Origin of the sequence: Dankookia sp. P2, from assembly GCF_050632255.1 — a bacterium.
In the GTDB taxonomy this organism is placed as follows: Bacteria; Pseudomonadota; Alphaproteobacteria; order Acetobacterales; family Acetobacteraceae; genus Paracraurococcus.
This window is the reverse complement of record NZ_CP192581.1, coordinates 5,017,866-5,073,015: the sequence shown is the minus strand read 5'-3', so window position 1 is coordinate 5,073,015 and position 55,150 is coordinate 5,017,866. Positions and strand designations below refer to the sequence as shown.

The window sequence follows — 55,150 nt, the reverse complement described above, 5'->3', positions numbered from 1 at the left end:
CCAACTTGCCCGCGCGGTCCAGCGCCATCAGCTCGTCCGACCCGCCGATCGCAGCGTCGTCGATGAAGATCTGCGGCACCGTGGTGCGGCCGCCGGACCGGGCGATCGCATCCTTGCGGGCCTGCGAGCCATGCGGCGCGTCCAGTTCCTCGAAGGCGACGCCCTTCTTGCCGAGCAGCGCCTTGGCGCGCTCGCAATAGGGGCAGAACAGCGTGGTGTAGATTTCGACCTTGGGCATGCGCGACAGTTTGGTTCGTCGGCCGCCCCGGTCAAGCACCCTGCTCGAGCCTCCGTCAGGGCACCACCAGCAGCAGGGTGATGACCGGGCTGGCCAGCAGGAAGGCGATGGCCAGCATGGTCAGCAGCCGGGCGGGCGGGTCCTCCCCGCCCGCGCCGATGCGCCGGCGCCGGGCCGGCAGAGCGAAGGGGATTGCGCACCGGATGGCGCGGTGCCTTGGGTGATCGGTGACATGCGGCCTCCTGCTGCCTGTCGGGGCGGACAGCGTCGCGCGGCAGGATGAAGCGGTGGTGAAGCGGCGCATCGTCGACAGGTTGGCGCATCGCTGGCCTCCTACCGCCGGCCTGCTGAATCGAGAGGAACACAGGTCGATATAACTAAAAAGTGAATATGGTGACGCCGGCCCGCCGGCCCTCAGCGTGGTGCCTCCAGCCGCGGGTCCGGCACCCGCGCCGCTGCCAGCACATCCACGGCTGCGGCGCCGGCCGCGAGCAGCGCCCGGGCGCAGGCCTCGGCGGTGGCGCCGGAGGTCATGACATCGTCCACCAGCAGCACCCGCCGCCCGGAGATCCGAGCCGCGCCGCGGCGCGAGACGGCGAAGGCACCCGCCAGCAGCGCCGCCCGTTCGGCCGCGCCGCGGTCGCCGAGCGCTGGCGTCGGCCGGGTCCGCCGCAGCAGGTCGGGGATGTGCGGAATGGCGGCGCGCCGCGCCAGCCGGGCGCCAAGCAGGGCCGCCTGGTTGTAGCGGCGCGCCAGCAGCCGCCGCCAATGCAGCGGCACCGGGGCGACCAGGTCCGCGCGCTCCAGCAGCACCGCCCCGGCCCGGGCCATGTGGCGGGCCAGCGGCGCGGCGAAATCCGTCCGGTCGGCATGCTTGAAGGGCAGCAGCAGCCGTTGCGCCCCGGCATCGTAGCGCAGCGCCGCCCGCGCCGAGTCATAGGGCGGCGGCCGTGCCGCGCAGCCGGGGCAGGCCGGCCCAGCGCCGGCATGCGGGAAGGGCACGCCGCAGCGCTGGCAGAGCGGCGCGGTGACGAAGGACAGCGTGCCGAAGCAGGCGCCACAGAGGCTGCCCTGGGCATCCACCGCGGCGTCGCAGGTCAGGCAATGCGGCGGCAGCACCGCGTCCAGCGCGGCAAGGCCGAGCCGCCGCAGCGCCAGCCCCGCGCCCGCCGTCACGGCGGCCAGGCTAGGCCTGGCCGAACCGGGCATCGCCGTCGCGCGCGACCTCATGCACCAGGTCGATCTCCCAGGACAGGTACTCGCGCATGGCCGCCTCCACCCCGTCGTTGCGGTCGTAGGGGCGGAGATAGACATCGATGCAGTCGGCGTCCGCGGGGTCGCGGCGGTTCGCATCGAGCGGCAGGCCGGCCGCCTTCCAGGCGGCGATGCCGCCATCCAGCAGGGCGACGGGGCCGAGGCCGAGCGCCTCGAGTTCCGGCACCGCCAGCCGGCCGATCGCCTCCTCCGCGGCGACGGCCACGATCCTCTTGCCGGCCTGCAGCCGTGGCCGCAGCGCCGCCAGCCGGGTCCGCACGCCCCAGAGCGCGCCGGGCGGATGCCCCTCGCGGAAGTCGAGCGAGCGGGTGAGCTGGACCACCTGCGCCGTGCCGGCCTCCAGCGCCGCCGCCAGTTCCGCCGGCGAGAGGGTGGCGGGCGAGAGCGCCGCGGCCTCCGGGCACTCGGGCTGCCAGGGGCCGGTCTCGAGCGGACCGGCCAGGCCGTCGGTCAGGACGTAGACCTCCCAGCCGCCGAGCTGGCGCAGCCAGCCGCCGGTCATCCGGGCACGGACGCCGGTGTCGTCGACCAGCACCACCCGGGCGCCGCGCACCGCAATCCAGTTGTCGCTGCCTTGCACCAGCTGCCCGCCAGGCGCCATGCGGCTGCCGGCCAGGTGCCCGGCCAGGTATTCCTCGGGGTCGCGGACATCCAGCACATGCGTGGTGCGCGTGGCGTCGGCCAGCAGCGCCGGCAGCGCGGCGCGGCCGATGGTCTTCACCCCCAGCGGTCGGCGAAGGCCGTGGCGCGCGCCAGCGCCGTCGCCAGGCTGGCCGGAGTGCCGCGGGGGAAGCTGGCGGACTTGCCGCGGTCGCAGGCGAAGCCGGCCAGCTCCCAGCCCATGGTGCCGTTGCGCAGTGCCACGACCTTGTTCGGCACCCCCGCGCTGCGCAGGCTCTCGGCACCCATGATGCTGCGGGTACGGCCGGCGCAGTTCACCACGATGGTGGTATCCGGCGAGGGCACCATGTCGCCGATGCGGTAGACCAACTCGCCGCCGGGCACGTCGATCGCGCCGGGGATCGACATGCGGTGGAACTCGTCCATCGGCCGGCTGTCGAGGACGACCATGTCCTGGCCGGCCTCCATCATCGCGCGGAGCTCGCCGGGATCGACCGAGGGGGTGTGGTACTGGTGCTCCACCCACTCGCCGAAGGCCTTGGACGGCACGTTCACGCCGGAGAAGAGCACGTAGCCGGCGGCCTCCCAGGCCTTGGTGCCACCGTCCAGCACCGCGAGGTCGGTGCAGCCCATAGCCTCGAGCTTCGCCGCCAGCGCCCCGGCGAGCCCGCCCTCCCCGCCATCGACGCAGCAGATCCGCACGCCGCGGCGCGGCAAGATTGTGCGGGCCCGCAACTCGGCCCGCGACAGGGCGCAGGGATTGGCCCAGAACAGGTGGGACCGGCCGAACTCGCCATCCTCGCGCGCGTCGAGGATCGCCAGCTCCCGCCCATCGCCGATCCAGGCCTTCAGCGTCGCCGCATCGATCATCCGCATGGCGGTCCTCTCCCCCGTTTCGCCCGGCAGACTACTCCCGCGGGCGGCCGGGGGACAAAGGGGCGGCGGTCACAGCAGCCCTTCCTGGCGCAGCGAGACGTGGCGGCCATTGCCGATGATGATGTGGTCGTGCAGCACGATGCCGAAGACCGTGGCGGCGGCCTTGATCTCTCCCGTCATCTCGATGTCGGCGCGCGACGGGGTCGGGTCGCCGCTCGGATGGTTGTGCACCAGGATCATCGCCGTCGCCTGCAGCTCCAGCGCCCGCTTCACCACCTCCCGCGGGTAGACGGGGGTATGGTTGACCGTGCCCCTGCCCTGCACCTCGTCGGCAATCAGCCGGTTGCGGGTGTCGAGGAAGAGCACATGCACCTCCTCCACCCGCTCCCGCGCGAGGTGGACGGTCAGGTAGTCGATCAGCCGGTCCCAGGAGTTCAGCACGAAGGTCTGCTTGATCTCCTCCCGCGCCAAGCGAAAGGCGGCGGCCTGCACGGTCTTCAGCGCCGCCACCCCGGCATCGCCAAGGCCCTCCACCCCGCGCAAGCTCGATCGGCGGGGCGGCGATGGCATTGGCGAAGCTGCCGAAGCGGGCCAGCAGGGCGCGGGCGATCGGCTTGGTGTCGCGCCGCGGCAGGGCGAGGAACAGCACCATCTCGAGCAATTCGTGGTCCAGCACCGCTTCCGGCCCGGCGGTGAGCAGGCGCTGGCGCATCCGGGCGCGGTGGCCAAGATGGCCGGGGCGCTCCTCCGCATCCTCCGTCCCTTCGGGCAGGAGGCCGGGCAGACGGGGCGCGGGAGAGGCGCGGCGGCGCGGCGTGGCGGACGTGCGGACCGGCTCCGGCAGGGACAGCAGGCGGGACAGGCCCGCATCGGACAGCCCAGACCTCGGATCCGCCTTGCCCATCATGCCCGCCCGCTGGTTGCCCGACCGGCGCGATGATAACGAATCCGGAGATTTCGTCTACGAAAAGACGATCCTCGCCATCAGCCGGCCGGGCGTCAAGGTGAAGGCGCCGGTGACGACCAGCGCGCCGAAGAACAGGGCCAGCATCAGCCGGCGATGGGCAGCGATCCGGCCACGGCGGGCATGCACCAGGGCGGCCGGCAGCAGGGCAAGGACGAAGAATGACAGGCCGTGGATCCAGGACAGGTGACCTGCCCCCCATCGCCCGGTGATCCCGAGGGAGGAGAGTGCCAAGGCCAGCATCAGCGCGAGCCAGGCCAAGCCAAGCCGCCGGTGCGTCCGCGTCCCCTTCGGCGCGGCAATCTGCCAGGTGCCGAGGGCGAAGGCGGCAAGCCCCGCGGCCGCATGCAACTGCACCAGCGGCGAGGCGGCGAGGCGGCGAGGAAGGGAGCGAGCTGCATAGCCGGACCAAAGTGAATGTCCATCTCATTCACTTACCTGAGCCGAAAAGGGACCGTCAAGCGCCGGCTGCCCCTACCGTCAGCCGCTATAGGGCGGCCTGTGCAGCCCGGCGGGGGAGTAGGTGAAGACCTCGCACCCCGTCTCGGTCACGCCGACCATGTGCTCGAACTGCGCCGAGAGGCTGCGGTCGCGGGTCACCGCGGTCCAGCCGTCGTCGAGGATCTTCACGTCCGGCCGGCCGGCATTCACCATCGGCTCGATGGTGAAGAACATCCCGGGCTTCAGCACCGGGCCTTCGCCGGGGCGGCCGAAATGCAGCACGTTCGGCGGCTCATGGAAGCGGCGGCCGATGCCGTGGCCGCAGAAGTCGCGCACCACGGAGAAACGGTGCCGCTCGACGAAGACCTGGATGGCATGGCCGATATCGCCGAGCGTCGCCCCCGGCTTCACCGCGGCGACACCCAGCATCAGCGATTCATAGGTGACGTCGAGCAGCAGCCTCGACTTGGTCGAGGCGGTGCCGGCGACGTACATCCGGCTGGTGTCGCCATGCCAGCCATCGAGGATGACGGTGACGTCGATGTTGACGATGTCGCCATCGGCCAGCACCCGCTCGCCCGGGATGCCGTGGCAGACCACGTGGTTGATCGAGGTGCAGATCGATTTCGGGTAGCCACGGTAGCCGAGCGGCGCCGGGGTCGCCCCCGCCGCCAGGATGTGCTCGTGGCAGAGCCGGTCCAGCTCTGCGGTGGTGACGCCGGGGCGGACATGCGGGGTGATCATGTCGAGGGTCTCGGCCGCGAGTTGGCCGGCCCGGCGCATGCCGGCGAAATCCTCGGGGGAATGGATGGTGATGCGGCGTGAATCGCCGCCCTGCTGATCCATGGTGCTCGGCTGTCTCTGGCGGGAGTGAATGGGTATCAACATGCGCGTGGGGGCCGCGGGAAGCAAGCGCGGGGCGGTCCCACCGGTTGCGAGCCGTACACGCTTGCGCAAGGCACGCTCAGTGGGCGGGCCCGCGCCCGGTCGCCTCCCCGCGCCGCGCTCCTCGGTGCCCAGCGCATCGGCCAGCCGTACCGTCGCGCTGCCCGGCCGGGCCGGCTTGCTCTGGCTCTCATGCGGCGACCAGCCGGTCATCACAAGCAGGCGCAGGCTGGCGGGGATGCCCTCGGCATCCTCCGGCAGCCGGCTCGCCGCCAGCGGCAGCAGCGCCCGCGGCGGGGTCCGCGGGTCGCGCGCCCGCACCGCATTGGCCTCGCCCGCCGCGCGCAGGTCCTGAAACAGCGCCAGGGGGTTGCGGTAGCGGATGGGCAGCGCCTCGCCATCCGCCACCGGCAGGGCGAAGCCGGCCCGCTGCAGCAGCCCAGCCAGGTCGCGCAGCTCCGGGAAGGGCGAGACGCGCGGCGACATCCCGCCGCGCAACTCGGCCTCCGCGCCGGCCAGCGCCTCGCGCAGCTCCTGCAGGGTGCCGAGGCCGGGCAGCGCGGCGAGGAACAGCCCGTCCGGGCTGAGTGCCCGGCGGATCTGCACCAGCGCGCCGGGCAGGTCGTTCACCCAGTGCAGCGACAGGTTCGCCACCACGAGGTCGAAGCTGCCCGGGGCGAAGGGCAGCCATTCCTCGTCGCCGGCAACGGCGAGGCCCCCTGCCCCGGCCGCCATCCGCGCCGAGAGGTCCATCGACACGACGAAGGGAATGCCGCGCGCGCGCAGCAGCGGCGCCACCACGCCACGCCCACCGATCTCGAGTGCCCGGGAGAAGCGCCGCGTGGTGTCGTCCAGCCGGTCGAGCAGCCGGTCGGCCGCCGCCTCCAGCACCGGCGTCACCTGCGCCACGGTGGCGGCGGCGCGGGTCGCGGCGAAGCCGCACCAGGCGACGGTCGAAGACCCGCATCGGGTCGTGCTCGGGGAGGGTCATGTCCTGCGGGAGTAGGGTGGCGGGGCCGCGATGTCACGGGCCCCGCAGCGCCGCCAGGATGGCGGTGGCGAAGGCGCGCGGATCGGCCGGCGCCGGCTCCCGCTGCGGCATGGCTACCCGCAGCCGCAACAGGCTGCCGTCGATGCCGCCGGCGCAGAGCAGGCCCCGCACCCGCTCCCGCCCATAGGTGCCGGTGGTCTCGGCACAGGTAAGGTCGGGATCGGCGGCGCCCGGCAGGATCAGGCGCGCGGTCTCCCGCTGCTGGCGGTGGCCGGGGGCGCGCAGGGCCTCATCGAGCAACGCGTCCAGCGCCGCAGCGGCGGCCGGGGTGCCGGCGCCAGGCGGCACCGGCCCCTCGGGCAGGCGATAGAGCTCGAGGATGGCGCCGGCGGCGATCCGGCCGCGGGTGGCGTAGGCCACCTCCCTGCCCGTCCAGCCGCTGCGGCAGCGGCAGGGTGGCGCCGCGGCGGAACCCGGCCGCCTCCTCCGGCAGCCGCGCCGCGAGGGCGAGGGGGCGGCCGCGGGCGGCGGTGGCGGCGCCGCGCAGGCGGCGAGGGCCAGCGCGCCGGCGAGGCCCGCCGCGCGCAGGGCCCCGTGCCGCATCAGCCGGTCAGGCCGGCCGGGGATCCGACCAGGGCGGCCGCCGGCGCGGCAACCAGCGCCGGGCGCTGCTGCAGCGCGGCATGTTCGCTGCCCATCAGGCCGAGCCGATGGACATCCTCGTAGATCATCTTGAGGCCGATCCAGACGATCAGCGCCACGCCGACATAGGCGATCCAGCGGTAGCGTTCGAGCAGCTTCGAGATCAGGGTCGCGGCGACACCCATCAGCAGGATCGAGATGACCAGGCCGAGGATCAGCATCGGCATGTTGCCATGCGCCGCACCGGCCACGGCCAGAACGTTGTCGAGGCTCATCGAGACATCGGCGACGACGATCTGGCGCAGCGCCGTCGCCATGGTCTTGACCTCGGCGGGCTCGTGGTGGCCGGTCTCGTCGGCCTTGTCCTCGGCCCGCAGCTCCTTGAAGAACCCGAAGGCGATCCACAGCAGCAGCAGGCCGCCGACCAGCAGCAGGCCCGGCACGGCCAGCAGCTGCACCGCCGCGAGGCTGAGGATGATGCGCAGCACCACGGCCAGCACCATGCCGAACATGATGGCCCGAGGCCGCTGCGCCGCGGGCAGGCCGGCCGCGGCGAGGGCGATGAGCACGGCATTGTCGCCGGACAGGATGATGTTCACGCCGAGGATTTCAGTGAGCGTGAACCAGTTAAAGCTCGCCATGAGCGAGGTCATGTCCATTCGGCGACGTCTCCGGCCAGAAGTAATGTTGGGCGATTTGGCCGGATTTCCGGCGGCCGGCAAGCTAGGGGAGGCGCGGCGGCCTGTGAAGCCGCCGGCCGTCCCGGGCGCGCCGCCCGCCTCGGCGGTCTGGGCCGGCTACTCGGCCGGGCTGAGCTGTGGCCGCAATGCCGCGGCGGTCGCCGCCGGCGCCCGCGGCGGCGCGGCCTGCGGCGCCTCCGCCCCTCCCAGGCGGCGGATGGCGCCGACCGTCGCCGCCGCGAGGGCGGCGATCACCACCACCTGCGCCAGCGTCGCCGCCGCCCACATCCAGGCAGGGAAGACATCCGGCAAGGCCAGGTAGCCGAGCGGCAGCATGAGGAAGGCATAGGCGCCCGGCACCGTGTCGGCGACCTGATGGGTGCCCTGCCAGACCATGTCGGCGGCGACATAGAGGATCACCAGCAGGCCGACCCAGGCGATCCAGCGATGCCTGTTCAGCAGGTTGGCGATCAGCGTCGCCGCCACGCCCATCAGCACGACCGAGATCGCCAGGCCCGCCACGAGCACCCAGGTATGGTCCTTGGCGGCGCCCGCGACGGCCAGGACATTGTCGAGGCTCATCGAGATGTCGGCGACCAGGATCTGGGTAATAGCCTGCGGCAGCGTCTTGCGCGGCGCCGCTTCCTGCGCCGCGGCGAGTTCCGCCTCGGAGGCATCGCCATGGCCGCCGTCGCGCAGCTCTCGGTACATCTTCCAGCAGACCCAGAGCAGCAGCACGCCGCCGGCCAGGGTGATGCCGACGATGGCCAGCAGTTGCGCGGTCGCCGCGGCGAAGCCGATCCGCATGATCGTGGCGGCGATGATGCCCCAGAAGATCGCCTTGCGGCGCTGGTCCACCGGCAGGCCGGCTGCGGCCATGCCAACCACGATGGCGTTGTCGCCAGCGAGGACGATGTCGATGAACAGCACCTGGGTAAGCGGGACGAGCCAATCGGGCATGTCGGGGGTATCCTGCGGCCTTGGATGGTCGGGGGCGAGCCCGGGTGGTCATCCGGCCGCACATAAATATTCGGCAATCTTTTTGCAACCCCGCGGACGGAATCCGGCGTGCCCTTGCCAAGCCACCGGCCGCCGGTTCAAACCCCCGCCATCGATTGCCGCACCGCTGCCGCGCCCGCCGCGCGGCCGCCCGAACGCCCGAGGCCCGGATGGTCCCCCGCTACACCCGCCCGCAGATGGCCGCGATCTGGTCCCCCGAGGAGCGCTTCCGGATCTGGTTCGAGATCGAGGCCCTGGCCGCCGAGGCGATGGCCGAACTCGGCTCCATCCCGGCCGAGGCCGCCCGGGTGATCCGGGAGAAGGGCACGCCCCGCGCGGCGTCGATCGGGCCGGCCGAGGTCGAGGCGATCGACGCGATCGAGCGGGTGACGCGGCACGACGTGATCGCCTTCCTGACCTGGATGCAGGAAGGCATCGGCCCAGAGGCCCGCTTCATGCACCAGGGCCTGACCAGCTCCGACGTGCTGGACACCGCGCTCGCGGTGCAGATGACCCGCGCCGCCGACCTGCTGATCGCCGATGTGGACGCCCTGCTGGCGGCGCTGAAGGCCCGGGCGGAGGAGCACAAGTACACCCCGACCATCGGCCGCAGCCACGGCATCCACGCCGAGCCGACAACCTTCGGGCTGAAGCTGGCCGGCCACTATGCCGAATTCGCCCGCAACCGCGCCCGGCTCGTCGCCGCCCGGGCCGAGATCGCCACCTGCGCCATCAGCGGCCCGGTCGGCACCTTTGCGAGTGTCGATCCGCGGGTCGAGGCCTTCGTGGCGGAACGGCTTGGCCTCGCCGTGGAGCCGGTCTCGACTCAGGTGATCCCGCGCGACCGGCATGCCGCCTTCTTCGCCGCGCTCGCCGTGGTCGCCTCGGGCATCGAGCGGCTGGCGACCGAGGTGCGGCACCTGCAGCGGAGCGAGGTGCGGGAGGCTGAGGAGTTCTTCCACGCCGGCCAGAAGGGCTCCTCCGCCATGCCGCACAAGCGCAACCCTGTGCTGTCGGAGAACCTGACCGGCCTCGCCCGGCTGGTGCGCAGCCATGTCGTCCCGGCGCTGGAGAACGTGACCCTTGGCACGAGCGCGACATCAGCCATTCCAGCGTCGAGCGGGTGATCGGCCCGGATGCCTGCATCGGCCTCGACTTCGCCCTCTCCCCGCGCCACCGGCATGATGGAGAAGCTTACCGTCTACCCCGAGCGCATGCAGGAGAACCTCGAGAGCCTCGGCGGCGTGGTGCACAGCCAGAAGGTGCTGCTGGCGCTGACCCAGGCCGGGCTGAGCCGGGAGGACAGCTACGCCGCGGTCCAGCAGGCGGCGATGGCGACCTGGACCCGGCTCGGCAAGGCCGATGCGCGGCGCTTCGCCGAGAACCTGCTGGCCAACCCGGCGGTCGCCGGCAAGCTGGATGCCGCGGCCCTGGCGACGGCGATGGACCCGCAGCGGGACTTCCGCCATGTCGACACGGTCTTCGCCAGGGTCTTCGCGGCGGCGTGATGCCGCTGCCCAGGGCGGGCCGTCCCGCCGCCGCGTTTCCGCCTCACCGCGCGCCTATATGGGATGTCGATGAGGAGGGTTGCCGTGATACGCCGCCTGAGGGTTTTGTTCCTTGCCGTCGCGGCCGGGCTCGGCGCCCTGGCGCTGGCATCGCCGGCCGAGGCGCATGGCTACTGGTACGGGCCGGGGCCGGGCTTCTACCGCCCGCCGCCGCCGCGCTACTGGCGGCCGCCCCCGCCGCCGGTCTATTACCGGCCGCCGCCGCCGGCCTATTACGGCCCGCCGCCGGCCTATTTCCCGCCGCCGCCCCCGCCGCGCTACTACGCGCCGCCGCCCCCGCCGCCTCCCTACGGCTACTACCGCCGCTGGTGCGGCGCAGCGGCCCCGGCCTCCGGGGGCTGCGCGCATGTGCACGGTGATCCTGCTGCACCGGCCCGGCCATGCCTGGCCGGTGCTGGCCGCCGCCAACCGCGACGAAATGCTGGACCGCGCCTGGGACCCGCCGGGCGCCTGGTGGCCGGATGCCCCCACGGTCACCGGCGGGCGGGACCGGCTGAGCGGCGGCACCTGGATGGCCGCCAACCGCGCCGGCGTCATGGCTGCGGTGCTGAACCGGCCGGGCAGCCTGGGCCCGGCGCCGAACAAGCGCAGCCGTGGCGAGTTGCCGCTACTGGCGCTGCGCGAAGCCACCGCCGCGGCGGCGGCCGCCGCCATCGGCGCCCTGCCCGCCGCCGAATGGCGGCCCTTCAACATGGTCGTCGCCGACCGCCGGGGCGGCATCTTCCTACGCGGTGAGGGGCGCGGCCGGCCCGAGGCGCTGCCGCTGCCGCCCGGCCTGTCGATGGTCACCGCGCATGACCCGAACGACCTGGCCAGCCCGCGCACTGCCCGGTACCTGCCGCGCTTCCGCGCCGCGCCGGTGCCGGACCCGGCGACGGGGGACTGGGCGGGGTGGGAGGCGCTGCTGGCCGATGACAGCATTGCCGAGAGCCGCGCCGACACGCTGCGGGTGCCGCCGGAAGGCGGGTTCGGCACGGTCTGCGCCAGCCTGCTGGCGATCGCGGCGGACGGCACGCTGGGCTGGCGCTTCGCCGCCGGTCCGGCAGGGACAGCCGCCTTCCGGCCGGTGGCCGGCGGAGCGCCGCCCGCATGAAAGCAGGCAGGCGGGCCCTGCTGAGCCTGGCGGGGCTGGTGGTCGCCGCGGCAGCCCGGGCCCAGCCGCTGCCTAAGCCGCCGGCGCCGCCGAAGCCGCCCTCCGGGAAGCCCGCCAGCCGGACCGCGCCGCCGCCGGCCAAGGGCGCCGCGCCTGGCCGGACCGGCAAACGGGAGATGGCGAAGCGGGCCACGGAGAAGCCGGCCCCGGCTGCCGAAGCCGCCCCGCGCGGCCCCCTCCCGGTACGGGAGGACGGGCCGACGCTCCGGCCGATCGACCGGGAAGCTGGTGCGGCACTGGCTCCTGGCCAACCCGGACTGGCGCCCCGCCGGCCGGCCGCTGCCGGTCGGCGAGGGCCGGGCGCTGCCGCCCGGGCTGCCCCGCCCGCCGCTGCCGCCCGGGCTGGCGGTGCTGCTGCCTTACTTTCCCGGCTACCGCTATGCCGCGATGGGGCCCGACCTCGTGCTCTATGCCAGCGGAACGGAGGTTGTGGCCAGCCTGCTGCCCGGGGCGCTCGCCCGCTAGGCGCGGCACGCGGGTCTGCCCGTCCCACCCCCACCCGTGGCGGTTGGGCGCCCCCCTTGCTATAGGGGCGCTGCCGGTGCGCCCGGCCCGCCGGGGCGCCAGGCGCCGGGCCCGGGGCGCGCGGCAGCAGGAAGGACCGATCAGACCATGGCGCGACGCCGGCAGCTCTACGAGGGCAAGGCCAAGATCCTGTTCGAGGGACCGGAGCCGGGCACCCTCGTGCAGTACTTCAAGGACGACGCCACGGCGTTCAATTCCGAGAAGAAGGGCACCATCACCGGCAAGGGCGTGCTGAACAACCGCATCAGCGAATACCTCATGATGCGGCTGATGGATATCGGCGTGCCGACCCATTTCATCCGCCGGCTGAACATGCGGGAGACAGCTGATCCGCGAGGTGGAGATCATCCCGCTCGAGGTCGTGGTGCGGAACGTCGCCGCCGGCAGCCTCTCGACCCGCCTCCGGGATCGCCGAGGGCACCCGCCTGCCGCGCTCGATCATCGAGTACTACTACAAGAACGCGACGCTGAAGAACCCGATGGTGTGCGAGGAGCACATCACCGCCTTCGGCTGGGCCGCCACTCAGGACCTCGACGACATCGTCGCGCTGACGCTCCGGATCAACGACTTTCTCACCGGCCTCTTCCTCGGGGTCGGCATCTCGCTGGTCGACTTCAAGATCGAATTCGGGCGCCTGTACGAGAACGAGGAGATGCGGATCGTCCTGGCCGATGAGGTCAGTCCGGACAATTGCCGGCTTTGGGACAGCAAGACCGGCGAGAAGATGGACAAGGACCGCTTCCGCCGGGACCTCGGCAAGGTCGAGGAAGGCTACCAGGAAGTCGCCCGCCGCCTCGGCATCCTGCCCGAGGCCGGGGTCAGGGACCTCAAGGGTCCCGAGATGATGCAGTAGGGGTGCGGCCGATGCTGACGCGTTTCCTCGAGGCGGTCGTGGTGCTCTGCGCCGTCATCGGCTTCTACGCCCTGCTCTCCCTGCTGGGGCTCTTCCCGGCGACGACCTGGCCGCTGATCTTCGCGGTGATCGGCAGCTATGGCTGCTACCTCTATGGCCGCTACGGGCGGCGTCTGCTGGGCGGTGACGTGACATGAAGGTACTGGTGACGGTGATGCCGAAGGCGGGCGTGCTCGATCCGCAGGGCAAGGCGATCGGGCATGCGCTGGCGGGGCTCGGCTTCGAGGGCGTCGGCGAGGTCCGCGCGGGCAAGGTGATCAAGCTCGAGATCGCCGGGACCGACGCGGCGGCGGCGAAGCAGGTGGCCGAGGCCATGGCCCGCAAGCTGCTGGCGAATACGGTGATCGAGAGCTTCCGCGTCGAGATCGCCTGACGGCATGGTCAAGCTTTCCCTCCTGATCCTGCTCGTGCTGACGGTGCTGATCGCCTTCGGCCTGCGCTGGCGGGAGGAACGGCTGCCCGCGGTCCGGGCGGCGCGGCGGCCCGGCTGGCTGGAGCAGCAGAAGCTCAAGCTGAACCGCTGGATGACGGCGGCGACTTTGGCGACCTTGGTGACGATACTGGTGCTCGGTGGCCTGCACTGGCTGCGGGTATTGCAGGGGTAACATGACGGGGATGATGTGGTGATGCGCGCTGGAATCGTCCTTTTCCCCGGCACAAACCGCGAGCGGGACATGGCGCTCGCGCTGCAGCAGGTGACCGGCCGCAAGCCGGAGATGCTCTGGCACCGCGACACCGCGCTGCCGGCGGGCATCGACCTGGTGAGTACTGCCGGGCGGCTTCTCCTATGGCGACTATCTCCGCTGCGGCGCCATGGCGGCGCAGAGCCCGATCATGCAGGCGGTCAAGGCCTTCGCGCAGAAGGGCGGCCACGTGCTCGGCGTCTGCAACGGCTTCCAGATGCTGACGGAAGCGGGGCTGCTGCCCGGCGCGCTGCTGCGGAACGCGACGCTGCGTTTCCTGTCGATGGACTGCCACATGCGGGTGGAGCGCACCGACACGCCCTATACCAACCGCTTCCGGCAGGGCCAGCTCTTCCGCTCGACCATGGCGCATGGCGACGGCAATTACTTCGCCGACAATGCGACGCTCGACCGGCTGGAGGCCGAGGGGCTGGTGGCGCTGCGCTACGCGACCCCGGCCGGCGCGGTGACGGAAGCCGCCAACCGCAACGGCAGCGCGCGGAACATCGCCGGCATCCTCTCGCCCAACCTGCGGGTGCTCGGCCTGATGCCGCATCCGGAGAACCAGGTGGACCCGGAGATCGACGGCACCGACGGCCTGCCGCTGTTTGAGAGCCTGGCGGCGACGCTGGCCACGGCGTGATCCGGCGGCACCCCGCCGTGCCGCCTTCCCCTTGCCATTCGCCCGGCTTTCGGGCGCGCTTTCCGAGCCCCTCGCATGACCCAGACCCCAGCCCTTCTCACCCCCGACCGGGCCCGCCAGCTCGCCGCCGAATACGGGCTGAAGCCGGACGAGTACGACCGCGTCCTCGCCATCCTCGGCCGCGAACCCTCGCTAACCGAGCTCGGCATCTTCTCGGTCATGTGGTCGGAGCACTGCTCCTACAAGTCGAGCCGGGTCTGGCTGAAGGAGCTGCCGACCAAGGCTCCCTGGGTGATCCAGGGTCCGGGCGAGAATGCGGGCGTGATCGACATCGGCGAGGGGCTGGCCGCGGTCTTCAAGATGGAGAGCCACAACCACCCCTCCTTCATCGAGCCCTACCAGGGCGCGGCGACCGGGGTCGGCGGCATCCTGCGCGACGTCTTCACCATGGGCGCCCGCCCCATCGCCAACCTCAATGCCCTCCGCTTCGGCATGCCCGACGCGCCGCGGATGAAGCAGGTGATCGACGGCGTGGTGCGCGGCATCGGCGGCTACGGCAATTGCGTCGGCGTCCCGACCGTGGGCGGCGAGGTCAACTTCCACCCCCGCTACAACGGCAACCCGCTGGTCAATGCCATGACCGTCGGCATCGCCCGCGCCGACCGCATCTTCACCGCGGCCGCCAGCGGCGTCGGCAACCCGGTGGTCTATGTCGGTAGGCAAGACCGGGCGCGACGGCATCCATGGCGCCACCATGGCCAGCACCGGATCCACCGCGGATCTCGGAGGAGAAGCGCCCGACCGTCCAGATCGGCGATCCCTTTACCGAGAAGCTGCTGATCGAGGCCTGCCTCGAGCTGATGGCGACCGACGCCATCGTCGCCATCCAGGACATGGGCGCCGCCGGCCTGACCAGCAGCAGCGTGGAGATGGCCGGCAAGGGCGGCATGGGGATCGAGCTGGTGCTCGACAACGTGCCCCAGCGCGAGACCGGCATGACCGCCTACGAGATGATGCTCTCCGAGAGCCAGGAGCGCATGCTGATGATCCTGAAGCCCGGGCGCGAGCACGTGGCGGAGGCGATCTTCACCAAGTGGGAGCTGGACTTCGCCGTCATCGGCCACCTGACCGATACCGGCCGCATCGTGCTGAAGCACAAGGGCCAGCTCGAGGCCGATATCGAGCTGGCACCGCTGGAATCCGAGGCCCCGCTCTACCGCCGGCCGACCGCCGAGACGCCGAAGCAGCCGGTGCTGGATGCCACCGCCATCGCCGACCCGGTCGGGCCTGGGGCGGCGCTGCTGACCCTCCTCGGCAGCCTCGATGTTCTGCTCCCGCCGCTGGATCTGGGACCAGTATGACAGCATGGTGGGCGGCCAGACCGCGCGGCGGCCGGGCGCGGCGGATGCCGCCATCGTCCGGATCGAGGACAGCCGGCGGGCGCTTGCGATGACCACCGACTGCACCCCACGCTACTGCCTGGCCGACCCCGAGGAGGGCGGCAAGCAGGCGGTGGCCGAGGCCTGGCGGAACATCACCGCGACCGGCGGACTGCCGCTGGCGATCACCGACAACATGAATTCCGGCAATCCCGAGAAGCCCGAGATCATGGGGCAGTTCGCCTCGGCCGTCCGCGGCATGGCGGCGGCCTGCACCGCGCTCGACTTCCCTGTCGTGAGCGGCAACGTCTCACTCTACAATGAAACGGAAGGGCCGCGGCATCCTGCCGACCCCGCCATCGGCGGCGTCGGCGTGCTGGAGGACGTGGCCCAGGCCACCGGCCTCGGCCTGCAGCCCGGCCTCGACCTGGTGCTGGTGGGCGAGACCCGCGGCTGGCTCGGCCAGTCGCTCTGGCTGCGCGAGATCGCCGGGCGGGAGGAAGGCGCCCCGCCCCCGGTCGACCTGGTGGCCGAGCGACGCAACGGCGACGCGGTGCGCGGCTGGATCCGCCAGGGGCTGGTCGCCGCCTGCCACGACCTCTCGGATGGCGGGCTGCTGGTGGCGGCGGCGGAGATGGCGATGGCCGGCGGCACCGGCGCGACCCTCGCGGCAGGTCCGGCATACATCCCGGCGCATGGCTGGTGGTTCGGCGAGGACCAGGGGCGCTATTTGCTGGCGGTGCGGGACGGCGACGCGGTGCTGGCCGCGGCCCAGGCCGCCGGGGTCCCGGCCATCCGGATCGGCCGGAGCGGCGGGGAGGCCTTGGTTCTGCCCGGCGGACAGTCCATATCCGTCGCGAAGCTTGCAGAGGCGCGCATGAGCGCACCCTGCCGGCGCTGATGGCGGAAGCTGGGGGGCTTAGGCGGATGGCGATGCAGCCGGCGGAGATCGAGGCCTTGATCAAGGCGGCCCTGCCCGATGCCCAGGTCACGATCGAGGACTTGGCCGGCGACGGCGACCACTATGCCGCGACCGTCGTCTCCGAGGCGTTCAAGGGCAAGAGCCGGGTGCAGCAGCACCAGATCGTCTATGCCGCGCTGCGCGGCCGCATGGGGGCGAGCTGCACGCCCTCGCCTTGCAAACCTCGGTGCCGGGCTGAACCCGGCACCGTTCCAGGACAACCGGCGCGCCACCGCGCCGCCAGCGATCGCAGGAAGGATGAGAGCGATGACCAATCCGGTGTTCGAGCGCATCGAGGCCGACCTCAAGGCGAACCCCGTCGTGCTGTTCATGAAGGGCACGCCGGTCTTCCCGCAATGCGGCTTCTCCGCCCGCGTGGTGCAGATCCTTTCGCACCTGGGCGTGCCCTTCATGGGCGTGAATGTCCTGGAGGACATGGAGATCCGCGAGGGGATCAAGGCCTACACCAACTGGCCGACCATCCCGCAGCTCTATGTCGGCGGCGAGTTCGTCGGTGGCTGCGATATCATTATGGAGATGTTCCAGGCCGGCGAGCTTTCGACCTTGATGAAGGACAAGGGCATCCCGGTCTCGGCCGAGGCCTGAGCCAGACGCCACCCGCCCGGGCCCTGGCCCGGGCGGGCCGCACTCGACGCGGCCCGCGACCCTGCTAGGCTTCCCCGGCGAAGCACGAACGGGGAAACGCATGGCCGATTTGCCGCACCGCAGCCTGGGCCGGACCGGCCTTTGCGTCGCCGCCCTCGGCCTCGGCTGCATGTCGCTCTCCGGGCGTCTACGGGGAGGCGGACGACGCCGCCTCTGTCGATCTCGTCCGCGCCGCCATCGACCGCGGCATCGACCACTTCGACAGCTTCGACATGTATGGCTGGGGCCATAATGAGGAAGTCCTCGGCCGCGCGCTGCGGGCGTGCGCGACCGCGTGGTGCTGGCGACCAAGTTCGGCCAGACCCAGAACCCCGGCGGCCCGAACGGCGTCAACGGCAGCCCCGACTATGTCCAGCAGGCCTGCGAGGCCTCGCTCCGGCGGCTCAGGGTCGAGGTGATCGACCTCTACTACCAGCACCGCGTCGACCCGAACGTGCCGATCGAGGAGACGGTCGGGGCGATGAAGCGGTTGGTGGAACAAGGCAAGGTCCGCTTCCTCGGCCTGTCCGAGGCCCGGCCGGAGACCATCCGCCGGGCGCACGCCGTCCACCCCATCGCCTGCGTGCAGACCGAATACTCGCTGCTGTACCGGGAGGAGGCGGAGGAGACCCGGGCGACGACCACGGCGCTCGGCATCGGCTTCGTCGCCTACAGCCCGCTCGGCCGCGGCTTCCTGACCGGGGCGATCCAGAATTCCGCCCAGGTGGACGGCAGGCGGGCGGCGCATCCGCGCTTCCAGGAGGCGAATTCGCCGCCAACCGCGCCCTGGTGGCGAAGATGGAGGCGATCGCCGCGGAGAAGGGCTGCACGCCGGCGCAGCTGGACGCTGGCCCTGGCTGCTGGCGCAGGGCGAGGACGTGGTCGCCATCCCCGGCACGCGCTACCTGCCGCGGATCGAGGAGAACCTCGGCGCGCTCGGCGTGGTGCTGTCCCCGGAGGATGTGGCCCGCATCTCGGCCGCCGTGCCCACCGGCGCTGCCGCCGGCACCCGCTACCCGCCCGGCGCGATGAAGGCGGTCTATGTCTGACCCGGGAAGACGCTGTCCCGCGCGCTTTTGTTTGTACTTCGCCCGCGTGTGAGGCCGGGAATGGGGCTGGGCGTGCGACCCCTGCCCCATGCCCCGCGATTCTGCCACTCCCGCCCCTGCCGTCTCCATCCTGACTCCCGCCTATGACGTCGCACGCCTCGTCGGCGCGGCGGTGGACAGCGTGCTGGCCCAGGACTTCCCGGATTGGGAGATGATCGTCGTCGATGACGGCTCCCGCGACGGCACGGCCGAGGCCGTGGCGGCACGGCGCGACCCGCGGATCCGGCTGATCGTGCAGGAGAATGCCGGCGTCTCCGCCGCCCGCAGCCGGGCTATGGCGGAGGCACGGGGCGAGGCGATCCTGTTCCTCGACGCCGATGACTGGCTGGCGCCCGATGCGCTGTCGCGCCTGCTGGCGGCGCTGGCCGCGGCGCCGGAGGCGGTCGGCGCCTCGCGGCGGCTACTGCGGTGATGGCGGAGGATGCCGGGCCGGGCGATGCGCCGCTGCGCCGGAAGGCCGGCCCCTTCCCCGCCGGCGACCTGCTGGAGACGCTGCTGGTCGAGAACCTCTTCGCCAATGGCGGCCACCTGCTGCTGCGCCGCGACGCAGTGCGCCAGACCGGGCCCTTCCCGCCCATGCTGCGCTACGGGGAGGACTGGGAGTACTGGATCCGCCTCTCGCTGCAGGGGCCCTGGGCGGTGGCGCCGGGCGCGGCGCCCATCCTTTTCCTGCGGCAGCGGGCCGGCAGCGCCTATCATCGCATGGCGCGCGACCCGGCGGCCTTTGCCCCGGCGATGCTGGCGATCTGGGGCAACCCGGCGCTGGAGGCGAGGCTCGGACGGTCGCGCTTCCTGCAGATCCAGCGGCGGGCGGAAGCGGAGAATGCCTGGATCGTCGGGCGGAGAGCTGATCCGGCACGGCCAGCGGGCGCAGGGGCTCGAGCGGCTGCGCGCCTCGGTCGCCCAGGCGCCGACGCCGAAGCGGGCGCTGCTGCTGGCGGCGGCGCATGCCATGCCCATGCTGCCGCGGGCGCTGCACGGGCCCTTCGTCGCCTATCCGGGGTAGCCTGCGATCGTCCTGGGAAAGACCGCCCGGCACGCGAATCGCCGGCTCGACGCCAGCCAGCCCAACGCAAAACGCCGGGCCCTTGCGGGCCCGGCGTTCCGGGAAGGCTCGGTCAGGCAGCCTGGGTCAGCGCGAGTAGAACTCGACCACCAGGTTCGGCTCCATCTGCACCGGATAGGGCACGTCCGACAGCTTCGGGGCGCGCAGGAAGCGGCCGCGCATCGCGCGGTGATCCACCTCGATGTATTCCGGCACGTCGCGCTCGCCGTTCTGCGCCGCGTCGAGCACGCAGGTCAAGCTGCTTCGAGCGCTCCTTGACCTCGATCGTGTCGGTGTCGCGGACCTGGTAGGAGGGGATGTTCAGCCGCTTGCCGTTGACCAGCACATGGCCGTGGTTGACGAACTGACGCGCCGCGAAGGGGGTCAGCGCCAGCTTCATCCGGTAGATGACGGCGTCGAGGCGGCGCTCCAGCAGCTCGATCAGATTCTCGGAGGTATCGCCCTTGCGACGCACCGCCTCCTCGTAATACTTGCGGAACTGCTTCTCGCCGATGTTGCCGTAGTAACCCTTCAGCTTCTGCTTCGCCATCAGCTGCACGCCGAAGTCGGTCGGCTTCTGCTTGCGGCGGGCACCGTGTTGGCCGGGGATCGTCTCACGCTTGTTGATCGGAGACTTGGCGCGGCCCCAGAGGTTGACGCCGAGGCGGCGGTTGATCTTGTACTTGGATTCGAGACGCTTGGTCATACTGGTCTGCGTCCGCTCCCGGTTCCGGGTTGCGGCCTTCCTTACGGTGTTGTCCCGGTAGGCCCCGGCCCCGAATGGACCAAGGCGGGCGCAAGCCGGGCCAAGTTGCCTTGGGGCTTGTCCACGTTCCCAGGAAGAGGCCGGGGTTTAGTCGGCGGGACGCGGCCTTGTCAAACCTGGAAGACAGGGCCTAATCCGGTCGCATGAGCGTGACGCGCGAAGAGATCCTGGTGCTCGGCCTGACGGCCGGCGTGGTGGGCAGCCTGGTCGGCGGGCTGATGCTCGGCATCGGGTTGGGGCTGGCGGTGAATGGCGCGCATATCGGCTGGCTGCTGGTCTTGCCGGCGGCGCCGGTGGCCGGGCTGCTCGGCTATGCGCTGGCGCGGAAGCTGGCGAAGCGCGTGCTCAGGGTCAGTTCACGTTGACCACCACCAGGTCCCGCAGCTCGTCCTTGTCCAGGCAATACACGTCGCGGTTGCGGGTACGGAAGGTCGGGGTCATCAGCCGCAGCGAGACCTGCATCTCCACCAGGTAGCGGGCCCAGGAGGCGGCGATGCGCGCCGCGGTGCCCTGCATGACCTCGATCACCTCCCGCGTCGCGTCCGGCCCGCCTTCCTTGATGATGTTGGTCAGGCGGTTGAACAGCTCTGGGTCGCTGGCGGCGAACATGTGGACGCAATACTCTGGCGTTGCCGTCGATCCGCCGCAGCACGCCGCCCAGGAAGGCCATGGTGCAGATGCTGTCGCATTCGGCGCCGTTCGGCACCCTGGTGGCGAGCCTGCGGGCGCGGATCAGCCGGCCGGATCGCCAGCCCGTCCTCCACCGCGCCACCGGGCGAGTTGAACAGCACCTCCCGGATGCCCGGATTGGCGTCGAGCACCTGCTCGAAGCGGTCGGCATCGCCTGGTGCGAAGGGGCCCTGCACGGTCAGCGCCGGGCGGTCGCCGGCCATCCGCACCACCTGCAGGTCGAGCCGGCGGGCGGCGGCCGGCCGTGCCGGCGGCGCTGGCGGCGCGCGCTGCGGCGCGCGGGGCGCGGCTTCCTCGGGCGACGGGGCGGGGCCGCTGCCGCGGGGCGGAGGGGGCTCCTCCGGCTCCTCCGATTGCGGCGGGGGCGGGCCCTTCAGCCCCTGGGCCGGGACCGGCCCCGGCAGCAGCAGCGCCGCTGCCAGGGCGAGGCCGGCGATCAGGTGGCCGGCTGCCACTGGCCGTTCCCGCCTTCGCAATACCGGCTGTTCTGGCACGACCTCCTTGCCGCCGATATAGGCGACTCCTCTCGCACCGTGCGGCATTCGCCGCCGCCGGCCGCGGGCCGGTCCACCGAGACCAGCGCGGCGCTGCCCTGGGTGGGGTTCTTCTCGGACCGCCAGGTGACCTGGGGCGCGCGGGTCTTGGGCGGGGCATAGCTGCGGCCCGGCTGCACCGGCGGCGCCTGCACCGGCTGGGCCAGCACCTGCATGGTGGCCTGCTGCGCCCGCTGGCGGTCGCGCTCATCCAGGTTCTGGCCGATCGCGCTGCCAGCGAAGCCGCCGGCCAGCGCCCCGACCAACGCCCCGACGGCGGCGCCGGTGTTGTTGCCGCCGATCAGCCGACCGCTGAGGCCGCCGAGCAGGGCGCCGCCGCCAGCGCCGAGCAGGGCACCCGATTGCTGGTTGTTCATGTCCTGGCAGCCACCGAGCGGCAGGCCGAAGGCAATCAGCAGGAGCAGAATGGCGCCGGGGCGACGCATGCGGCGGAGTCTCCGTGAGGCGAAGCGGGAACCGCGGCATCATCGGCCGAGACCGATCATCCATTCGTACACGTTCTGGTGCAACGCAGAACCGTATTGGTTAGCTCACTCCTCCGGCCGGCCCCGCCGCATCCGGCCGCGCGACAACTCCGTCACCACGCCGTGCAAGGTGCGCAGCTTTCTGCTCGGTCACCTCGCCGCGCTCCGAACCAGTGGCGCAGGTTGCGCACCATACCCGGCCGCTTCGGCAGGTTGTCGAGGAAGCCGGCGGCATCCAGCTCCGCCACCAGACGGCCGAGGAAGCCTTCCAGTTCGCCCTTGGTGGCGACATGGGTCTCGTTGGTCTGCAACTGGCGCGGCGGCGTCGGCTCGGCCGCCGTCCACCACTCATAGGCCAGGATCATCACCGCCTGGGCCAGGTTGAGCGACATGTGCTCGGGGTTCAGCGGGTAGCGCACCAGGGTGTCGGCGCAGGCGACGTCGTCGTTCTCCGAGCCCCGCGCGCTCCGGCCCGAAGAGCACGGCGGGTGCGGAGGCCCCGGCCATTGATCTCGCGCAGGTCCTCGGCCGCGGCGCGGGCGGTGCGGATCGGGATGACGATGTGATCGGGGCCGCGGGCAGGTGGCGAAGACCCGGTGGCAATCGGCGACCGCGCTCGGCACGTCGGGGAAGACCTGTGCGGCGTCGAGGATCGGGTCGGCGCCCGAAGCGGTGCGCCAGGCGCGGTCCTGCGGCCAGCCGTCGCGCGGCGCCACCAGCCGCAGGTGGAACAGCCCGCCATTGGCCATGGCGCGGGCGACCGAGCCGATATTCTCCGCCAGCTGCGGCCGGACCAGCACGACGATGGGGCTCTCGCCCGGCGCCGGGTGCAGGTCGGCGGCGGGCTTGCCGCCGCGGGTCCAGGGCCTCCGGCATCAGCCGGTGAGCGCCGAGGCCGAAGGCGAGCGCCGGGCGCAGCCGCCATGTCCCCTCCCCTACCGGCTCGGCCAGCAGCAACAGCGGCTCGGCGGGCGGCGTCGACCTCCATCGCCACCGCGAGCTCGACGGCGAGCGCCCGGTAGGCCTCGATCGGCTGCTTCGCCGCCGCGGCCAGCGCTGCCTCCGCCGCCGTGCAGTCCGGCGGCGTCGAGATGCGCCCGCAGCCAGGCCCGCGTCGGGTCGGTCAGCGCGATGCGCTTGATGGCGTCCAGCCAATCCTCGGGCGAGGCAGTCAAACCGGTACTTCCTAAGACTCAGAAAAAGCGGTGAGTGGGGGCCCGGGGGAGAAAGGTGCCCTCTCTCCCCCGGTTCTTGGTCACAGGCGCCGCCAGGTCGTCCCCCTGCGGCCCATCCTCCAGCAGGATTCCTTGCCCTTCAGCTCGTCACGGATCCGGTCCGCCGCGGCGAAGTCGCGCGCCTTTCGCGCCGCCAACCGGTCGGCGATCGCCTGGTCCACCCAGCCAGTGTCCTCGCCACCCTGCAGCCAGGCCTGCGCCTCGCCCTGGCAGATCCCGAGCACCGCCGCCGCCTCGCGGAAGGCGAGCGCCGCGACGCCGGGCACCACGGGCCATTGCTTGCCGGCGCGGTGCAGCACGGTGGCGGCCGAGCCGCCGACGCTGGCGACGTTCTCCAGCGTCCGCAGGTCGCGCAGCCGGGCGAGGGCCAGCGGCGTGTTCAGGTCGTCGCGCAGCGGCTCCAGCGCCCATTCCGCCATCTCGGCTTGGCTCGCCTGTGCCCTGCCGGCGGCTCGATGGCGCGGGCCAGCATGGCGTAGTGGTCGTCGAAGCTCGGCCTTGGCCTCCTCGAGCCCAGCAAAGGTGAAGTCGAGGTCCGAGCGGTAGTGGGTGCGCAGCAGCAGCAGCCGGAAGGCCTCCCCGGCCCAGGCGCCACGCGCCAGGATGTCCCGCACGGTCAGGAAATTGCCGAGCGACTTCGACATCTTCTCCCCGTCGACCCGGAGCATGCCGTTATGCATCCAGTAGCGGGCCATGGCCGGGTGCCGAAGGCGCAGCGCGGACTGCGCCACCTCGTTCTCATGGTGCGGGAAGAGCAGGTCCTGGCCGCCGCCATGGATGTCGAAGACCTCGCCGAGGGCCTTCCAGGACATGGCGGAGCATTCGATGTGCCATCCCGGCCGGCCGCGGCCCCAGGGGCTGTCCCAGCCGGGCTGCTCCGGGGTGCTCGGCTTCCACAGCACGAAGTCGCCGGCATCGCGCTTGTAGGGGGCGACCTCGATCCGGGCGCCGGCCAGCATCTCCTCCTGGTTGCGGCCCGACAGGGCGCCATAGTCGGGGAAGGAAGCGACGCTGAACAGCACGTGGCCCTCGGCGGCATAGGCATGGCCATTGGCGACCAGCCGCTCGATCAGCGCGATCATCGGCGCGATGCTGTCGGTCGCGCGCGGCTCCTGGTCCGGCGGCAGGGCGCCGAGGGCGGCCATGTCGCGGTGGAAATCGGCCGTGGTGCGGGCGGTGATGGCGCCGATCGGCTCTCCGCTTTCCAGGCTGCGGGCGGTGATCTTGTCCTCGACATCGGTGATGTTGCGGACATAGGTCACGCGGGGAAACAGCCGCCGCAGCAGCCGCGCCAGCACGTCGAAGACCACCACCGGCCTTGCGGTTGCCCAGATGCGCCAGGTCGTAGACCGTCGGGCCGCAGACATAGAGCCGGACATGGGAGGGGTCGATCGGCGCGAAGGGCTCGCGCGTGCGGGTCAGGCTGTTGTGCAGCGTCAGGTCGAGGGTCATCACGGCGCATCCATAGTCCGGTCGGCGGCAGAACGCATCATCGGCCGCGCATGCGGCGGCGGTTCAGCGGCGACAGGGCAGGACGGCGACCATGCCGCATCCTGGCCGCTGCGGCGCCGGGCCGCCACCGGAATGCGAAGGCGCGGCGGGGGAACCTCCGGGGGCGGGACGCCTTTTGGCTGTCCATCACACGGAGAAAAACCATGATCCGCAACATCGCCATGGGTCTTGTCGCCGCCACTCTCGTCGCCGCCCCGGCCCTCGCCCAGCGCGACGGCACCCCCGGCAACCCGCCCAGCACCGCCACGCAGCGCACCCTCGACCGCGCCACCGGCAGTGCCCCGACCCCGGCCGACGGCACCCGCGGCAACCCGCCCGGCACTGCCGTGGCCGCGCTGTGGACCGCGCCACCGGGTCCAACACCACCGGCGCCAACCCTAGCCACGGCACCGGCGTCACCCGCACCCCGATGAACGACACGACGCATCGCGGCACCACCACCGCGCCAGCCCGGTAAGCAAGGAAGGCCCGGCCGGGTGGCAGCACCCGGCCGGCATCCGGCTCAGCGGCGGGGCGGGAGCGTCCCGGTCGGCGCCCAAGGCGTGACCAGCCCGCCGCCGTCATAGGCGCGGAGCGACGGGTCGGCATCGCCGGCCCTGGCATAATCCTCACCCCGCATGCCGCCGCCGGCATAGGCGCCGAGATCGGCGGCTTCCACCACCTGCGCCGCCGGCAGGCGGGCCATCGCCCCGGCCGGCAGGCCAAGCTGCGGCGCGACGCTGGCGAGGTAGTTCTCCGTCTCCTCCGGCAGGATCATGCTGCCGGAAAGCCAGGCCGCTGTCCGCTCCGGCCCCGCATTGTAGGCGGCCAGGAAGGCCGGGGCGCCGAAGCGGTCATGCATGGCCCGGATATAGGCCGCGCCCGCCAGGATGTTGTCGCGCGGCGCGTAGGGGTCCGGGCCCAGCCCGTGCTGCGCCGCCAGCGTGTCGTAGGTCCGCGGCATCACCTGCATCAGCCCCATGGCACCGACCGGCGAGGTGATTGGCCGGCCGCCGGCATCGAATCGCCGCCCGCCGCTCTCCTGCCGCATCACGGCACGGATCCAGCGCTCCGGCACCTGGAAGCGTGCGGCGGCCTCCTTGATATGCGGGCCCCAGGGATCGCCGGGCGGGCCGGGCACGACATAAGCGCCCGGCGCCCGGGCCCGGTACACGCGCGCCTCGGCGCGGGAGCCGTCGAGGTCGTAGCCATAGTCGCCGTTGCCGTCATAGCCGCGCCGGCCATCCCAGACGGCGGCGGGCCGGGTACAGCCGGCGAGCAGGGCAAGGACGGCGAGCGGCAGCAGGCGGTCGAGGCGCATGGGCGGGCACCGGGGCGACGGGGATCGTCATCCTGCCACGCCGGAGATGACCGGATCGTGGCGCGTGCATGGTCAGCCGGCCGCGGCGACCCGCAGCCGCTGGGTCACCTTCTCCGGCCCGATCAGCGGCAGCAGGGTCTTCATCTCCGGCCCATGCTCCTCCCCGGTCAGGGCCAGGCGCAGCGGCAGGAACAGCGCCTTGCCCCTTGCGTCCTGTCGCCTCCTTCAACGTGGCGGTCCAGGCGGCCCAGGTCGCCTCGTCCCAGGGCGCGGGCGGCAGGGCGGCGAGCGCGGCGCGGAGGAATTCCTCCTCCCCCTCCTGCGGCGGCGGCACGACGGTGCCGCGCACCACCTCGAACCACTCCCTGGCTTCCGACAGCAGGTCGAGGTTGCCGCGGATGGCCTCCCACCAGGCCGCGTCGGCGCCCTCCGGCAAAAGGGCCCGGACGCTCTCGAAGCTGGCTTCGTGCAGGTGCCGGCGGTTCAGCGCCAGCAGCTGCTGGACGTCGAAGCGGGCGGCGGATTTGGAGATGGCGACGAGGCGGAAGCCCGCCACTAGGTCGCGCGGCAGGCCGGGCACCGGGTCTTGCGCGGTGCCGAGCGCGGCGAGGTAGCCGGCCAGCGCCGCCGGCTCGATCCCCGTCCTTGCGCAGCTGCCTCAGCGAGAGCGAGCCGAGGCGCTTCGAGAGCGGCCCGCCATCGGCATCGGTTAGCAGCGGCAGGTGGATGAAGCGCAGCTTCTCCGGATTGCCGCCGAGCGCCTGCCAGAGGTCGATCTGCACGCCGGTATTGGTGACGTGGTCCTCGCCGCGGACGATATGCGTCACCCCGCTCTCGAGGTCGTCCACCACGCTGGTGAAGGTATAGAGCGGCGTGCCGTCGGCGCGCAGCAGCACCGGATCCGAGAGGCTCGGCAGCTTGACCCGGCGCTCGCCGAGCACGCCGTCGAGCCAGGTGACCTCCCGCATGTTCAGCTTGAAGCGCCAATAGGGCGTCTTGCCGTTGGCCAGCGCCCGCTCGTACTGCTCCTTCGTCATCTTCAGCGCGCCGCGATCGTAGATCGGCGGGCGCTTCTGGCGGAGCTGCTGCTCGCGCTTGTAGCGCAGCTCCTCCTCCGACTCGAAGCAGGGATAGAGCCGGCCGGAGGCCTTCAGCCGCTCGGCGGCCGCGGCATAGAGCGGCATGCGGTCGGACTGGCGGAAATGCTCGTCCCAGTCGAGGCCGAGCCAGGCGAGATCCTCCTCCAGCGCCTCGGCATATTCGGACTTGCTGCGATCGGTGTCGGTGTCGTCGAGCCGCAGCAGCACCTGACCGCCGAGCTGGCGGGCGAGCAGCCAGTTCACCAGCGCGACGCGGGCATTGCCGACATGGAGGTAGCCCGTCGGCGACGGGGCGAAGCGAAGTTTCACGATCAGGGCTCCAGCGCGGCGTAGTCGGTGTCCTTGCTTCCGCGCGGCAGGGTGGGCGATGCAATGGGTGACCCAGGTGGCCAGGTCGAAGCCGGGCGTCTCGGCGTATTCGCCCCAGCGGTCGTACATCTCGGCCAGCTCGGCGGGCGATGCGGCCTCGCGGCGCAGGTCCTCGACCTGGGCGCGGACGAAGCGGCGGGCATATTCCTGGGCGGCCTCGGCCGAGGCGAAGCCGCCGACCTGCCATTCCTCGTCCGGGTCGCCCTCGTCGGCGAAGTCGCCGCAGCGGACGCTGTGGCGGCCCGTCGTCCTGGCCGGCCGATTCAGACCTCCACGCCCTGCGGCGCTGCGGTCGTCGGGGCGGCTCACTCCTCCTCCTCCTCGGCGTCGTCCGCGTCGCGGCGGGGGTCGAGGGCACGCCAATTGCGATCCTCGGCATCCTGCGGCGGGCGGGCGGCGAAGTCGGTCAAGCTCGGCGGCGCTGCGCCAGGCCTGCTCGGCGCCGCCGACCACCTCGGCATCCTCGCCGAAGGCGAACCAGGCGGCGATGACAGCATCCGGCTGCATGCCGCGGGTGCGGCAGCGCTCCATGCTGTCGCGCACGTAGCGACGGGCGAAGGCATTGGCGTGCTCCAGCGTCTGGAAGCCGCCGATGGTCTCGACCGGGTCGGCGCCATTGCCGCCCGAGAGATCCAGGATGCGGACGGCGAAGCCGCCCGGCGGGCTGAACAGGCCGGTGTCGAAGGCGCTCATCGGAAGGGTCCGCGGGTCATTGGGGCAGGCATAACGCCGCGCGCGGCCGAACGCACGCACCCGGATCGGCTCAGCCCGTCCGGTCCGGCCGCAGCACCGCGAGCGCCAGCCCGGCGCAGACCACGCCGACCGCCAACAGGGCCAGCGGCGACAGCGCCTCTCCCAGCAGCGGCCAAGCGAGCAGCGCGGCGAGGCCCGGCACCGCGGCGCCGATCATGGTGGTCGGCCCCGGCCCCAGCAGGGCAACGCAGCGGGTATAGAAGAAGCCAGCCAGGATGACCGAGCCGATGCCATGGAAGGCTGCCTGGGTGGCGACCACCCGCCAGGGGATCTCGGCCATGTTGGACGGCAGGAACAGCCACCAGACCGGCAGGTAGAACGGCCCGGTCAGCAAAGCGACGGTCAGCGTCGCCTCGATCGCGCGCAGCCGCCAGCGCTGCACCAGCAGGGTATAGACCGCCCAGCCGGCGACGGCGGTCAGGAACAGCAGCGTGCCGGTCCAGGCGCCCTGGAAACGGCCGGCGGTCGCGGTCCCGAGCAGCAGGCAGCCGGCGGCGACGATGCCGAGGCTCGCCGCCCGCCAGGGGCCGATCCGCCCCTGCCCCATGGCAACGCTCAGCAGCGCCGCCGCCACCGGCAGCCCGGCCGCCATCACGGTCGAGCCCTGCGCCGCCGGCGCCAGCTGGTAGCCGGCATAGGCACACAGGGGAAAGCAGAGCCCGGCGAAGAGGATGATGGCGGGCCAGCGCCGCGGCGGGATGCGCGGCAGGCCGAACCAGGCCAGCAGCGGCAGGGCGGCGAGGAAGGCGCCGCCGAAGCGCAGCGCCGCCACGTCCCAGGGCGTCAGCGCCTGCCGCACGGTCAGCCGCGACATGAGGTGGAAGCTGACCCAGATGCAGAGCAGCCCGGCCGCGCAGGCCCAGCCCGCCAGCCAGTCGCGCCGCCCCGCGGTCTGCGGCGCCGGCAGGCTCAGCCGGGCTGGTTCCCGTGCTTCTTCCGGTCGCCGTTCCGCCGTAGCAGGAATTCGCGGCCGACCTTCACCCGCGCCTCGCCGTCATAGGCGACGATATCGGCGGTGGCATAGGTCTCCGACCAGACATCGGGCAGGTAGCTGCCGGTGCCGACCACGTCGATCGGCGCCTTGGCATCCGCCATGACCCGGCATTTCTGCACGTTAAAGCCAGAGGAGGCGACGATCCGCACCTTGGGGAAGCCGGCTTCGTCCAGCGCCTCCCGCATCCTCCAGAGGGCGGCTGCGGAGACGCCGGTGCCGACCAGCTGGCGCAGCTCCGTCTCCGACCGGTAGCGGCGGATGGCGCCGGGGGCGTGGCGTTCCAGCACGGCATAGCTCTCGGCCGGATCGAGGCCTTCGAGGAAGCGGCCGCCATGGGTGTCGAGCCGGACCGCGAGCCGGCCGGCCGCGGCGAGCTCGGGGAAGCGGCGGCAGACCGCCAGGCCATCGGTCACCTCCCGGCCGAAGTAATCGACCAGGACGGTGAGGTTCTCCTCCGGGAAGGTCTCCTGGAACATCTCGGCGGCGCGCAGCGTACTGCCGGCATAGCCGATCAGGGCATGCGGCATGGTGCCGTAGCCGCGCGGCGCGCCGAACCAGTGAGCGGTGGCGTCGGTCGCGTTGCCAATGAAGCCCTTGGCGCCTTCCTTGATGGCGGCGGCGCCGCCGACGCTGGCGGCGTAGGCCATCATGTTGGCCATCTCGGCGCCGGCGCAGTGCCGCGCATCCATCGCCAGGAAGGCGACCTCCGGCAGCTCGACGCACATCTGGTAGGCGTTGTGCGCGGCGACGCAGGGCGGGCCGAGCTTCTGCAGGTAGAGCGTCTCGAGGTCGGCGAAGCTCGACCAGCGATCCCGTGAGGTAGAGGATCGGGTCGCCGGCGCCGACCCAGGTGCCTTCCGGGTGCATCAGCTCGATCTCGAAGCGGGTGCCGCGGTCGCGCGCCACGCCTTCGAGGAACTCCACCGCCAGCCGCGGTGCGCTGACCACGGGGCGGCGGAGGAAGACCGCATAGGTGACGCGGACATCGCCGAAGCGCTGCACGATCGCCCGGGTTCGGTTGAAATAGGCGTCGGTGCGGGCGGAGATCGCCGCATCGCTGGGTCCTGCCGGCGGCGATCCGTCCATCTTGCCTGTCCCCCCGCCTATTCGGCTGCGCGCGCTGGCAGGACCGGCGCGGCGCTGCGGCGCGCCTTCAGCTCCTCCGCGATCAGGAAGGCCAGCTCCAGCGACTGCTCGGCATTCAGCCGCGGGTCGCAGAAGGTCTGGTAGCGCAGCGCCAGGTCGGCCTCCGACAGCCGGTGCGCGCCGCCGAGGCATTCGGTGACCTCCTGGCCCGTCATCTCCACATGCACGCCGCCGGGCTGGGTGCCCTCCGCGGCATGGGCGTCGAAGAAGCGGCGGACCTCGGTCAGGATCGCATCGAAGGGCCGGGTCTTGTAGACGCCGACGCTGGTGGTGTTGCCGTGCATCGGGTCGGACAGCCAGACCACGTTGCGGCCGGCCCGCCTGACCGCGCGCAGCAGCGGCGGCAGCTTGGCCTCCAGCTTGTCCGCCCCCATGCGGGAGATGAGCGTCAGCCGGCCCATCTCGTTCTCGGGGTTCAGGATCTCGGTCAGCCGCACCAATTCGTCGGGGTCGGAGGTCGGGCCGACCTTGAGGCCGATCGGGTTCTTCACCCCGCGCAGGAGTTCGACATGCGCGCCGTCCAGCTGCCGCGTGCGGTCGCCGATCCAGAGGAAATGCGCCGAGCAGGCATAGTGGTCGCCGGTGGTGCTATCCACCCGGGTCAGCGCCTGCTCGTAGCCGAGCAGCAGGCTCTCATGCGAGGTGTAGAAGTCGGTCTCCCGCACCTGCGGCAGGTCCGACATGCCGCAGGCCTGCATGAAGCCCAGCGTCTCGTCGATCCGCGCCGCCAGGTCCTGGTAGCGGGAGGCGAGCGGGCTGCGCTCGACGAAGCCGAGATTCCAGCGGTGCACCTGGTGCAGGTCGGCATACCCACCCGTGGCGAAGGCGCGCAGCAGGTTCAGCGTGCCGGCCGACTGCATGTAGGCAAATTCCATCCGCGCCGGGTCCGGCACGCGGGCGGCGGCGGTGAAGTCCGGCCCGTTGACGATGTCGCCGCGGTAGGAGGGCAGCGTGACGCCGTCCTTGGTCTCGACGTCGGAGGAGCGCGGCTTGGCGAATTGCCCGGCCATGCGGCCGAGCTTCACCACCGGGGTGCCGCCGCCGAAGGTCAGCACCACCGCCATCTGCAGCAGCACCCGGAAGGTGTCGCGGATGACGTTGGCGGTGAAGTCGGAGAAGCTCTCGGCGCAGTCGCCGCCCTGCAGGACGAAGGCCTGGCCCTGGCCGGCCTTGGCCAGCGCGGCCTTCAGCCGCCGCGCCTCGCCGGCGAAGACCAGGGGGGCCATTGGGCGAGGCGTGCCTCGGCCTCGGCCAGCTTCGCCTGATCGGGGTATTCGGGAACCTGCCGGATCGGCATGTCCCGCCAGCTTCCGGGGTGCCACCCGCGCGCGGTCATTGTGAGCGTTTCCTGGTCAAAGAGGGGGCGAGCCTAGCCCAGCCGCGCCCCGGGGTGAACCCGGCAGGTGCCAGGCGGGTTTGCGGGGCAGCTATTCCGCCGCCGCACGGATGCCGGCCTCGCGCGTCCGGGTCCGCATCGTCACGAACTCCTCCGCCGCGGTCGGGTGGATGCCGATGGTGCGGTCGAAATCCTGCTTGGTGAGGCCGGCCGCCACCGCAATGCCGATCCCCTGCATGATCTCGGCGCTGTCCTCGCCCAGCATATGGGCGCCGAGCACTCGCTGGGTCTCCTGGCAGACCACCAGCTTCATCAGCGACTTGCGGCCCGGCCGCCGGCTGATGGTGTGGCGCATCGGGGTGAAGGAGGCGACATAGACATCGACCGGGCCGAGCAGCGCCGCATCCGCTTCCGTCATCCCCACCGTGCCGATGGGCGGCGAGGTGAAGACCGCGGTCGGGACGTTCAGGTAGCTGGCCTTCCGCGGGTTCTTGCCGAACAGCGTGTCGGCCAGGGCATGGCCGACCGCGGTCGCCATCGGCGTCAGGTTCAGCTTGTCCGTGACGTCGCCGATCGCCCAGATGTTCGGCGCCGTGGTGCGGTGCTCCTCGTCCACCTCGATCGCGCCCTTCGCGGTGCACATCACCCCGGCGGCGTCGAGATGCAGCCCCTGGGTATGCGGCACCCGGCCGGTGGCGAACAGCACCGCATCGGCCTCGATCGCCTCCCCGCCCAGGATGCTGAGGCGGAGGTGGTCGCCCTGGCGGTCGAGCCGGGCCGGGTGGTGGCCGCAATGCTGGCGGATCCCCTGTGCGTCCAGCGCCTCCTTCAAGGCGACCCGGATGTCGTGATCGAAGCCGCGCAGCGGCAGGTCGGCGCGGTAGACCAGGTCGACCTCGGCGCCGAGGCCGCGGAAGACGCAGGCAGATTCCAGCGCGATGTAGCCGCTGCCGATCACCGTCAGCCGGCGCGGCACCTGCTTCAGGTCGAAGACGTCGTCCGACAGCATGCCGAGCTCGTCGCCCGGGATGCCCGGCCGCACCGCCCGGCCGCCGACCGCGACGACGATCTTCTCGGCGGTCACCCGACGACCGCCGACATCGAGCGTATGCGCGTCGATGAAGGTCGCCCTGGCGTCGAAGACGGTGCAGCCGGCGCCGGCCAGCAGCCTGCCGTAGATGCCGTTCAGCCGTGCCACCTCGGCGTCGCGCGCCGCCTTGAGGACCGAAAGGTCGAAGCCCCGCTTCTCGATGCTCCAGCCGAAGGCCGCGGCATCCTCGGCCCATTGGCCGTATTCGGCGGCATTCACCATGATCTTCTTCGGCACGCAGCCGACATTGACGCAGGTGCCGCCCCAGAAGCGCTCCTCGGCGATGCCCACCCTGGCGCCATGGGTCGCGGCGATGCGGCCGCAGCGCACGCCGGCGGAGCCGCCGCCGATGACAAACAGGTCGAAGTCGTAGGCCATGGTCCGCCCTTTCCGCCGCCGGCCAGCGGCCGGTCCTTTCGCCCTATATGCGCTGGCCGGGGGCGGAAGGTAACCCTGGGGCCAGGGTCAGGGCACCGGATCGAAGCCATGCGCCGCCAGGAAGCGGTGGGCCCGCAGGTTCGCCTCCGCATCCGCCGTGCGCAGCAGGTCGAGGAAGGCCGCCTCGGCCTCGGATGGCTGGTGCCTGCGCAGCCGCAGGATGCCGAGCCGCACCTCCATCCAGGGCGCCCGCCAGGGCAGCGGCACCACCAGCCCGGCGGCGATCGCCGCCTCGGCCAGCGCGATGGTGGTGCCCGCCACTGCATTCGATTCCTGCGCCGCGGTGATCGCCGCGGTCGGGCTTTCCAGCATCAGCGCCGGGAAGGCGGGATGCAGCCGCCCCGCCTGCCGCGCCTGCTCGCGCGCCAGGACCAGCGGTTCCTGCACCCGGCGCGGCACCCGGCCGAGGAAGATCAGGGGCGAGGCCATGATACGCGGCAAATCCAGCGGCGCGCCCGGCGCGGCCAGCGGGTGACCCGGCCGTACCAGGAAGACGCCGGGCATCGGCTGCAGGGGCTCGACCTGCAGGTCCGGCGCGTCGCCGAGATCGCTGATATCGGCAATGCCGATCACCGCCTCCCGCTCCCGCACCAGACGGGGCACATCCGCCCAGTTCATCGTGGTGAGCCGGATCTGGGTGCTCGGATAGAGGTCCAGCATGCGGGCGGCGGCGAGCACCGCGATGGATTCGGCGGAATAGCCGCCGGCGCCGATCGGAAGCGTCTCGAACCCGCGGCCCGCGCACCTCGGCCAAGTGCCGGTCCAGGCGTTCCAGCCGGTCGAGGATCTCCCCCGCCTCCCCCAGCAGGACGCGGCAGAGATCGGTCGGCACCACCCCGCGGCGGCTGCGCTCGAACAGCGGGCCGCGCAGCCGGGCTTCCAGCCCCGCAAGGCTGCGGGTCAGCGCCGGCTGGCCGACCGCCAGCACCCGGGCGGCGCGGGCCAGGCTGCCATGCTCGGCGATGGCGCGGACCAGGATCAGGTCGCGGACTTCCAGCATATGCTTTTGCGCAAAGGATAAGTTTCCCGAACGGCATTGGTAACACCGCCGACCTTGCGGCCATAGTCCCGCCACCCCGCCATTCCGGCGCCGGGCGAAGGCAGGTATGGGTTCCGATGCAGTCAATGGCGGCAAGCATGCCGGCCGGAAGCGCGCCCGCCGGCATGCGGGTGATCCCCGGCGGCCGGTTCACCATGGGCTCCGACCGACATTATCCCGAGGAGCGACCGGCGCATCCGGTGCAGGTGGACGGCTTCTGGATGGACGCGGCCACCGTCACCAATGCGGAGTATGCCCGCTTCGTCGCCGCTACCGGCTACCGCACCGTGGCCGAGCGGCCGCTGGACGCGGCGCAGTATCCCGGCGCCGATCCGGCGATGCTGGTGCCCGGCGCCCTGGTCTTCCGCCCGACCGACGGGCCGGTCAACACGCGCGACGTCACCAACTGGTGGCACTGGACCCCGGGCGCCTGCTGGCACCGGCCCGAAGGCCCCGGCAGCGGCATCGATGGCCGTGAGAGCCATCCGGTGGTGCAGGTGGCCTACGAGGATGCCGAGGCCTATGCGCGCTGGGCCGGCAAGTCGCTGCCGACCGAGGCGGAATGGGAGTTCGCCGCCCGCGGTGGGCTGGAGGGCAAGGAGTTCGTCTGGGGCGACAAGCTGGCACCGGACGGGCTGCACCGGGCGAATACCTGGCAGGGCCCCTTCCCTGGCGGAACTTCGCCGCGGACGGCTTCGAGCGGACCGCCCCGGTCGGCTCCTACGCCCCGAACGGCTACGGGCTCTTCGACATGGCCGGCAATGTCTGGCAGTGGACTGCCGACTGGTATGCCGCGGGCCATCTGCCGCCGGACACCAATTCGCCGGACGCCGCCCCGGCGCCGTCCTGCTGCGGGTCGCCCGGCCGGCGCAGCCCCAGCATGGAAGGGAGCTACGACCGCGGCCAGCCCACGGTGCGCATCCCCCGGAAAGTGGTGAAAGGCGGCAGCTTCCTTTGCGCGCCGAGCTATTGCCGGCGCTACCGGCCGGCCGCGCGCCACGCCCAGATGGTGGACACCGGCATGAGCCATATCGGCTTCCGCTGCGTGCTCCGCCACGCCCCGGACCCCTGACAGGAGAAGAACGCCCATGAGGAGCGGAGCTTCACGCCGCGAGATGCTGCTCGGCGGCGCGGCCCTGGCCGCCGCCGGCGGCACGCCATCCGTCCAGGCCCAGACGGCCCCCCAGGCGGCGGCGCCCGCGCCCGCCGGCGGGAAGCGGCCGAACATCGTGGTCATCTGGGGCGACGACGTCGGGTACTGGAACCTCAGCCACAACAACCGCGGCATGATGGGCTTCCGCACGCCCAATATCGACCGGATCTTCCAGGAAGGCATGACCTTCACCGACTACTACGCCGAGCAGTCCTGCACCGCCGGGCGGTCCGCCTTCATCACCGGCCAGGCGACGGTGCGCACCGGCCTGTCCAAGGTCGGCCTGCCCGGCGCCGAGGCAGGGATGAAGCCCGAGGACCCGACCATCGCCCGCATCCTGAAGGGCCTGGGCTATGCGACCGGCCAGTTCGGCAAGAACCATCTCGGCGACCGCAACGAGCACCTGCCGACCATGCATGGCTTCGATGAGTATTTCGGCAGCCTCTACCACCTCAACGCGTCCGAGGAGCCGGAGAATGTCGACTATCCGAGGAACCCGGAATTCCTGAAGCGCTTCGGCCCGCGCGGCGTGCTCAACACCCGCGCCAACCCGGACGGCACGCAGACCATCGAGGATACCGGTCCCCTCACGCGCAAGCGGATGGAGACGATCGACGACGAGATCCTGGCCAGGACCACCGACTTCATCAGGCGGAAGGCAGGCGGCCCCGAGCCCTTCTTCGTCTGGCACAACTCGACCCGGATGCATTTCCGCACCCATGTGCCGGACGCCTACAAGGGCAAGTCGGGCCTCAGCTTCTATGCCGACGGCATGCTGCAGCACGACGACCATGTCGGCGCCATCCTTAGGCAGCTTGACGAGCTCGGCTTGGCGCAGGACACCATCGTCATCTACGGCACCGACAACGGGCCGCACTACAATGCCTGGCCGGATGCCGGCATCACCCCCTTCCGGTCGGAGAAGAACTCCAACTGGGAAGGCGCCTTCCGCGTGCCCTTCGCGATCCGCTGGCCCGGCCGCGTCGCGCCGAACAGCGTGAGCAACCAGATCGTCTCCAACCTGGACTGGTTCCCGACCCTGGTCGCCGCCGCCGGCGAGCCCGAGATCAAGGCCAGGCTGCTGGCCGGCTTCACCACCCAGGGGCGGACCTACAAGGTCCACCTGGACGGCTACAACATCCTGCCGATGCTGACCGGCCAGACCGCCGAGAGCCCGCGGAAGGAGTTCTTCTACTTCAACGACGACGGCCAGATGGTGGCGATGCGCTACGAGCGCTGGAAGGTCGTCTTCCTCGAGCAGCGGGCGCATGGCTTCGGCGTCTGGCAGGACCCCTTCGTGCCGCTCCGCGCGCCGAAGCTGCTCGACCTGCGCATGGACCCGTTCGAGCGCGCCGATACCGACAGCAACACCTACAACGACTGGTACATGGACCGGATCTTCCTGCTGGTCCCGGCCCAGGCCATGGCGCGGACCTTCTACGAGAGCTTCAGGGAATTCCCGCCCCGCCAGCGGCCGGACGCCTTCAACCTGGATGCCGTGCTGCGCAGCATGGAACAGGTCGGCAGCCGCTGAGGACCGCTCGCCCGCCGCCGGTCCTGGCGGCGGGCGAACCATCGCCTCCTGTCCCGAAGGTCAGCAGCCGGTCTGCCGCGGCGTCCGCTCCACCTCCAGGCCGAAGAGCGGACGGAGGCGCGTGCCGAGGACGCTGCCGGCGAAGGCGGCCGCCATCCAGGCCCAGCCATGCAGGCTGCCGGAGGCGATGCCAGAGAAATAGGCGCCGATGTTGCAGCCATAGGCCAGCCGCGCGCCGTAGCCGAGCATGAGCCCGCCGATGACCGCGGCCAGCGCCGAGCGCAGCGGGACGCGCAGGCTGGGCGAGAACCGACCGGCCAAGGCCGAGGCCAGCAGCGCGCCCAGGACGATGCCGAAATCCATCACCGAGGTGACGTCGTTCAGCACGCTGCCCTGGAGCGCCGCCTGCCCGTGCGCCGTCGACCAGTAGGGCCAGCTTGCGGCATCCACGCCCAGCGCCATGGCCGCCTTGGAACCCCAGAGGGCAAAGGCGGAGGTGATGCCCCAGGGCTTCCCGGCCAGCGCCAGGGTGGCGGAAGTTCAGCAGCGCCAGCGCGACCGCGCCGGCCAGCACCGGCCAGGGGCCTCGCAGGAAGCGGGCGAGGCCCTGCCGCGGCGAAGGCCGCGCCGCGACCAGCGCACCATGCCGCCGCCGCTCCAGCCAGGCGGTGCCGGCGGCGATCAGCCCGAACAGGGCAAGGTTCAGCGCCAGCGCCGGCCCGACTCCCCAGTCCTTCACCAGCGAGACCGGCGCCAAGTGCCACTGCGCCTGCCACCAGTGGAAATGCGCCGCGCCGAGCGCCGATCCGGCGACGAAGGCCGCGAGCGTGAGCACCATCCGCACCGAGCCGCCGCCCACGGTGTAGAGCGTGCCGGACGCGCAGCCGCCGCCGATCTGCATGCCGATGCCGAACAGGAAGGCGCCGACGAGCAGCGAGGACGCCTATGGGCGAGACATTGCCGGTGACCGGCTGGCCCCAGAGCGAGCCGGCCGCGAGCGTGGGGAAGAAGAGCAGCACGGCGAGGGCGAGCATCGCCATCTGCGCCCGCAGCCCCTCTCCCCGCCGGTCGGCGATGAAGACCCGCCAGGCCGAGGTGAAGCCGAAGGCGGCGTGGTAGAGGACGAGGCCGAGCGATGCCCCGAGCAGGTAGAGCGCCGCTTGGCGCGGGCTGACCGCCTGGCCGATGGCGAGGGCGCCGAGCAGCAGCAGCAGGCCGGCGCCGAGCGCCGCCGGGGAATGGATGCCGGACCACCGCGCCGGGACGGGCGCGACAGCCGTGACGGAGGCGGACATGAGGTATGGTTCTCCGGATAGGGCCAATGCTGCCCGCCATATGGCACGGCACGGCCGCCGGTTTCACGCCCGGGGCCGCGCCGATCCGGAAAACCCGCCACCCGCTGCGGGCATGGCTCAAAAACCACGCCCGCAGCGCGGGATTTAGGTGCCGATGCCGCCGAGAGCCAAGTACTTCACCTCGAGGTACTCCTCGATGCCGTAATGGCTGCCCTCGCGCCCCAGGCCGCTTTCCTTGACGCCGCCGAAGGGCGCGACTTCCGTGCTGATCAGCCCCTCGTTGATGCCGATCATGCCGCTCTCGATCGCCTCCGCCACGCGGAAGATCCGGCCGATGTCGCGGGCGTAGAAATAAGCCGCCAGGCCGAAGGGCGTGTCGTTGGCAAGCTGGATCGCCTCCTCCTCGGTCTTGAAGCGGAACAGCGGCGCGACCGGGCCGAAGGTCTCCTCGGTGAAGATCATCGCGTCGTGCGGGACATTCGCCAGGATGGTCGGTTGGAAGAAATTGCCGCCGCGGGCGTCCCGCCTGCCGCCGGTGACGATGCTCGCGCCTTTCGCCGTGGCATCGGCGATGTGCTCTTCGACCTTCTTCACCGCATCGGCGTTGATCAGCGGGCCCTGCGTCACGCCGGGCTCCATCCCGTCGCCGACCTTCAGCGCCTCCACGGCGGCCTTCAGCTTGGCGGCGAAGGCGTCGTAGACGCCGTCCTGCACCAGCAGGCGGTTGGCGCAGACGCAGGTCTGCCCGGTGTTGCGGTACTTGCTGGCCATGGCGCCCTGCACCGCGGCGTCGAGGTCGGCATCGTCGAAGACGATGAAGGGCGCGTTGCCGCCGAGCTTCCATGCTGGTCTTCTTGATGGTCGGCGCGCATTGCGCCAGCAGCAGCCGGCCGACATCGGTGGAGCCGGTGAAGGTCAGCTTGCGCACCAGCGGGTTCGAGGTCAGCTCCTTGCCCGTCTCGCCGGAGGGGCCGGTGATGACGTTGCAGACGCCGGGCGGCATGCCGGCGCGCTCGGCCAGCACGGCGATCGCCAGCGCGCTGAACGGGGTCTGGCTGGCCGGGCGGATCACCCCGGTGCAGCCCGCGGCCCAGCCGGGGCCGGTCTTGCGGGTGATCATCGCGGCCGGGAAGTTCCAGGGCGTGATCGCGGCGAAGACGCCGATCGGCTCCTTCGTCACCAGGACGCGGCGGCCCTTGGCGTTCTGCGGGATGGTGTCGCCATAGACCCGCTTCCCTTCCTCGGCGAACCATTCGATGAAGCTCGCGGCATAGGCGATCTCGCCCTTGCTCTCGGCCAGCGGCTTGCCCTGCTCGGCGGTCATGATCGCCGCGAGGTCGTCGGTATTGGCGATCATCAGGTCGAAGAGCTTGCGGAGGATCGCGGCGCGGTCCTTCGCCAGCATGGCGCGCCAGCCCTTCTGCGCGGCATGCGCCGCCTCGATGGCGCGGCGGGTCTCGGCGGCGCCCATGGCGGGGACGCGGCCGACGACGGCGCCGGTCGAGGGGTTGCGGACCTCGATCGTCTTGCCGCTATCGGCCTGGACCCACTGGCCGTTGATGCAATTGGCCTGGCGGAAGAGCTCGGGGTCCTTCAGCGGCAGGCTCGTGATGGCGTCCAGCATGGCCGGTCTCCTTCCCTTGGTCCGCCGGAAGATAGGACGGGCGGGGGCGGCTGTCAGGGGCGCCCACTTCCGCGGGCCAGGACCTTGGCCTAGCCTGCCCGCAACGAAGCAGGAGGAACGCCATGCGTCGCGCCCGGATGCGCGTCGCCGCGCTGATGCTGGCGCTGGCGCCGGTCGCCGCGGCCGCCTACTCCGACCGTCCCGTCACCGTCATCAACCCCTACGCCACCGGCAGGCCAGGCGGACGCCACCGCCCGCGCCCTGTCGGACGGGCTCGCGGCGCAGCTCGGCCAGCCCGTGGTGGTGACGAACCGGGAGGGCGGGTCGGGCGTGGTCGGCCTGCGCGTGCTGGCGGCCAGCCCGCCGGATGGCCATACCCTCGCCTTCTCCGCCCTGGTGCCGCTGACCATCCAGCCGCACCTGGTGCGGAACACCGGCCTCGGCCCGGATGCCGTGGCACCCATCTGCAACGTCACCGAGAACATCCTCGGCGTCATGGTCCGCGCCGACAGCCCCTGGCGCGGCCTGCCCGACATGGCCGCCGCGGCGCGGCAGCGGCCGGTGACCTATGGCTCGCCGGGGCCGAACTCGGCCCCCTCGATCGGCGTCGAGCGCATCCGCGCCGCCACCGGCGGCGAGTATGTCCACGCCCCCTTCCGCGGCGACGCCGCCTCGCTGCTCGAGGTGAAGGCGGGCCGGCTGGACGCAGCGGCGATCGTCGTCGCCCTCAGGCGTGCCCATGGCGCGGGCCGGGGAGATGCGGCTGATCGGCGCCTTCTCGCTCCGCCGGCACCCGGGATTCCCCGAGGTCCCGACGGCGAAGGAACAAGGGATCGAGGCGGTGGAGCTCTCGGCCGCCGGCCTCTTCGCCCCGCGCGGCACGCCGGAGCCGGTGCTGGCCCGGCTGGAATCCGCCTGCCAGGCCGCCATGGCGACCGAGGGCTTCCGCGCCCTGACCCAGCGCTGGGCGGTGCTGCCGGACTATCTCGGCCGCGCCGATTTCGCCCGGCGCCTGGCCGAGCACTACGCCGACCATGCCGAGGTGCTGCGCGCCCTGGCGTGCAGCCCGAGTAGCAAGGAAACGCCCATGCCCCGCCGCATCGTCGACATCTCGGTGGCCCTGAAGCAGGGGATCAAGTCCGACCCGCCCTGGGCGCTGCCGCAGATCGACTACCACGACCACCGGATGACCGCGCCGCCGATCGCCGAGTATTTCGGCATCCGCCAGGACCAGCTGCCGGAGGGCAATTACGCCGCGCGCGAGCAGGCCCGGCTCTCGACCCATGCCGGCACCCATCTCGACAGCCCCTACCATTTCTTCCCGCGGCAGGACGAGGCGCTGGTCCCGGGCGGCCGCCCCTCGATGCGGATCGACGAGGTGCCGCTCGACTGGTGCTTCCAGCCCGGGGTGAAGCTCGATTTCCGCGCGTTGCCGGACGGCTACACGGTGCAGCCCGAGGACGTGGCGAAGGAGCTCGACCGCATCGGCCACGTGCTGAAGCCGCTTGAGATCGTCATGGTCAACACCCGCGCCGGCAGCCGCTACGGGGAGGACGACTACATCGATGTCGGCTGCGGCATGGGAAAGGCGGCGACGCTCTACCTGCTGGAGCGCGGCATCCGCGTCTGCGGCACCGATGCCTGGTCCTGGGACGTGCCCTTCAGCGTGACCAAGCAGCGGCTGGCCGAGGGCGCCTCCCCCGACATCATCTGGGAGGGCCACCGGGCCGGGCGCGAGATCGGCTACTGCCACATGGAGAAGCTGCACAACCTGGAAGCCCTGCCGGCGGACGGCTTCATGGTCGCCTGCTTCCCGGTGAAGGTGCATCGCGGCTCGGCCGGATGGACACGGGCGGTGGCGATCTTCGAGGAATAGCCCCACGGCTTGCCGGGCGCGGCGGCAATCGTTCTACTCATGGGCAAGAACACCGGAGGAAAGCCATGCCCACGCGCCGCGCCCTGCTCGGGGCGCTCGCCGCCCCAGCTTGCCCGAGTATGGCCCTGCTGCCGCGCGCCGCGCACGCCGCCTGGCCGGAGCGGCCGGTCCGGGTGATCGTGCCCTTCGCCGCCGGCGGCAACACCGACGTCATGGCCCGCACCGTGCTCGCCGCCATGGGGGAGACGCTCGGCCGCATTTCGTCGTCGAGAACCGTGCCGGCGGGGCCGGCAGCCTCGGGGCCGAGCTCGCGGCGCGGGCCGCACCGGACGGCTATATCTCTGCTGGCCGGCTCCGGCGGATCGCTGACCGCCAACCCGGTGCTGCAGGCCAACCTGCCCTACGACCCGCTGCGCGACTTCGCCCCGATAGGCCTGCTGGCCAGGGTGCCGAACGTGCTGATCCTGGCGCCGCGGATGACGCAGCGGAGCTGGCCGGAATTGCTGGCCGCCGCCAAGGCGGCGCCGGGCAGCCTGAACATCGCCAGCCCGGCCATCGGCACCACCGGGCATTTCGCGCTGGAACTGCTGAACCACGCCACCGGCGCCGGGCTGGTGCACGTGCCCTATCGCGGCGGCGGTTCCCTGGTGGCGGATCTGCTGGCGGGCAATTTCGACGGTGCGATCCTCGAGCTCTCCACCGCCCTGCCGCTGCACCAGGAGGGCAAGGCGCGCATCCTGGCAGTGGCTGCGGCGCAACGGGTGCCGCAGATGCCGGAGGTCCCGACCTTCATCGAGGGCGGCGTGCCCGGCTTCACCAGCACCAGCTTCACCGCCCTGCTCGGCCCCGCCCGCATGCCGGCCGAGATCGTGGCGGCGTTGCGCGAGGCGGCGGTGCAGGCGCTGGCGACGCCGGCTGTCGCCCAGCGGCTGGTCTCGCTCGGCGCCACGCCGGCAACGCCGGAGGAGGCGACGCCGGCCGGGCTCACCGCCTATCTGGTGGCCGAGCTGGCGCGCTACCGGCAGGCGGCGCAGCTGGCCGGGTTGCGGCCGCAATAGCGGCCGCGCCGTTCGCAGGCTGAGCGCGCCCGGATCGCCGCGGCGCTAGGCGGCGCTGCCCTTGGGGAGCATGCGCCGCCCCTCCGCCTACTCGACCGTCACGCTCTTCGCCAGGTTGCGCGGCTGGTCCACATCGGTGCCCTTCAGCACCGCCACGTGGTAGGCCAGCAGCTGCACCGCGATGGCATAGAGGATGGGGGTCGAGAAGGCACCGACCCGCGGCAGCTCGATCACCCGCTCGGCGAAGCGGCTCAGCGGCGCGACGCCATCGGCATCGGTGAAAGCCATGATCCGCCCGCCGCGCGCCGCGGCCTCCTGCAGGTTCGACGCCGTCTTCTCGAACAGCGGCCCGGTCGGGCAGAGCGCGATCACCGGCACGAGGTTGTCGATCAGCGCGATCGGGCCGTGCTTCATTTCGCCGGCGGCATGGCCCTCGGCATGGATGTAGCTGATCTCCTTCAGCTTCAGCGCGCCCTCGAGCGCGATGGGGTAGAGGCTGCCGCGGCCGAGGAAGAGCACGTCGCGCGCCTTGGCCACCTCGGCCGCAAGCTCGCGGATCTGCGCGTCCTGCTCCAGCACCTGCGCCGCATTGCCCGGCACCTCCAGCAGCGCCTGGGCCAGCCGGCCCTCATCCAGCGTCGAGAGCTCCCGCCGCGCCCGGCCGAAGCCGATGGCGAGGCAGGCCATGACCGCGAGCTGCGCGGTGAAGGCCTTGGTCGAGGCGACGCCGATCTCCGGCCCCGCCACGGTCAGCACCGCCCCGTCGCTCTCCCGCGCCATCGAGGATTCCGGCACGTTGACGACCGACAGCACCTTCTGCCCGCCCTGCCGCAGCAGCTTCAGCGCCGCCATGTTGTCCGCCGTCTCGCCGGACTGGCTGATCAGGATGGCGGCGCCGCCCTCGGCCAGCGGCGGGTTGCGGTAGCGGAATCCGGAGGCGACGTCGGCATCGACCGGCAGCCGCGCCAGCTGCTCGATCCAGTAGCGGCCGACCGCGCCCGCCAGGAAGGCGCTGCCGCAGGCGGTAATGGTCAGCCGGGGGATCTTCGCCGGGTCGAAGGGCAGCCGCGGCAGCCGCACCTCCAGCGTCTTCGGGTCGAGGTACTGCCGCAGCGTGTCGCCCAGCACCGCCGGGTGCTCGTGCAGCTCCTTCTCCATGAAGTGCCGGTAGTTGCCCTTGCCGACAGCGGCGCCGGAGACCGCGGTGACCACCACCTTGCGGTCCACATGATTGTCCTGCGCGTCGAAGAAGGCGGCCCCTCGGTGTCGAGCACCGCCCAGTCGCCCTCGTCGAGATAGGCGATGCGGCGGGTCAGCGGCGCCAGCGCGAGCGCATCCGAGCCGATGAACATCTCGCCCTCGCCGAAGCCGACCGCCAGCGGCGCGCCCTGGCGGGCGGCCATCAGCAGCTTCGGATGGCCGGCGAAGACGGCGGCCAGCGCGAAGGCGCCATGCACCCGCTTCAGCGCCGCGGCGAAGGCGGCCTTCGGCTCCAGCCCATGCGCCAGGATGTCGTCCAGCAGGCGGACGAAGGTCTCGGTATCGGTTTCGGTCTCGAAGACCGCCCCTTGGCCTCCAGCTCGGCGCGCAGCTCGGCATGGTTCTCGATGATGCCGTTGTGCACCACGCTGACACGCCGGGTGCTGTGCGGGTGGGCGTTGCGCTCGGTCGGCGCGCCATGCGTCGCCCAGCGGGTATGGCCGATGCCGGTGGTGCCGCTCAGCGGCTCGCGCTCCAGCACCGCGGCCAGGTTGCCGAGCTTGCCCTCGGCCCGGCGCCGCTCGACCTGGCCATCGACCAGCGTGGCGATGCCCGCGCTGTCATAGCCGCGGTATTCCAGGCGCCGCAGCGCCTCCAGCAGCAGCGGCGCCGCATCCGCCTTGCCGACAACGCCGACGATGCCGCACATCAGTTCGATCCCTTCGTGTCTGCAGGGCGCTTGCCCTTGAAGCCCTTGCCAGGCTTGGTCGCCTGCCGGCCGCGCGCGATCGCGAGCGCGTCGTCCGGCACGTCCTCGGTGATCACGCTGCCGGCCGCGACCAGCGCGCGCGCACCGACCCGGACCGGCGCCACCAGCGCGGTGTCGCTGCCGATGAAGGCGCCGGCGCCGATCTCGGTCCGGTGCTTGTTCACGCCATCATAGTTGCAGGTGATGGTGCCGGCGCCGATATTTGCCCGCGCACCCACCGCGACATCGCCCAGGTAGCTCAGGTGGTTGGCCTTGGCGCCCTCGGCCAGCGTCGCCGCCTTCAGCTCGACGAAGTTGCCGACATGCGCCTCCCGGCCCACCTCGGTCCCCGGCCGCAGCCGGGCGAAGGGGCCGATGATCGCGCCGCTGCGCACAACGCAGCCTTCCAGATGGCTGAAGGCGCGGATCTCGACCCCGTCCTCGACCGTGACGCCGGGCCCGAAGACCACGTTGGGGGCGACGCTGACATCCTGGCCGAGCCTGGTGTCCCAGGAGAAGAACACCGTCTCCGGCGCCGTCAGGGTCGCGCCGCCGGCCATCGCCGCGGCGCGCAGCCGCGCCTGCATGCCGGCCTCCAGCAGGGCGAGCTCGGCCCGGCTGTTCGCCCCGGCCAGCTCGGCCTCGGAGGCTTCCTCGGCCACCACGCGCCTCCCATCGGCGACCGCCAGGCCGACGATGTCGGTCAGGTAGTACTCGCCCTTGGCATTGTCGTTGCCGACCGCATCCAGCCAGCGGAACAGGTCGGCCGCCGGGGCGCAGACCACGCCGGCGTTGCACAGCCCGATCGCCCGCTCCGCCTCGGAGGCATCGGCCCATTCGACGATCCGCGCGACGTCGCCCGAGGGCTCGGTCACCAGGCGGCCGTAGCGGCCCGGATCCTCGGGGCGCATCGCCAGCAGCGCCAGCCCGGCCTCGGCCCGCCTGGCGACCAGCCTGCGGATGGTCGGCACGGTGATCAGCGGGTTGTCGGCGTAGAGCACCGCGACGTCGCCGGCGAAGCCGCGCAGCAGGGGCGCGGCCATCCGTGCGGCATGGCCGGTGCCCAGCCGGTCCGCCTGCACCACCGTCGCATGCGGCGCCACCGCGCGTTCCATCACCGGCATGTCCGGCCCCACCACCACCACGATCCGGTCGAAAACCTGCTCGCAAGCGCTGACCAGATGATTGATCATCGGCCGCCCGGCGACCGGATGCATCGCCTTGGGCAGCGCGCTCCGCATGCGCGTGCCGAGACCGGCGGCGAGGATGATGGCTGCGGCGGGCATGGCATCTCCGGGAAACGGACGCGGCATGGGGGTTTAGGCCCGCCGCTGCACTATCGCATGCCGGTTGTGACCGGCCTGCCCGGGTAAAGGCAAGCGTCACGCCATCGCGGGCCGCGCCTCGCATTGCAGATTGCGGCGGCACGCGGTAGGCCGGGCCATGCCCCGCCTCGCCGTCTTCGACCTTGATGGCACGCTGGTCGACAGCGCGCCCGACATCCACGCCGCCCTCGACCGCTTGATGCGGGGCCAGGGCCGGCCCGGCTTCACCCGGCCGGAGGTCACCGCGATGATCGGCGACGGCGTCCGCGTGCTGGTCGAGCGCGCCGCGGCGGCCCGCGGCATCGCCTTCTCCGAGGCCCTGCTGGCCGGCTTCACCGCCGACTACACCGCCCGGGCGGCCGAGGCGACCGCGCTGTTCCCCGGCATCGCCGCGGCGCTGGACGGGCTGGCGGCGCAGGGCTGGGCACTGGCGGTCTGCACCAACAAGCCGGCGGCGGCGACCGCGGCGCTGCTCCGCGCGCTCGGCCTCGATGGCCGCTTCGCCGCGGTCGGCGGCGGCGACAGCTTCCCCGTGCGCAAGCCGGATCCCGGCCACCTGCTCGGCACCATCGCCAGGGCGGAGGGCGATCCGGCGCGGGCGGTGATGATCGGCGACCATCGCAACGACGTCGCGGCGGCGCAGGGGGCCGGGCTGCCCTGCCTCTTCGCCGGCTGGGGCTACGGCGCGCCGGCCATGGCCGAGGGGCCGCCGCCACCGCGGCCAGGCCGGCCGACCTGCTACCGCTTCTCCGCGACCTCCTGCCCTGAGGGCAGCGGCTCGACCGATTGGAGCACGACGCGGATGCTGCCCAGCCAGCGGCTCGGCAGCTCGATCCTGACCGGGATGGCCTGGAGCCCCGGCAGCGGCCGGCCGAGCCAGGCGGTGGCGGGCTGCGGCTTCTGTGCCCATTCCGCCTCCCGGTCGCTGCGCCAGCCGGCCAGCAGCCGGCTCTCGAAGCTGCAGCGCAGCGCCTGCCCGCCGAAGCCGCCTTCCTGGGGCAGGATCTGCATGCCTTCGGTCTGCACGGTGTAGTCGGCGCGGCGCCGGCCGTCATAGACCGCGGCGGCGGCATCGCAGCGGCCGGTCTGCGCCACGATGCGGGTCAGCTTCGCCAGCGCCGAAAGCCCATCCATGGTGCCGAGGCGGAGCGCCGCCGGAACCGGCTGGCGGTCCGGCTCGATCGGCGGCTCGAGCACGCTGAGCACCGGCTGGCCGGGGCTGGGCCAGTCCAGCGCCACCTCGCGCTTCGTGCCGCGCCAGGTGCCCTCGACCCGGTAGCGGGCCGGGACCGGGTCGGTGCCGCGCCAGGCGCCCTCGGTGCTGGTTACCTGGTCACCGCGGCCGAGGACGTTGAGCAGGCCGGTGGTGCGGATGCGGGCGCGCAGCCGGTAGCGCGGGCCTTCGAGCTCGAACTGCGCCTCGATCTGCATCACCTGCATGCCAGCGGCACGGACCTCGTAACGGGCAAGCAGGGTCTCCGCCCGGCTCGCCATTGGGGCAAGGATGGCGGCGGCGCAGGCGGCAGTCGGGAGCAGCCGGGACATAGCCATGGCCGACGATATGGGCTGCTTCCGCGGCGCAGCAAGCGCGGCGATCCCCGGCTTGACACCCCTGCCGCTTTCCGTATTTCCCCGCCTCCCGCAGGTCGGGCGCGTAGCTCAGCGGTAGAGCATTCGCTTCACACGCGAAGGGTCACAGGTTCAATCCCTGTCGCGCCCACCACTTCTTCCCATTCCGCCCTATCCTGGCGCCTCCGGGCGAGGGATCCGCCATGCCGGTCAACGGGACGGAAGGCTATGCCGCCGAGGCTGCTGCGCTGCTGCGGCAATACGAAGGCATCCCCTTCGAGGCGGTGCACCGCGCGGTCCGGCACCTGTTCCCGGCGCCGCCCGCCCGGGTGCTGGATGTCGGTGCCGGCACCGGGCGGGACCCGGCGGCCTTCGCCGCCCTGGGCCATGCGGTCGTGGCGGTGGAGCCGACCGCGGCGCTGCGCGAGGCGGCGCGGGCGCTGCACCCTCCCCCGCATCGCCTGGGTCGATGATGCCCTGCCGCGCCTGGCCCGGCTGGGACAGGCTCGCTTCGACCTGGCGATGCTGACCGCGGTCTGGATGCATCTCGACCTGGCGGAGCGGCAGGCGGCGATGCCGCGCATGGCGGGCCTGCTGCGGCCGGGCGGGCGGCTGGTCCTCTCGCTGCGGCACGGGCCGGTGCCGCCGGGGCGGCGGATGTTCGAGGTCACGGCCGAGGAGACCATCGCGCTGGCCGTGGCGGCGGGGCTGCGCCTGCTCCTGCGGCTCGACCGCCGGCCGGGCGCCCAAGCCCGGCCGGGCGTGTGCTGGACTCGGCTGGGCTTCGAGGCCGGGGCCTGAAAGGGAAGATCGGGGAGGGAAAAGTATTCCCTCCCCGAACCCCACCCTTCCTTTTTCTGAGTCTCGGCACTCGCCGCGCGGCGAGTGCCAGACTCACAGAAATAGATGAGGGGGCCCGGGGAGAATACCTTCTCCCCCGGCCTTTTCTTTCCTGCCGCTGCTCAGGCCTTCGCCATCGCACAGGCGCCCTCGGCGATCGGCCGGAATGACTTCTCCGCCGAGGTCTCCGCCAGCACCTTGTAGACATCGCCCGGGCCGCGGCTCTCGGCCGGGGTCTTCACCAGGAAGAGGTAGGTCGGGTGCAGCTTCCGCCCGTCCTTGCGGATGGTGCCGGCGCCGAAGGCGTCGTCGTCGGTCGGCATGGCCTGCATCGCCGCCACCGTCTCCCGGCCCGAGGCCTTCGCCCTGGCGACGCCGATTTGCGCCGCGGCCTTCAGGTAGTGCAGCAGCCCGGCATAGTCGCCGGCGTGGTTGTGGCAGGGAAAGGTGTTCGGCGGCAGCTGGCCCCTCACCCGGTCCATGAAGGCGCGGGTGCGCGGGTTGAGGTCCCAGTAGAAGGTCTCGGTCTGGGTCAGGCCCTGCGCGGTGGGCAGGCCGAGCGCCATGACGCTGTTGATGTAGCCGGTCAGCCCGACGAAGCGCTTGCCGGACTTCATGATGCCGAATTCCTGCGCCTGCTTTACCGCGTTGACGAAATCCGTCCCGGCGCCGAGGAAGGCGATGACCTTGGCACCGCTCGCCTGCGCCTTCAGCAGGAAGGCGGAGAAGTCGGTCGTCTCCGGGAAGGGGTAGGCGACGCTGCCCAGAACCTTGCTCCCCGGCGCCCTCCACCGAATGCGTGGTGTCGGCCTGCAGCATCTGGCCGAAGGCGTAGTTCGGCGTGATGAAGAACCAGCTGTCGGCGCCGAGCTTCACCAGCGGCTCCCCCGTCGCATGCGACAGGCACCAGGTGTCGTAGCTCCAGTGGATGGCATTGGCGCTGCAGTATTCCGAGGTCAGCGCCGAGGTCGCGGCCGAAGTGTTGACATGCGCCTTGTCCTTGGCCTCGACCACCGGCTTCAGCGCGATGGCGAGCGCCGAATTGCTGACGCCGAGCACCATGTCGACATTGTCCCGGTCGAACCACTGCCGGGCGATGCCGAGGCCCACGTCGGACTTGTTCTGGTGGTCGGCGACCAGCAGCTTGACCCCGATCTCCGGGTGCTGCGCGGTGAATTCCCGCACCGCCTGGCGGGCGCAGACCACGCTGGTCGGGCCGGCGATGTCGCGGTATGGGCCCGACATGTCGTGCAGCAGGCCGATCCGCAGCGTCTCCTCCGGCTTCCGGGTCTGGGCATGGAGGATGCGGGTGATGCCCGCGGTGGCGAGCAGGCTGGCGCCGAGCACGGCGCGGCGATGGAGGCTCATGGCGGTTTCCTTCCCTCGATCCCGGCGGGCCGATTGCTTCGGTCCTTCGCCCGGGCACCGCGCCACTTCACCGCATTCCGGCGCGGCGGGACAGGCCGAAGGCGGCTACTTGATCCCGACCACCATCGAATCCGGCCCGGCCAGCGGGTGCGCCGCGGCTTCGCGGAAGCCGGCCTCGCGCATCCAGCCGATGCAGTCGGCGGCGGTGAAGTCGAAGCCGCCCGGCGTCTCGATCAGCATGTTCAGGCTCATCAGCAGGCCGAAGGCATTGGCCCGGCGGTCGTCGTCGATCAGCGCCTCGTAGACGATCAGCGCGCCGCCGGGCGGCAGGGCGGCATGCGCCTTGCCGATCAGCATCCGCTTCCGCTCGAGGTCCCAGTCGTGCAGGACATGGCCCATGACCAGCACGTCGGCGCGGGGCAGCGGGTCGGCGAAGAAGTCGCCGGCATGGAAGGCCAGCCGCCCGGCCAGGCCCTGCGCCGCGGCATGCGCCTCGAACAGCGGGCGCAGCGCCGGCAGGTCGAAGCCGCCGCCGGCCAGGTGCGGATGGGCCAGGGCGATCTGCGCGGGCAGCCCGCCCTCGGCGCAGCCGATATCGACGAAGCTGCGGTGCCGGTCCCAGGGAAAGGCGGCGGCCATGGCCCGGGCCGGCGCCAGACTCAGCGCGGTCATCGCCGCGGCGAAACCCCGCAGCCGCTCCGGGTCGGCATAGAGCTCGCCGAACAGGTCGCGGCCGTGCTTCACCTCGTTCTGCGGCGCGCCGGTGCGCAGCGCCTCGGTCAGCGAGCCCCAGAACGGATACAGCCGGGCATTGGCCATCTCCAGCATGCCGCCGAGATAGCCGGGGCTGCGGCGGTCGAGGTAGAGGGCAGTGGCAGGGGTATTGGCGTAGCGCCCGGCGTCGCGCTCCAGCATCCCGAGCGCGACCAGCGCGTCGAGGAAGTCCCGCGCGCCGCGCACATGCAGGCCGAGCCGGCCGGCCAGCGCCGCGGCGTTGCGCGGGCCGCCCCGGGCCAGCTCGGTGAAGAGGCCGAGCTCGACCGCGCTCAGCAGCGCCTTCGATCCCCAGAAGCCGAAGCCGAGCTGCATGATGGCGTCAGGCGTCGCCTGAGCGTCCTTGGCCGCTGCCGTCATTACCGCCTCCTCCTCCGGCCCGGCCACGGACCGGAGGCGCAGCTTGCCGGGCGGCAACGCGCCCCGCCAATGACGAAGCGGCGCGTCCTCAGGTCGGCGCGGGGCCGGCCGGGTGGCGGTGCTGGTGGCGCGGCGGCGGGGTCGGCAACTCGTCCCGCGTCACCGCGCCGTCGCCATTGACGTCGAAGGCACGGAAGCGGGCCTCGGCCATCGGCCGGATCTCCTCCAGCGTCACTACGCCGTCGCGGTTGGCGTCGAGGCCGCGGAACATCATGCCGACCATCTGGCCATGCCGCGGGCCCATCTGGCCGCCATCGGGCCGGGCGGGACCGGGGCGCAGGCGCGCGGCCTCCATCTCCTTCTGGGTCAGGCTGCCGTCCTTGTCCGGGTCGGCCGCGGCGAAGCGCTGCTGGATGAACGCCCAGGCCTCGTCCCAGGTCACCTTGCCGTCCTTGTTGGCATCGACCTGGTTGAACATCGCGCCCGGGCCGCGCTCGGCGCGCGGGCCGGCGGCGGGTCCGCCCGGCGGCGGGGCGGGCGGTGCGGCCGGCTGCGCCAGGGCCGGCGCGGCGGCCAGCAGGGCGGTGCCGAGCAGCGCCATGCGGAAAGTCTTCATCGGCAAGTCCTCCTGTGCGGGCCCAACGGGCCTTGCGGGAAAGAGATGCGCCCTGCGTGTAACCGCCGCATGACAGCGGCGACGCAATGGAGTGAGGTTTCGTAACGGCGCCCATTCATTCTTCGAGCCGCCGCCAGGGGTGAGCCGCCCGCCGCCGGCGCGGTCGAAGCCGAAGACATGGCCGCCGCCGCCGGCCGGCTGGTCCTCCGCCCGGGTGATCGCCAACCCCGCGAGGTGGCAGCGCAGCAGGGCGCCGACGCCGCCATGGGCGATGATCGCCACATCGCCCGGCGGCGCCTCGGCCAGGGCGGCGGCCACCGCGGCGACGATGCGCGCCTGCGCGTCCGCCGCCCTCTCCCAGCCGCGGATGCTGACCCCGGGCTCGGCGAAGAAGCGGTCGGCGATGGCTTCGAACTCGGCCTTGGGAAGGTAGCCGGTGGCGCTGCGGTCGTTCTCCCCGAGCGCCGGCCGAACCCGGACCGGATGGCCGAGCGGCGCCGCGGTCTCCCGCGCCTTGCGCTCGGCGCTGCTGAAGACCGCGGCCAGGCCGCGCGTCCAGGGCCGCGCCGCCAGCAGCGCGGCGCGACGATGGCCCTCGGCCGAGAGGCTCCAATCCGGCACCGGCACCGCGGGGTCGATGGCGACCTCCGGATGGGTGACGAACCAAGCCGTCGCCATCAGCGCTTCGGGGTCCCACCTTCGCCGAGATCCCACCACAGGCCGGCGAAGGCGAGCATCCCCTGCCGTGCCGGGCCCATCAGCAGGTGCTCGTCCGGCCCGTGCTGCTTGCAGCCGTTGTAGCTGTGCGGCACCCAGACCATCGGCAGGCCGAGCTGGTCGGCGAAGACGTCGCCGGGCAGGCCGCCCGAGCTGTTCGGGATGACCTGCACCCGCGCATCCAGCGTCCGCTGCATGCTGTCCTGCGCCCAGAGCACCCATGGGTGGTTCGGCGCGGTGCGCGCCGCGGCCATCCGCACCCCGGCATTCTCGATGGCGATGTCGGCGAAGCCCTGCTCGTCCAGGTGCTTCCGCAGGGAGGCCTCGAAGGTCAGCGGATCGGTATCGGCGGTGTAGCGGATGTGGCAGGTGGCGCGGGCCGAGGGCGCCACGGCGTTCATCGGGTTCTCCGGCTGGCCGCTGATCATGGCCAGCACGATGAAGCCGTTCCAGCCATAGATCTTCTCGGCCGGGGTCAGGCCGGGCTCGCCCCAGTCGGCATCGATGGTCGCCGAGGCCTCGCCCTCCCCGGCGCCGACCGGGCAGCCGGCCAGCGCCGCGCGCACCTCGGCCGGGACGCCGTTGCGGGGCAGCCAGTCCCGCACCAGGATCCTGCCGCGCGGGTCCATGATGGCGGACAGGCCATGCGTCAGGCGGATCGCCGGGTCGGTGGTCAGCCCGCCCCAATGGCCGGAATGCACGCCGCCCTCGCGCAGCTTCAGCACCAGGTCGAACTGGAAGATGCCGCGATTGCCGGTGGCGATGGTCGGCAGGCCCGGCTCCACCCGCGGCCCGTCCGAGGCGATCAGCACGTCGGCCGCCAGCGTTTCCTTGTGCAGGTCGGCGAATTCCTGCAGGCCGCGCGAACCCCGCTCCTCCGCCATCTCCAGCAGCAGCTTGACGTTGAAGCCGAGCTTCCCGCCGCGCTCCGCCAGCACCGCCTCCAGCGCCGCGAGGTTGATGGCGTGCTGGCCCTTGTTGTCGGCGGTGCCGCGGCCGTACCAGCGGTCGCCCTCCTCGGTCACCGTCCAGGGCAGCAGGCCGGGGCGCCACTGGTCATCGAGGCCCCGCACGGTATCGCCATGGCCGTAGAGCAGGACGGTCGGCAGGGCCGGGTCCTCGATTCGCGCCGCGGTCATGATCGGGCCGAAGCCCTCCAGCGGGTTGGGGTGGATGGTGACCGCGAAGCCCATCGACTCGACCCAGGGGCGGATGGCCTGGTCGAGGTAGCGGTGCGCTCCGGCGCGAATTCCGGCTCCTGCGCGGTGGAGGGGATCTCGACCAGCCGCGTGAGCAGGGCCTTGTAGGAACCGTCGTCGAAGAAGGCGGCGGCGCGGGCGATGGCGCCTTGGCGTGTGGGCATGATGGGTCCCGGATGGGTGAGGATGGGGCCGGGAGCATGGCGAAGGCCGGGGCGGCGGTCCATGCCGGGGCGGTCCCGCGGTTTTCGGACAAACTCCCCGGGCGGGGCGAAATGCGGTTTTCGGACAAAGCGGCGGGGGCGGCAGTCCGGGCGCGGCGCGGGACCGGGTGGCGGCCGTGGCGCGGTGCCGAGGGTTCGCGGGCAAAGCGGCGAGGCGGGATGCGGCGGGCGCAGCGTGGGGCTGACAGGCCAGCCGGCGGGCGGCCGCATGTGGCAGGGCGGGGCGGGCTGGGCGCATCGGCTGGCCTCCCTACGAACCCCTGGCTATATGATATTTTTCCTATGAAATCAAGACCGCAAGCGGCGCTGCGGCCGCCTTGGCGAGCGTGCCGGTCGGCCGGAGACCCGGAGCGGTCCCTTGCTGCCGCGACCTGACTAGCCCGGCCTTGGCCGGGAGCGGCAGGCCGCTCTCCCCCGAGGACCGCGCGCCGGCCCATGGCTGCCATGACCGGCGCCGGTGAGCCAGCGGACATCGCCGGAAGGCGGCCGAGATCGAAGGCTCTGAGCCCGTCCCGGTCGTCGGCCGGGCGCGCCCGCATTCCTGCAAGCCGATCAGTCGTACCCACCCTTGCTGACCGGGAAGGGCGGGAAGCGGCGCTTCGACCCGGGCGCCCGGACGATGCCGCGCCACCGCGCGATCCGTCGCATGGCTGCCCGGCGATCCGGCGGAAAGCGCGCGCGACGCCCCGCGCCGCATGGCCCAAGCGGCATGCCGATCTCCGTCACCGGCGGAGGGGTCGCTGCACCCGCCCGGCTTGCGGCAACGCATCCGCGCCGCGCTCGCGTGTGACGCGATGGCCGCCGAGGTGATCGCGATGCCGCAAATCTGCGTCGCGCAGGGCATGCGGGCCTGTAACATGCGCGGGTCGATCCTCGCCGGGGAGCCGGCGTGGGCCGGCCAGGCAGAGGGAACCGGCGCATGCGCGAGCGGGGCATGAATGCAGGCGATGGCGCGACGGCCGGCCGCACGCGGCTGGAGAAGGCGAAGCGCGTCGTCATGGACGAGGTCAGCCGCTACCTCGTCTCCTTCATCTATATCTGGGTGCTTCTCGGCATGTTCACCCTGCACGAGGAGATCGCGCTGCGCACCCATGGCGGCGTCAGCAAGGCCATTCCCTTCGCGCCGCACGGCTTCGCCCTGGTGAACGCGCTGGTGCTCGGCAAGGTGGCGCTGGTCGTCGAGGACCTCAGGCTCGGCGCCCGCGTCAAGGCCCAGCCATTGATCTATCCGATCCTCATCCAGGCCTTCATCCTCGCGGTGCTCTTCATCGCCATGCACGTGCTGGAGGGCGTCATCGGCGGCTGGCTGCACGGCGAGGCACTGGCGGCCAGCGTGCCGGCGATCGGCGGCGGTGGCCCGGCGGGCGTGCTTTTCTCCGCCTTGAGCTTCTTCGTGGCGATGATCCCCTTCTGCGCCTTCGGCCAGATCACGCTGGCGATCGGCTGGGACCGGATGCGGAACATCCTGTTCGGACCGCCCCAGGACCCCGGGCCCCTGCCGTGAGCTTGGCGGCCACCCAGGGGCGTGCGCCGCAGCCATGTGGCGCGCGCCCGTCGCCGGCGTCTCGGCGCATGGCCGTCCGAGGCGATCGCATGCGCGGCGCGTCGGACGCCGGCGAGGCACCACCAAGGGATGCCGTTCCCCGC

At 72.1% G+C, this 55,150-nt stretch carries 43 protein-coding genes, 1 tRNA gene and 22 pseudogenes (1 of these 66 running past the window's edge); 27 read left to right on the top strand and 39 right to left on the bottom strand.

All coding sequences use genetic code 11. The features are described from left to right. The 12 genes and pseudogenes from grxC to ACQ86J_RS30085 form a co-directional block, all read right to left on the bottom strand. A protein-coding gene (gene grxC / locus ACQ86J_RS30140; protein ID WP_431268396.1) for a glutaredoxin 3 crosses the window boundary here: on the bottom strand, positions 1-238 show its 5' portion. It extends 20 nt beyond the left edge of the window; 238 of the gene's 258 nt are visible here — the first part of the coding sequence; the start codon lies at positions 236-238; the stop codon falls past the left edge of the window. Between the two features lie 55 nt (positions 239-293). Then, on the bottom strand, positions 294-542 hold the full coding sequence (locus ACQ86J_RS30135; RefSeq protein WP_431268395.1) for a hypothetical protein: 249 nt from the start codon (positions 540-542) through the stop codon (positions 294-296). Positions 543-652: 110 nt separating this feature from the next. Further along, a complete protein-coding gene (locus tag ACQ86J_RS30130) occupies positions 653-1,414 on the bottom strand; it encodes a ComF family protein (protein ID WP_431268394.1) in 762 nt (253 codons plus the stop codon). A 10-nt stretch (positions 1,415-1,424) separates the two neighbouring features. Continuing rightward, positions 1,425-2,234, bottom strand: a complete 810-nt coding sequence (locus ACQ86J_RS30125) for a rhodanese-like domain-containing protein (protein WP_431268393.1) — start codon at positions 2,232-2,234, stop codon at positions 1,425-1,427. Continuing rightward, positions 2,231-3,010, bottom strand: coding sequence for a rhodanese-like domain-containing protein (locus tag ACQ86J_RS30120; RefSeq protein WP_431268392.1), 780 nt, complete (start codon positions 3,008-3,010; stop codon positions 2,231-2,233). Before ACQ86J_RS30120 ends, ACQ86J_RS30125 begins: the two co-directional genes overlap by 4 nt. Before the next feature lie 69 nt (positions 3,011-3,079). Continuing rightward, positions 3,080-3,917: pseudogene (gene radC / locus ACQ86J_RS30115) on the bottom strand (RadC family protein). Positions 3,918-3,971: 54 nt separating this feature from the next. After that, on the bottom strand, positions 3,972-4,331 hold the full coding sequence (locus ACQ86J_RS30110) for a DUF2306 domain-containing protein (protein ID WP_431268391.1): 360 nt from the start codon (positions 4,329-4,331) through the stop codon (positions 3,972-3,974). Between the two features lie 123 nt (positions 4,332-4,454). After that, on the bottom strand, positions 4,455-5,261 hold the full coding sequence (gene map, locus ACQ86J_RS30105; RefSeq protein WP_431272585.1) for a type I methionyl aminopeptidase: 807 nt from the start codon (positions 5,259-5,261) through the stop codon (positions 4,455-4,457). A gap of 165 nt (positions 5,262-5,426) precedes the next feature. Beyond that, positions 5,427-6,291: pseudogene (locus ACQ86J_RS30100) on the bottom strand (methyltransferase domain-containing protein); the annotation flags it as partial. Between the two features lie 33 nt (positions 6,292-6,324). Continuing rightward, positions 6,325-6,711: a hypothetical protein gene (locus tag ACQ86J_RS30095; protein WP_431268390.1), complete on the bottom strand. Its 387-nt coding sequence runs from the start codon at positions 6,709-6,711 to the stop codon at positions 6,325-6,327. Positions 6,712-6,893: 182 nt separating this feature from the next. Continuing rightward, positions 6,894-7,592 carry a YjbE family putative metal transport protein gene (locus ACQ86J_RS30090; RefSeq protein ID WP_431268389.1) on the bottom strand — a complete coding sequence of 233 codons (699 nt, stop codon included), beginning with the start codon at positions 7,590-7,592 and terminating at the stop codon, positions 6,894-6,896. 372 nt (positions 7,593-7,964) lie between these two features. Then, positions 7,965-8,573 (bottom strand): annotated as a pseudogene (locus ACQ86J_RS30085) (TerC family protein); the annotation flags it as partial. A 209-nt stretch (positions 8,574-8,782) separates the two neighbouring features. On the opposite strand from ACQ86J_RS30085, the pseudogene purB reads away from it, so the two are divergent. From purB to ACQ86J_RS30015, 14 genes and pseudogenes are all read left to right on the top strand, one after another. Beyond that, a pseudogene (gene purB, locus ACQ86J_RS30080) lies at positions 8,783-10,120 on the top strand (adenylosuccinate lyase). 406 nt (positions 10,121-10,526) lie between these two features. Next, positions 10,527-11,273, top strand: coding sequence for an NRDE family protein (locus ACQ86J_RS30075; RefSeq protein ID WP_431268388.1), 747 nt, complete (start codon positions 10,527-10,529; stop codon positions 11,271-11,273). Between the two features lie 288 nt (positions 11,274-11,561). Further along, positions 11,562-11,798, top strand: a complete 237-nt coding sequence (locus ACQ86J_RS30070) for a hypothetical protein (RefSeq protein WP_431268387.1) — start codon at positions 11,562-11,564, stop codon at positions 11,796-11,798. A gap of 147 nt (positions 11,799-11,945) precedes the next feature. Further along, positions 11,946-12,712 (top strand): annotated as a pseudogene (purC, locus tag ACQ86J_RS30065) (phosphoribosylaminoimidazolesuccinocarboxamide synthase). An 11-nt stretch (positions 12,713-12,723) separates the two neighbouring features. Beyond that, positions 12,724-12,909 carry a hypothetical protein gene (locus ACQ86J_RS30060; RefSeq protein ID WP_431268386.1) on the top strand — a complete coding sequence of 62 codons (186 nt, stop codon included), beginning with the start codon at positions 12,724-12,726 and terminating at the stop codon, positions 12,907-12,909. Then, complete coding sequence (purS, locus tag ACQ86J_RS30055; protein WP_431268385.1) at positions 12,906-13,145, top strand: phosphoribosylformylglycinamidine synthase subunit PurS; 240 nt, start codon at positions 12,906-12,908, stop codon at positions 13,143-13,145. The genes ACQ86J_RS30060 and purS overlap by 4 nt, the downstream gene beginning before the upstream one ends. Positions 13,146-13,149: 4 nt before the next feature. Continuing rightward, on the top strand, positions 13,150-13,377 hold the full coding sequence (locus ACQ86J_RS30050) for a hypothetical protein (protein WP_431268384.1): 228 nt from the start codon (positions 13,150-13,152) through the stop codon (positions 13,375-13,377). 21 nt (positions 13,378-13,398) lie between these two features. After that, positions 13,399-14,098: pseudogene (gene purQ, locus ACQ86J_RS30045) on the top strand (phosphoribosylformylglycinamidine synthase subunit PurQ). 75 nt (positions 14,099-14,173) lie between these two features. Then, a pseudogene (gene purL / locus ACQ86J_RS30040) lies at positions 14,174-16,378 on the top strand (phosphoribosylformylglycinamidine synthase subunit PurL). 26 nt (positions 16,379-16,404) lie between these two features. Beyond that, positions 16,405-16,637: pseudogene (locus ACQ86J_RS30035) on the top strand (BolA family protein). A 68-nt stretch (positions 16,638-16,705) separates the two neighbouring features. Then, positions 16,706-17,044, top strand: a complete 339-nt coding sequence (grxD, locus tag ACQ86J_RS30030) for a Grx4 family monothiol glutaredoxin (RefSeq protein WP_431268383.1) — start codon at positions 16,706-16,708, stop codon at positions 17,042-17,044. Positions 17,045-17,151: 107 nt separating this feature from the next. Next, positions 17,152-18,266: pseudogene (locus ACQ86J_RS30025) on the top strand (aldo/keto reductase). Beyond that, positions 18,221-18,604 (top strand): glycosyltransferase family 2 protein, encoded by a 384-nt coding sequence (locus ACQ86J_RS30020; RefSeq protein ID WP_431268382.1) that lies wholly within the window; start codon positions 18,221-18,223, stop codon positions 18,602-18,604. The pseudogene ACQ86J_RS30025 and the gene ACQ86J_RS30020 overlap by 46 nt, the downstream one beginning before the upstream one ends. 411 nt (positions 18,605-19,015) lie before the next feature. Beyond that, positions 19,016-19,198, top strand: a complete 183-nt coding sequence (locus tag ACQ86J_RS30015; RefSeq protein ID WP_431268381.1) for a hypothetical protein — start codon at positions 19,016-19,018, stop codon at positions 19,196-19,198. A gap of 126 nt (positions 19,199-19,324) precedes the next feature. Here the strand turns inward: ACQ86J_RS30015 and rpsD are convergent. Further along, positions 19,325-19,943 (bottom strand): annotated as a pseudogene (gene rpsD, locus ACQ86J_RS30010) (30S ribosomal protein S4). Positions 19,944-20,146: 203 nt separating this feature from the next. Here rpsD and ACQ86J_RS30005 point away from each other — a divergent pair. Further along, the gene (locus ACQ86J_RS30005) at positions 20,147-20,368 is read left to right on the top strand and encodes a hypothetical protein (protein ID WP_431268380.1); all 222 of its coding nucleotides are present in this window, start codon (positions 20,147-20,149) and stop codon (positions 20,366-20,368) included. Here ACQ86J_RS30005 and ACQ86J_RS30000 read toward each other — a convergent pair. From ACQ86J_RS30000 to cysS, 6 genes and pseudogenes are all read right to left on the bottom strand, one after another. Then, a complete protein-coding gene (locus tag ACQ86J_RS30000) occupies positions 20,355-20,612 on the bottom strand; it encodes a hypothetical protein (RefSeq protein ID WP_431268379.1) in 258 nt (85 codons plus the stop codon). The genes ACQ86J_RS30005 and ACQ86J_RS30000 overlap by 14 nt on opposite strands. After that, positions 20,573-21,148 carry a hypothetical protein gene (locus ACQ86J_RS29995; RefSeq protein WP_431268378.1) on the bottom strand — a complete coding sequence of 192 codons (576 nt, stop codon included), beginning with the start codon at positions 21,146-21,148 and terminating at the stop codon, positions 20,573-20,575. The genes ACQ86J_RS30000 and ACQ86J_RS29995 overlap by 40 nt, the downstream gene beginning before the upstream one ends. Further along, positions 21,130-21,672 carry a glycine zipper domain-containing protein gene (locus ACQ86J_RS29990; RefSeq protein ID WP_431268377.1) on the bottom strand — a complete coding sequence of 181 codons (543 nt, stop codon included), beginning with the start codon at positions 21,670-21,672 and terminating at the stop codon, positions 21,130-21,132. Before ACQ86J_RS29990 ends, ACQ86J_RS29995 begins: the two co-directional genes overlap by 19 nt. 152 nt (positions 21,673-21,824) lie before the next feature. Next, positions 21,825-22,511, bottom strand: a complete 687-nt coding sequence (locus tag ACQ86J_RS29985; RefSeq protein WP_431268376.1) for an RNA methyltransferase — start codon at positions 22,509-22,511, stop codon at positions 21,825-21,827. A gap of 135 nt (positions 22,512-22,646) precedes the next feature. Next, positions 22,647-22,886, bottom strand: coding sequence for a hypothetical protein (locus ACQ86J_RS29980; RefSeq protein WP_431268375.1), 240 nt, complete (start codon positions 22,884-22,886; stop codon positions 22,647-22,649). Positions 22,887-23,000: 114 nt separating this feature from the next. Next, positions 23,001-24,398 (bottom strand): annotated as a pseudogene (gene cysS, locus ACQ86J_RS29975) (cysteine--tRNA ligase); the annotation flags it as partial. 203 nt (positions 24,399-24,601) lie between these two features. On the opposite strand from cysS, the gene ACQ86J_RS29970 reads away from it, so the two are divergent. Further along, on the top strand, positions 24,602-24,871 hold the full coding sequence (locus ACQ86J_RS29970) for a hypothetical protein (protein WP_431268374.1): 270 nt from the start codon (positions 24,602-24,604) through the stop codon (positions 24,869-24,871). An 89-nt stretch (positions 24,872-24,960) separates the two neighbouring features. Here the strand turns inward: ACQ86J_RS29970 and ACQ86J_RS29965 are convergent, their stop codons facing one another. The 8 genes and pseudogenes from ACQ86J_RS29965 to ACQ86J_RS29930 all read right to left on the bottom strand — a co-directional run. Then, positions 24,961-25,758 (bottom strand): lytic transglycosylase domain-containing protein, encoded by a 798-nt coding sequence (locus ACQ86J_RS29965; protein WP_431268373.1) that lies wholly within the window; start codon positions 25,756-25,758, stop codon positions 24,961-24,963. Between the two features lie 72 nt (positions 25,759-25,830). Next, a pseudogene (gltX, locus tag ACQ86J_RS29960) lies at positions 25,831-27,167 on the bottom strand (glutamate--tRNA ligase). An 823-nt stretch (positions 27,168-27,990) separates the two neighbouring features. Next, the gene (locus tag ACQ86J_RS29955; protein WP_431268372.1) at positions 27,991-28,794 is read right to left on the bottom strand and encodes a DMT family transporter; all 804 of its coding nucleotides are present in this window, start codon (positions 28,792-28,794) and stop codon (positions 27,991-27,993) included. Between the two features lie 95 nt (positions 28,795-28,889). Beyond that, positions 28,890-30,060: pseudogene (locus ACQ86J_RS29950) on the bottom strand (nicotinate phosphoribosyltransferase). A gap of 17 nt (positions 30,061-30,077) precedes the next feature. Next, positions 30,078-31,456, bottom strand: a pseudogene (locus tag ACQ86J_RS29945) (class II 3-deoxy-7-phosphoheptulonate synthase). Positions 31,457-31,547: 91 nt separating this feature from the next. Continuing rightward, on the bottom strand, positions 31,548-32,924 hold the full coding sequence (gene gorA, locus ACQ86J_RS29940) for a glutathione-disulfide reductase (RefSeq protein ID WP_431268371.1): 1,377 nt from the start codon (positions 32,922-32,924) through the stop codon (positions 31,548-31,550). Positions 32,925-33,011: 87 nt separating this feature from the next. Then, positions 33,012-33,662, bottom strand: a complete 651-nt coding sequence (locus ACQ86J_RS29935; protein WP_431268370.1) for a substrate-binding domain-containing protein — start codon at positions 33,660-33,662, stop codon at positions 33,012-33,014. 199 nt (positions 33,663-33,861) lie between these two features. Continuing rightward, a pseudogene (locus tag ACQ86J_RS29930) lies at positions 33,862-33,984 on the bottom strand (helix-turn-helix domain-containing protein); the annotation flags it as partial. Positions 33,985-34,100: 116 nt separating this feature from the next. On the opposite strand from ACQ86J_RS29930, the pseudogene ACQ86J_RS29925 reads away from it, so the two are divergent. Both ACQ86J_RS29925 and ACQ86J_RS29920 read left to right on the top strand, forming a co-directional pair. Next, positions 34,101-35,095: pseudogene (locus ACQ86J_RS29925) on the top strand (formylglycine-generating enzyme family protein). A gap of 16 nt (positions 35,096-35,111) precedes the next feature. Next, positions 35,112-36,710, top strand: coding sequence for an arylsulfatase (locus ACQ86J_RS29920; RefSeq protein WP_431268369.1), 1,599 nt, complete (start codon positions 35,112-35,114; stop codon positions 36,708-36,710). A gap of 60 nt (positions 36,711-36,770) precedes the next feature. On the opposite strand, the gene ACQ86J_RS29915 is transcribed toward ACQ86J_RS29920, so the two are convergent. From ACQ86J_RS29915 to ACQ86J_RS29905, 3 genes and pseudogenes are all read right to left on the bottom strand, one after another. Then, positions 36,771-37,172 (bottom strand): YeeE/YedE thiosulfate transporter family protein, encoded by a 402-nt coding sequence (locus ACQ86J_RS29915; RefSeq protein ID WP_431268368.1) that lies wholly within the window; start codon positions 37,170-37,172, stop codon positions 36,771-36,773. 151 nt (positions 37,173-37,323) lie between these two features. Further along, positions 37,324-37,611 (bottom strand): annotated as a pseudogene (locus ACQ86J_RS29910) (YeeE/YedE thiosulfate transporter family protein); the annotation flags it as partial. Between the two features lie 538 nt (positions 37,612-38,149). After that, positions 38,150-39,629 (bottom strand): annotated as a pseudogene (locus tag ACQ86J_RS29905) (NAD-dependent succinate-semialdehyde dehydrogenase). A 297-nt stretch (positions 39,630-39,926) separates the two neighbouring features. Here ACQ86J_RS29905 and ACQ86J_RS29900 point away from each other — a divergent pair. The 3 genes and pseudogenes from ACQ86J_RS29900 to ACQ86J_RS29890 form a co-directional block, all read left to right on the top strand. Further along, a pseudogene (locus ACQ86J_RS29900) lies at positions 39,927-40,292 on the top strand (tripartite tricarboxylate transporter substrate-binding protein); the annotation flags it as partial. A gap of 76 nt (positions 40,293-40,368) precedes the next feature. Then, on the top strand, positions 40,369-41,505 hold the full coding sequence (locus ACQ86J_RS29895; protein WP_431268367.1) for a tripartite tricarboxylate transporter substrate-binding protein: 1,137 nt from the start codon (positions 40,369-40,371) through the stop codon (positions 41,503-41,505). Between the two features lie 65 nt (positions 41,506-41,570). Next, a complete protein-coding gene (locus tag ACQ86J_RS29890; RefSeq protein ID WP_431268366.1) occupies positions 41,571-42,563 on the top strand; it encodes a Bug family tripartite tricarboxylate transporter substrate binding protein in 993 nt (330 codons plus the stop codon). Between the two features lie 87 nt (positions 42,564-42,650). Here the strand turns inward: ACQ86J_RS29890 and glmS are convergent. Together glmS and glmU are read right to left on the bottom strand one after the other, a co-directional pair. Continuing rightward, positions 42,651-44,472 (bottom strand): annotated as a pseudogene (glmS, locus tag ACQ86J_RS29885) (glutamine--fructose-6-phosphate transaminase (isomerizing)). Continuing rightward, positions 44,472-45,797 carry a bifunctional UDP-N-acetylglucosamine diphosphorylase/glucosamine-1-phosphate N-acetyltransferase GlmU gene (gene glmU, locus ACQ86J_RS29880; RefSeq protein WP_431268365.1) on the bottom strand — a complete coding sequence of 442 codons (1,326 nt, stop codon included), beginning with the start codon at positions 45,795-45,797 and terminating at the stop codon, positions 44,472-44,474. Before glmU ends, glmS begins: the two are co-directional and overlap by 1 nt. Before the next feature lie 157 nt (positions 45,798-45,954). Here glmU and ACQ86J_RS29875 point away from each other — a divergent pair. After that, positions 45,955-46,482, top strand: a pseudogene (locus ACQ86J_RS29875) (HAD family hydrolase); the annotation flags it as partial. 92 nt (positions 46,483-46,574) lie between these two features. Here ACQ86J_RS29875 and ACQ86J_RS29870 read toward each other — a convergent pair. Beyond that, entirely contained in the window at positions 46,575-47,381 is an 807-nt protein-coding gene (locus ACQ86J_RS29870; RefSeq protein ID WP_431268364.1) for a DUF3108 domain-containing protein, read from the bottom strand. Between the two features lie 103 nt (positions 47,382-47,484). Here ACQ86J_RS29870 and ACQ86J_RS29865 point away from each other — a divergent pair. The 3 genes from ACQ86J_RS29865 (at position 47,485) to ACQ86J_RS29855 (ending at position 48,206) form a co-directional block, all read left to right on the top strand. Continuing rightward, positions 47,485-47,559: transfer RNA gene (locus ACQ86J_RS29865), tRNA-Val, on the top strand. 49 nt (positions 47,560-47,608) lie between these two features. Next, a complete protein-coding gene (locus ACQ86J_RS29860) occupies positions 47,609-47,878 on the top strand; it encodes a class I SAM-dependent methyltransferase (RefSeq protein ID WP_431268363.1) in 270 nt (89 codons plus the stop codon). 49 nt (positions 47,879-47,927) lie between these two features. Beyond that, complete coding sequence (locus tag ACQ86J_RS29855) at positions 47,928-48,206, top strand: hypothetical protein (protein ID WP_431268362.1); 279 nt, start codon at positions 47,928-47,930, stop codon at positions 48,204-48,206. Positions 48,207-48,367: 161 nt separating this feature from the next. Here the strand turns inward: ACQ86J_RS29855 and ACQ86J_RS29850 are convergent, their stop codons facing one another. The 6 genes and pseudogenes from ACQ86J_RS29850 to ACQ86J_RS29825 form a co-directional block, all read right to left on the bottom strand. Continuing rightward, positions 48,368-49,012 carry an ABC transporter substrate-binding protein gene (locus ACQ86J_RS29850; protein ID WP_431272584.1) on the bottom strand — a complete coding sequence of 215 codons (645 nt, stop codon included), beginning with the start codon at positions 49,010-49,012 and terminating at the stop codon, positions 48,368-48,370. An 88-nt stretch (positions 49,013-49,100) separates the two neighbouring features. Beyond that, positions 49,101-49,490 (bottom strand): annotated as a pseudogene (locus ACQ86J_RS29845) (ABC transporter substrate-binding protein); the annotation flags it as partial. A gap of 228 nt (positions 49,491-49,718) precedes the next feature. Then, the gene (locus ACQ86J_RS29840) at positions 49,719-50,747 is read right to left on the bottom strand and encodes a methyltransferase (RefSeq protein ID WP_431268361.1); all 1,029 of its coding nucleotides are present in this window, start codon (positions 50,745-50,747) and stop codon (positions 49,719-49,721) included. Positions 50,748-50,835: 88 nt separating this feature from the next. Continuing rightward, complete coding sequence (locus ACQ86J_RS29835) at positions 50,836-52,041, bottom strand: histidine phosphatase family protein (RefSeq protein WP_431268360.1); 1,206 nt, start codon at positions 52,039-52,041, stop codon at positions 50,836-50,838. Then, on the bottom strand, positions 52,041-53,273 hold the full coding sequence (locus ACQ86J_RS29830; protein WP_431268359.1) for a M20/M25/M40 family metallo-hydrolase: 1,233 nt from the start codon (positions 53,271-53,273) through the stop codon (positions 52,041-52,043). The genes ACQ86J_RS29835 and ACQ86J_RS29830 overlap by 1 nt, the downstream gene beginning before the upstream one ends. Next, positions 53,216-53,443, bottom strand: coding sequence for a hypothetical protein (locus tag ACQ86J_RS29825; RefSeq protein WP_431268358.1), 228 nt, complete (start codon positions 53,441-53,443; stop codon positions 53,216-53,218). Before ACQ86J_RS29825 ends, ACQ86J_RS29830 begins: the two co-directional genes overlap by 58 nt. 815 nt (positions 53,444-54,258) lie before the next feature. Between ACQ86J_RS29825 and ACQ86J_RS29820 the strand changes: the two genes are divergently transcribed. Further along, a complete protein-coding gene (locus ACQ86J_RS29820; RefSeq protein WP_431268357.1) occupies positions 54,259-54,441 on the top strand; it encodes a hypothetical protein in 183 nt (60 codons plus the stop codon). After that, positions 54,423-55,007 (top strand): hypothetical protein, encoded by a 585-nt coding sequence (locus ACQ86J_RS29815; RefSeq protein ID WP_431268356.1) that lies wholly within the window; start codon positions 54,423-54,425, stop codon positions 55,005-55,007. Before ACQ86J_RS29820 ends, ACQ86J_RS29815 begins: the two co-directional genes overlap by 19 nt. The last annotated feature ends 143 nt before the right edge of the window (positions 55,008-55,150 follow it).

Coding starts and splice junctions, on each gene's coding strand:
- ACQ86J_RS29855 (WP_431268362.1), top strand. CDS start 47,928: ATGCTGACCGCGGTCTGGATGCATCTCGACCTGGCGGAGCGGCAGGCG.
- ACQ86J_RS30005 (WP_431268380.1), top strand. CDS start 20,147: ATGAGCGTGACGCGCGAAGAGATCCTGGTGCTCGGCCTGACGGCCGGC.
- ACQ86J_RS30135 (WP_431268395.1), bottom strand. CDS start 542: ATGCGCCGCTTCACCACCGCTTCATCCTGCCGCGCGACGCTGTCCGCC.
- ACQ86J_RS30075 (WP_431268388.1), top strand. CDS start 10,527: ATGTGCACGGTGATCCTGCTGCACCGGCCCGGCCATGCCTGGCCGGTG.
- ACQ86J_RS30090 (WP_431268389.1), bottom strand. CDS start 7,592: ATGGACATGACCTCGCTCATGGCGAGCTTTAACTGGTTCACGCTCACT.
- map (WP_431272585.1), bottom strand. CDS start 5,261: ATGGATCAGCAGGGCGGCGATTCACGCCGCATCACCATCCATTCCCCC.
- ACQ86J_RS29965 (WP_431268373.1), bottom strand. CDS start 25,758: ATGCGCCTCGACCGCCTGCTGCCGCTCGCCGTCCTTGCCCTGCTCGCC.
- ACQ86J_RS29830 (WP_431268359.1), bottom strand. CDS start 53,273: ATGGGCTTCGCGGTCACCATCCACCCCAACCCGCTGGAGGGCTTCGGC.
- ACQ86J_RS30000 (WP_431268379.1), bottom strand. CDS start 20,612: ATGTTCGCCGCCAGCGACCCAGAGCTGTTCAACCGCCTGACCAACATC.
- glmU (WP_431268365.1), bottom strand. CDS start 45,797: ATGCCCGCCGCAGCCATCATCCTCGCCGCCGGTCTCGGCACGCGCATG.
- grxD (WP_431268383.1), top strand. CDS start 16,706: ATGACCAATCCGGTGTTCGAGCGCATCGAGGCCGACCTCAAGGCGAAC.
- ACQ86J_RS30060 (WP_431268386.1), top strand. CDS start 12,724: ATGCTGACGCGTTTCCTCGAGGCGGTCGTGGTGCTCTGCGCCGTCATC.
- ACQ86J_RS30050 (WP_431268384.1), top strand. CDS start 13,150: ATGGTCAAGCTTTCCCTCCTGATCCTGCTCGTGCTGACGGTGCTGATC.
- ACQ86J_RS30020 (WP_431268382.1), top strand. CDS start 18,221: ATGCCCCGCGATTCTGCCACTCCCGCCCCTGCCGTCTCCATCCTGACT.
- ACQ86J_RS29825 (WP_431268358.1), bottom strand. CDS start 53,443: ATGCCCACACGCCAAGGCGCCATCGCCCGCGCCGCCGCCTTCTTCGAC.
- ACQ86J_RS29870 (WP_431268364.1), bottom strand. CDS start 47,381: ATGTCCCGGCTGCTCCCGACTGCCGCCTGCGCCGCCGCCATCCTTGCC.
- ACQ86J_RS29920 (WP_431268369.1), top strand. CDS start 35,112: ATGAGGAGCGGAGCTTCACGCCGCGAGATGCTGCTCGGCGGCGCGGCC.
- gorA (WP_431268371.1), bottom strand. CDS start 32,924: ATGGCCTACGACTTCGACCTGTTTGTCATCGGCGGCGGCTCCGCCGGC.
- purS (WP_431268385.1), top strand. CDS start 12,906: ATGAAGGTACTGGTGACGGTGATGCCGAAGGCGGGCGTGCTCGATCCG.
- ACQ86J_RS29840 (WP_431268361.1), bottom strand. CDS start 50,747: ATGACGGCAGCGGCCAAGGACGCTCAGGCGACGCCTGACGCCATCATG.
- ACQ86J_RS29970 (WP_431268374.1), top strand. CDS start 24,602: ATGATCCGCAACATCGCCATGGGTCTTGTCGCCGCCACTCTCGTCGCC.
- ACQ86J_RS29915 (WP_431268368.1), bottom strand. CDS start 37,172: ATGGCGCTGGGCGTGGATGCCGCAAGCTGGCCCTACTGGTCGACGGCG.
- ACQ86J_RS29890 (WP_431268366.1), top strand. CDS start 41,571: ATGCCCACGCGCCGCGCCCTGCTCGGGGCGCTCGCCGCCCCAGCTTGC.
- ACQ86J_RS29815 (WP_431268356.1), top strand. CDS start 54,423: ATGCGCGAGCGGGGCATGAATGCAGGCGATGGCGCGACGGCCGGCCGC.
- ACQ86J_RS29835 (WP_431268360.1), bottom strand. CDS start 52,041: ATGGCGACGGCTTGGTTCGTCACCCATCCGGAGGTCGCCATCGACCCC.
- ACQ86J_RS29990 (WP_431268377.1), bottom strand. CDS start 21,672: ATGCGTCGCCCCGGCGCCATTCTGCTCCTGCTGATTGCCTTCGGCCTG.
- ACQ86J_RS30120 (WP_431268392.1), bottom strand. CDS start 3,010: ATGCGGATGATCGATGCGGCGACGCTGAAGGCCTGGATCGGCGATGGG.
- ACQ86J_RS29955 (WP_431268372.1), bottom strand. CDS start 28,794: ATGTCGCGGCTGACCGTGCGGCAGGCGCTGACGCCCTGGGACGTGGCG.
- ACQ86J_RS30015 (WP_431268381.1), top strand. CDS start 19,016: ATGCCTGGATCGTCGGGCGGAGAGCTGATCCGGCACGGCCAGCGGGCG.
- ACQ86J_RS29895 (WP_431268367.1), top strand. CDS start 40,369: ATGGCGCGGGCCGGGGAGATGCGGCTGATCGGCGCCTTCTCGCTCCGC.
- ACQ86J_RS29860 (WP_431268363.1), top strand. CDS start 47,609: ATGCCGGTCAACGGGACGGAAGGCTATGCCGCCGAGGCTGCTGCGCTG.